Source organism: Prauserella shujinwangii, assembly GCF_003001955.1.
Taxonomy (GTDB): Bacteria; Actinomycetota; Actinomycetes; order Mycobacteriales; family Pseudonocardiaceae; genus Qaidamihabitans; species Qaidamihabitans shujinwangii.
Map to the genome: position 1 here is coordinate 169,429 of NZ_PVNH01000004.1, position 56,102 is coordinate 225,530.

A 56,102-nucleotide genomic window follows, 5' to 3' on the forward strand; every position below is an offset into this window, starting at 1 on the left:
GTACGTCTTCGACTCCGAGGGCGAGCCGGTAACCGACGTGTACCTGTACGACCAGGACGGCAGGCCGCTGACGATGCCGAGGCACGTCTGCCGCCCGGAGACCGGCACCACGTCGGTGGTGGGGCGGGACAACCGGTACCCGCGCCCGCACATCGAGCAGGGCGCCTACGACGAGCGGGGCGACCTCAACGGCTACGACGCCTACCTCCCGCACTGCACCCAGACGGACCAGGTGCCGTTCACGGCGGTGGTCCCGAGGACGCAGCCGGCCGAGCCGACCCGCTGATCCGGTGTCCCGGTGTCCCAGCGTCCGGTGTGGACCGTGGCCGCTCGTCAGCTCGCGTACGTGCTGCGCATCGCGAGCTTGGCGAGCAGGTCGCGGCCGCTCTCGGCGTGACGCGGCTGGCAGAGCACGTCGTAGCGGCGGGCGACGAGCTGGCTGTGCGACACGAAGTCGCGCCTGCCGCGGGTGGCCGCGTACCCGGTCGCGGCGAAGACCAGACCGAACCCGATCCCGGAGACCAGGCCGATCACGATCGGCAGGAATCCGGCGCCGGGGGTGAACAGGCTCAGCAACAGGCCCACGAACAGGCCGAACCAGGCACCGGACATCGCGCCGCTGCTGAGCACCTTGCTCCACGTCAGCCGCGCGGCGACCCGCTCGACGAGCATGGGCTCGACCCCGACGATGGTGACGTCGTGCACCGGGAAGTCGCTGTCGGCGAGGTGGTCGACGGCGCGCTGGGCCTCCTCGTAGCTGTCGTAGGAACCGATCGGCCAGCCCGTCGGCATCGTCGGCAGCTGCGGCATCCTGGTCGTGCCGGTGAACGCGGTCCGCGTGAACGCTGTGGTCATCGCTGTCACCCCTCGGGTGGAAAGTGTGCTCACTCCGGTCAACGTCCGGCAGGGGCGATTCCGTGCCCGTGGCGACCGAGTTCACAGGGACTTCTCAGCAGCCGCCGCCCTCGGGGACGCGGGGGCACCCGCTCACACCAGGACGCGCCCGCCGTTGGCCGTGTGCATCCAGGGCATGCCCGCCGGGGAGCCCGCGGGCAGCCACTGTCCGAAGTAGCGCACCGAGAACAGCTCGTCGAGCACCATGAACGCCGCTCCGACGAGCCCGCCCTCCTCGCCGAGCCGGGCCCGCTCGATGCGCAGCTCCCGGGTGGACAGTGGCAGTGAGCGGCGGTAGATGGTCTCCCGGATCGTCGCGAGGAACAGGTCCCCCGCGCCCGCGACCTTTCCGCCGAGCAGGATGATCGAGGGGTTGTAGAAGTTGACCATGGTGGCGAGCATCGCCCCGATCCGCCTGCCCGCCTGCACCAGCAGCTGCACTGCCTGGTGATCGCCCGCCGCCGCGGCCGCCGTGACGTCCTCACCGGTGACCGTGCCGCGCTCGGCCAGCGCCGCCGCCAGCGCCGGGCTCTCGCCCGACCGCGCCAGTTCCTCGCCGTCCCTGGCCAGTGCGGCGCCACCGGCCAGCGCCTCGAGGCAGCCGGTCTTGCCGCAGCGGCACACCACGGTGCTGTCGTCGGAGACGGCGGCGTGCCCGATGTCGCCCGCGCAGCCCTGCGCGCCACGGTGCAGGCCGCCGGAGTTGCTGATGCCCGCCCCGATGCCGGTGCCGATCTTGACGTAGAGCAGGTCGCCGTCACCGATCGGCAGTCCCGGTGTGCGCAGCTCGCCGAGGCAGAGCAGGTTCACCTCGTTGTCCACCCACACGGGCGCGTCGTACCGCGCGCCGAGCCGGTCGCGCACGGCGTAGTTGTTCCAGCCGGGCATGATCGGCGGCTCCGAGGGGCGCGCGGTGGCGAACTCGACCGGTCCGGGGAGGCCCAGGCCGACGCCCCACACCTGACCGCGCTCGACGCCGGCCTCGGTCATCAGCTCGTCGAGCGCCGCCTCGACCTCGGTGAGCACCGGTTCGGGTCCCAGCGCGATGTCGCAGTCGCCGTAGCGCATGGCCAGCACGGTGCCCATCAGGTCGGTGATGCCCGCGATGAATCCGGTGGCGCCGAGCTCGGCGGTGAGAATGCGGCCCGCGTCCTTGCGGAAGCGGAGGGTCCTGGCCTGACGGCCGCCCGTGGACGGGCTGAGATCGCCCTCCTCCAGCAGCCCGGCCTCCAGCAGCGTGGTGGTGCGCTGGGTGATGGCGGTTCTGCCGAGACCGGTCCGCTGGCTCAGTTCCGGTCTGGTCTCCGCCTGGCCGCTGCGCACCAGTTCCAGAAGCCGGGTGTAGCTCTCGAGCAGCTCGCCGTTCGGCGTATCAGCGCTGCCTGACCGATCCTCCACAAGGACCCCCTTATGTGTGACGCCTCTCATGATATACCGGGCAGCGCAAAACTTCTGTATGTAAAACACATTAGCGGTGACATCGAAAACTGAAGCGACGTGACAATATCGGCCCTGGGCGAGCTGGCGTACGGGCCCCCATGCGGGACACTGGCGGCGTGACCGAGGAACAGCCGGGACGCCGCCCGGCCCGGGGGGAGCTGCGCATCTACCTCGGTGCGGCCCCGGGGGTGGGCAAGACCTACGCGATGCTCGGTGAGGCCCACCGCCGCGCCGAGCGGGGCACCGACGTCGTGGTCGGCTTCGTCGAGACCTACGGGAGGGCACGCACCGCCGCCCTGCTCGACGGGCTCGAGACCGTTCCGCCGCGGATCGCCGAGCTCGACGGTGCCGAGGTGCCCGAGATGGACCTCGACGCGGTCCTCGCCCGCCGCCCCGACGTGGTGCTGGTCGACGAGCTCGCGCACGCCAACGCGCCCGGCGGCCGTCATGAACGGCGCTGGCAGGACGTCGAGGACCTGCTCGCCGCGGGGATCACCGTGCTGACCACCGTGAACGTGCAGCATCTGCAGAGCCTGGGCGACGTCGTCGAGCGGATCGTCGGTGTCCGGCAGGACGAGACGGTGCCGGACGAGGTGGTGCGCCGGGCCGAGCAGGTCGAGCTGGTCGACATCACACCCGAGGCGCTGCGGCGCAGGCTCGCGCACGGAAACGTCTACCCCGCCGAGCGGATCGACGCCGAGCTCGGCACCGTCTTCCGGCTCGGCACGCTCACCGCGCTGCGCGAGCTGGCGCTGCTGTGGGTCGCCGACCAGGTGGACGTCGCGCTGCAGCGGTACCGCGCCGAGGAGGACATCACCGACCCGTGGGAGGCGCGGGAGCGGGTCGTCGTCGCCATCACCGGCGGTCCCGAGAGCGAGACCCTGATCCGGAGGGCGCGCCGCATCGCCAACCGGGCCGGTGCCGAACTGCTCGTCCTGCACGTGCTGCGCGGCACCGGGCTCAGCGCGGCGGGACCGACCTCGCTCGGCCACTACCGCAAGCTCGCGGAGGGCGTCGGCGCGACCTTCCACACCGTCGTCGGCGACGACGTGCCCACGGCGCTGCTGGAGTTCGCCCGCGGCGCCAACGCCACCCAGCTGGTGCTGGGCACCTCGCGGCGTTCCCGGCTGGCGCGGCTGTTCGACGAGGGCATCGGCGCCACCGTGGTGCAGGGTTCCGGCCCCATCGACGTGCACATGGTGACCCACGACGAGGCGGGCGGGCGCTGGCGGGCCAAGCTGGGGCGCGGCCCGTTCGGCTCGGGGCGGCACCTCACCGGGTGGGCACTGGCGCTGCTCGGGCCGGCATTGGTGACCGTGCTCGCGCTTCCGGTGCGGAGCGCGACGGACCTTTCCGCCGAGGCGCTGAGCTACCTGCTGGCGGTCGTCGTGGTGGCGCTGCTCGGGGGTGCCGGACCCGCGCTGGCCTCCGCGTTGCTGTCGGCGGCGCTGCTGTGCCTGCTCTTCGCGCCGCCCTACCCGTCGTTCGCGGTGTCCTCCGCCCGCGACCTGGTGACCGTGGTGGCCATGCTGGCCGTGTCGTTCGCCGTCGTGCTCGTCGTCGACCAGGCCGCACGCCGCTCCGCGCGCGCGGCGCGGGCCCGCACCGAGGCGTCGCTGCTCGCCTCGTACGCCCGGATCGTGCTGGCCGATCCGGCCCCGCTCGAGCACCTGCTGGCCAAGGTCCGGGAGAACTTCGGGCTGACCTCGGTGTCCCTGCTCGAACGCCGGGACGGGGCCTGGCATCGCGTCGCCGGATCGGGCGGGCCGCCGTGCACCGACCCCGACGAGGCCGACGCCGACGTCCCGGTGACGGCCGACGTGCACCTCACCCTGCGCGGGCGGTCGCTGCCCGCCGCCGACCGCGGCGTGCTGGAGACCGCCGCGGGGCAGGCGCTGCTCGCCCTGCGGCAGCAGCGGATGGCGGCCGCCACGGCCGAGGCGGAGCGGAAGGCCGAGGCGACCGAGCTGCGCACCGCGCTGCTGTCGGCCGTCGGGCACGACCTGCGGACACCGCTGACGTCCATCAAGGCGTCCATCGGCAGCCTGCGCGCGCCGGATCTGCGACTGTCCGAGGAGGACACCGCGGAGCTGCTGGAGGCCATCGAGATCTCGGTGGACCGCCTCGCCGGGCTCGTCGACAACCTGCTGGACTCGTCCCGGCTGGCCACCGGCGCGGTGCGGCCACACCTGCATCCGGTCGGCTACGACGAAGTCGTCGCTCGTGCACTGTCCAACCTAGACGGCTCGGCTTCGGTCGTGGTGGATGTGGACGAACGGCTGCCGCTGGTGCAGGCCGATCCGGGACTGCTGGAGCGCGTGGTGGCGAACGTGGTCGACAACGCCCTGCGGCACGGTGCGGGAGACGGGCCGGTGGCGGTGCGGGCCAGCGCGCACTCCGGGAGCGTGGAACTGCGGGTGGTGGATCACGGGCCCGGCCTGCCCAAGGGCGGAGCCGAGTTGGCGTTCGCGCCCTTCCAGCGGCTGACGCGGCCCGGCGGCGGGCCCGCGGCGGGCGACCGCGACACCACCCCCGGCGTCGGGCTCGGGTTGTCGGTCGCGAAAGGATTCACGGAGGCGATGGGTGGCGGCATTCGCGCGGAGGACACCCCCGGTGGCGGGCTCACCGTGGTGATCTCCCTGCCGGCCGGACGTGGGGTGAGCGCATGACGGAAGCCAGCAAGGTGCTCGTGGTCGACGACGAGCCGCAGATCGTGCGCGCGCTGCGGATCAACCTCGCCGCGCGGGGGTACGAGGTCGGAACCGCGTACGACGGGGAGGGTGCGCTGCGCGCGGTCGCCGAGAGCAGGCCCGACGTCGTCGTGCTCGACCTCGGCCTGCCGGATCTCGACGGCGTGGAGGTGATCGAGCGGCTGCGCGGCTGGACCCAGGTGCCGATCGTGGTGCTGTCCGCACGGGACGGTTCGGTCGACAAGGTGCACGCGCTCGACGCCGGTGCGGACGACTACGTGACCAAGCCGTTCGGGATGGACGAGCTGCTGGCCAGGCTGCGGGCCGCGCTGCGCCGCTCCTCGGTGTCCGCGTCGGAGGGCGACGCGGTGGTGGAGACCGCGGCGTTCACGATCGACCTCGTGGCGAAGAGGGTCCGCCGGGACGGCACCGAGGTGCACCTGACGCGCACCGAGTGGGGTGTGCTGGAACTGCTCGTGCGCAACCGGGGGCGGCTCGTGGCGCAGAAGGAGCTGCTGCACGAGGTCTGGGGCCCCGCGTACGACACCGAGTCGCACTACCTGCGGGTCTACCTGGCGCAGCTGCGCCGCAAGCTCGAACCGGAGCCCTCCCGGCCCCGGTACCTGCTCACCGAGCCGGGAATGGGCTACCGGTTCGAACCCTGACTACTGGGGAGCCGATGTCGGCGTTGCCGACTCGCTGGGTTCGGACGTGTCGGAGCCGGGCGGCGGGGAGGACTCCCCGCTGTCGGGTGGCGTTGACGAGCCAGTGTCGGGAGGCGTCGTGGTGGTGGGCTGCTGGGTGGACGTGGTGCCCGGGATGCTGGTGCCCGGGTCGACCGGCCTGCCGCCACCGCCGGGGGACGGGGTGTGGTCGGACCGTCCGCTGCCCGGGGTCGTGCCGGTGGCCGAGGGCGTGATGACCGTGGTGGTGGTCTGCCCGTCGGGGCCCTTGCTGACCACGGTGGTGGGCGCCGTGGTGGACGGGGGCAGCGTGCCGGTGACCGCGACGCCGTCGACGAGGATCGTGGTCTCGCCGGGGATGGCCTGTCCCGGCACCAGTTGCGGTCCGCCCTGCTGCCCGGAGGCGGCGCCGTTGCGCACCGTGGCGCCGTCGCCGCCGGCCTCGACCGTCTCGCTCGGGCCCGCCACCTGCGCGATGGCGCCGAACGCGGTGGCGAGCAGCAGCCCGCTCACGGCGAGCGCGAGGTAGCCCGTGCGCTGGAACGTGCCGGCGGACTCGCGGGGCGGCGCGACCTCGGCGCGCGGGCCTGACCCTGGGGAGGGGGCCATGCATGACTCCTTCGGAGTTCCTGACGTGACGGATGTGTGCTCCCGAACCGTCCGGGCGGTGTTCGTCCGGACGGCGTATCCAGGGCGGGACCGTACCACCGTGGAGTGATCTCGCAGGAGGGAGCGCGCTGTGAGCGGTTCACTGTCTGCGACGAACGGCATACGGCACGATGGGGCCGTGGCTGACGAAACGGAGATGACCCGCCTCACCGCCTGGGTGCACGGTTCGGTGCAAGGAGTCGGTTTCCGCTGGTGGACCCGCAGCCGGGCGCTCGAGCTCGGCCTCACCGGCTCGGCGACGAACCTCGCCGACGGCCGCGTCGAGGTGGTCGCCGAAGGACCGAAGGACCACTGTGCGCGGCTGCTGGCCGCGCTGCGGTCCGGAGAGTCACCCGGTCGAGTAGATCACGTCGTCGAACGCTGGTCCGAGCCGCGCGGCGACCTGCCCGGCTTCGTCGAACGCTGAACCCACCACCCCACCCCGCCCCGGCGAGGGAGCAAGGGAGCGAGGGAGCGAGGGAGCTTTACTCCCGTCTGGCGGTAGTAAAGCTCCCTTGCTTCGCATCAGTGGGGCTGGTGGGGCGCCTGGGGCGGTCCGGGGGCGGGCGCCGCGCCCCTGAGTGGGCCACGTCCCACGCCGCGTCCGGCCGCCCGGGTAGCATCTGCCGGTTGGAACAGGGAGTCGTAGGGGAAAGGCCAGCAGGCGCGTGCACCTCAAAAGCTTGACGCTCAAGGGCTTCAAGTCCTTCGCGTCGGCGACCACGCTGCGGTTCGAACCGGGCATCACCTGCGTCGTCGGTCCGAACGGCTCCGGCAAGTCGAACGTGCTGGACGCCCTGCGCTGGGTCATGGGCACCCAGGGCGCCAAGGACCTGCGCGGCGGCAAGATGGAGGACGTCATCTTCGCCGGCACGTCCGGCCGCGCGCCGCTCGGCCGCGCCGAGGTGACGCTCACGATCGACAACGCCGACGGCGCCCTGCCCATCGAGTACTCCGAGGTCTCGATCACCCGCCGCATGTTCCGGGACGGCGCCAGCGAGTACGAGATCAACGGCAGCACCTGCCGGCTGCTCGACATCCAGGAGCTGCTGTCCGACTCCGGCATCGGCCGCGAGATGCACGTCATCGTCGGCCAGGGCCAGCTCTCGGAGATCCTGCAGGCCAAGCCGGAGGACCGGCGCGCCTTCATCGAGGAGGCCGCCGGGGTGCTCAAGCACCGCAAGCGCAAGGAGAAGGCCCTGCGCAAGCTGACGGCGATGCAGGGCAACCTCGACCGGCTGACCGACCTCACCACCGAGCTGCGCCGCCAGCTCAAGCCGCTCGGCAAGCAGGCCGAGATCGCCCGCAAGGCCCAGGTGGTGCAGTCCGAGCTGCGCGACGCCCGGCTGCGCCTGCTCGCCGACGACCTGGTCGGCCAGCGCGAGCAGATCGCCAGGGAGGAGGCCGACGAGAACGCGGCCCGCGCCCGCCGCGCCGAGGTGGAGCAGGCGCTGGAGGTCGCCACCTCCGAGCAGACCGAGCTGGAGGCGGCGCTGGCCGAGGACGCGCCGAAGCTCGCCGCCGCCCAGGACACCTGGTACAAGCTGTCCGCGCTGGCCGAGCGCCTGCGCGGCACCGTGCGGCTCGCGGTCGAGCGGCAGCGGCACCTCTCCGCCGAGGTGGAGACCGGCACCACCGGGCGCGACCCCGAGGAGCTGCTCGCCGAGGCCGAGGAGGCCGCCGAGCGGGAACGGGAGCTGGCCGAGGAGGTCTCCGAGGCCCGTGCGCTGCTCTCCGCCGCGATCGAGCGCCGCGAGCACCTCGAGCAGGTGGTGCAGGCCGCCGAGCGGGCACACATGGCGGCCGTCCGCGCCATCGCCGACCGCAGGGAGGGCATCGCGAAGCTCTCCGGCCAGGTCGAGGCGTTGCGCAGCAAGAGCAGCGCCACCGCCGACGAGATCGAGCGGCTCACGGCGGGCATCGAGGAGGCCACCGCCCGCGCCGAGGCCGCCGCCGAGGACCTGGAGCAGGCCCGCGCCGAGGGCGGGGTGGAGGATTCCGACGACGCCGATCTCCGGGAGCGGCACGACCGTGCCGTGCGCGCCAACGACGCCGCCAAGGAGCGGGTCGAGGAGCTCGTCAAGGCCGAACGCGCCGCTGAGCGGGACATCGCCTCGGAGAAGGCGCGCGTCGATGCCCTTTCGATGGGCCTCAAGCGCAAGGACGGCGCCGGCGCCCTGCTCGCGGCGGGCGACGACCTGCCGGGGCTGCTCGGGTCCGTCGCCGCGCTGCTCACCGTCGACGCCGGCTACGAGGTGGCGCTCGCCGCCGCGCTCGGGCCGGTCGCCGACGCCGTCGCGGTCCAGGCGGGCGCCGACGCCGTGGCCGCGCTGCGCTACCTGAAGGACACCGAGTCGGGCCGCGCGGGCCTGCTGCTCGGTGGCGCGCCCGGCACCGTCGACACCTCCGGCTGGCCCGCGCTGCCGCAGGGCGCGCGCTGGGCCCGGGAGGTCGTGCGGGCGCCGGACGCGCTGCGGCCCGCCGTCGAGCGCGCGCTGGAGCGGGTCGCCGTGGTCGGCGACCTCGACACCGCCCGCGGGCTGGTCGCCGCGCACCCCGACGTCAGCGCCGTCACCACCGACGGCGACGTCCTCGGCAGCCACTGGGCGGTGGGCGGCTCCGCACGCGACGAGAGCGTGATCGAGGTCCAGGCCGCCGTCGACGAGGCACAGGACCGCCTCGCCGCCGCCGAGCGGGCCCTGGAACGCGCCGCCGCCGAGCTGGAGGGCGCCCGCGCCGAGCAGCAGGACCGGCGCGAGGAGGTCAGCCGCGCGAAGGAGGCGCTCAACGAGGCCAAGGTCCGCAAGGCGCGGTCCTCGGAGCGGCTGAGCAGCCTGGAGCAGGCGGCGCGCTCGGCGAAGGCCGAGGTCGAGCGCCTCTACACCCAGCGGTCGAAGGTCGAGCAGCACCGGGAGGAGGTGCACAGCCAGCTGAACGAGCTGGAGGAGCGCCTCGCCACGGTCGCCGAGCAGCCGGTGGACGAGGACCCGGACACGACCGAGCGCGACGAGGCCGCCGAGTCGCTGTCCGCCGTGCGGCAGGAGGAGGTCGACGCCCGGCTCGCGCTGCGCACCGCCGAGGAGCGGGCCAGGGGCATCCAGGGCAAGGCCGACCAGCTGCGGCGGGCAGCGCAGGCCGAGCGGGAGGCCCGGGAACGGGCGGAGAAGGCGCGCGTCGCGCGGGCGCGGGGCGCCGAGATCGCGGCCGCCGTGGTGACTGGCGGCGAGGTCGCGCTGGAACGCATCGAGAACTCGCTGCAGCGCGCGGCCGCCGAGCGCGACGCGGCCGACCAGCGGCGGCAGCGGCACGAGGACGCCCTCGGCCAGGTCCGCAGCCGCGTCCGGGAGCTCACCGGGGAGCTGGAGAAGCTCACCGACGCCGTGCACCGCGACGAGGTGCTGCGCGCCGAGCAGCGGCTGCGCCTCGAACAGCTGGAAACGAAGATCGTCGAGGACTTCGGCATCGGCCTCGACGACCTGGTGGCGGAGTACGGGCCGGACGTGCCCGTGCCGCCGGGCGCGGGGGAGATGGCGGAGTACGAGGCCGCCAAGGAACGCGGCGAGACGGTGATGGCGCCCCAGCCCATCCCGTACGACCGCGGCACGCAGGAGCGGCGCGCCAAGCGCGCGGAGAAGGACCTCAACCTGCTCGGCAAGGTCAACCCGCTCGCGCTGGAGGAGTTCGCCGCGCTGGAGGAGCGCTACAAGTTCCTCTCGACGCAGCTGGAGGACCTCAAGGCCACCCGCAAGGACCTGCTCACCGTCATCAAGGAGGTCGACGAGAAGATCCTGGAGGTCTTCTCCAGCGCCTACCACGACGTGGCGCGCGAGTTCGAGACCGTGTTCTCGGTGCTGTTCCCCGGCGGCGAGGGCCGCATGGTGCTCACCGAGCCCGACGACCTGCTCGCCACCGGCGTCGACGTCGAGGCGCGGCCGCCCGGCAAGAAGGTCAAGCGGCTCTCGCTGCTCTCCGGCGGGGAGAAGTCGCTGGTCGCGGTGGCGATGCTGGTGGCGATCTTCCGGGCGCGGCCGTCGCCGTTCTACGTGATGGACGAGGTCGAGGCGGCGCTCGACGACACGAACATGCGCAGGCTCATTGGCCTGCTGGAGCAGCTGCGCGCCAACTCGCAGCTCATCATCATCACGCACCAGAAGCCGACCATGGAGATCGCCGACGCGCTGTACGGCGTGAGCATGCAGGGCGACGGCATCACCAGGGTGATCTCCCAGCGGTTGCGGGAGGAGCGCGTCGAGGTGGAGGAGGAACCCGCCGCCGCGCCGTCGTGAGTGCGGAACGTCGTTCTCACCACGTTTCGCACTCCCGAGCCATGGGCGCCGTGGTTCTGCCAAGATGCGGCCCATGGCAGACGACGGTTGGCCCGCGGGCGACCCGCGCCGGTTCTTCGACGGTCCCCTCGACCCGGCGCACCTGCGGGAGAGCAGCCCCAACATCTTCCGGCGCGCGACCTGGCTGGCGCTCGGGGTGGTCCTCGGCGGTGGCCTGATCGCGCTCGGCGTGTGGGCGGTCACCGACGGCCCGTGGTGGTCGGTCCTGGTGGGCGCGGTCGCGCTGGTCGTGGGGGCGGGCCTGCTGGCCGGGGGCCTGCTGTCCGGCAACGCGTCGAAGCCGTTCCGCGGCGGCCAGCTGGTGCCGGGGCTCGTCGTGGAACAGGCCGACGCGGACGTCCAGGTGCTGGTGCTCGGCGACACCTCCCGCGATCCCGCCGCGCCGCCCGCGTTCGCGTACCGGCTGGTCGGCTTCCGGGCGCGCGAGGCGACCCGGTTCGTGCCGGGCCAGTGGATCCCGTGCGTGATGCACGGCTTCGCGGGCCCGCCGCGGAGCAGGCGGTGGTGGAGCTTCGACGCCGCACCCGTGTCCTGGGCGACCGGTGACCCCGGTGTCGTCGAGCGCGCCGCGGCCCAGATCCCGAAGGCCGAGTGGGACCAGCTGCTGGCCGGTGTGGAGCGGGTGGCCGACATCCGCCGCCGGTGGACCCGGCTGCTCCGGGTGTCCTACGAGGACCTGCCGGTGTCGCTGCGCAGACCACCGACCCGGCTGGGAGTTCCCGTCGAGTGGCAGCCCGACGGCCGCGCGCGGTTCGTCGGCTCGGTCTCCGATGTGGTCAGCGCGTAGCCGCCGGACCGTTCCACTCGGCCAGCGGGGAGCAGTGCCAGCGCCAGCCGGACCGCCTCGGCCGCCCGGGCAGCTCGAGGCGGCCGTTGCACCACAGCAGCTCCGGCCACGGGTCGCCGCCGTCCGGTGTCTCCGGGAACAGCCTGCGCAGCGTGGCCTCGGCCAGCTCGGCGGGCGGCGTGAACTCCACGCCAAGCCCGAGCGCCGCGTCCCGGGTGTGCACCAGCAGCTCGTCGCAGGCCATGGCCGCGAACCCGGCCGGGTCCGGCTCGCCCCACGGGTGCCAGCCCCGCGCGTCCGCGGGGCTGGCCTCGACCACGGCGGCGAGCAGGGCGACGTGCGCCGACACCGTGCGCACGAGGTCCTCCGGAGCCGAGTCCGGCCGCACCTTCACCTCCGCCGTGGACAGTTCCGGCGGGCCCGCGGCGAGGTCGGTCGCGTACCAGAGGCTGGTGTCGCCCAGATGCGCGACGACCTCGCGCACGGTCCAGTCCAGGTCGGGCACCGGGGCCGACCAGTCGGCGCCGGTGTGCCCGGCGAGGAACCCGGAGCACACGGCGCCGACGCGGCGCAAGGCCGAGGCGTCCACGTCACGCCGCCCGCTGTGCCTCGGCGGCCTCCGCGGGCCGGGGCTCGTCGGGGCCGTGGCGCAGCGACAGCAGTCCGCCCACGACCAGGGTCACGACCACACCGAGCGGCACGTACCAGGGGAACGCGAGCGACGAGGTCTCGCCGTCGACGGTGAACTCGACGCCGAGGATGAACACGGCGGCGACCACGATCGTGCAGGCGAACGCCACGATCGCGTCCGCCTGCCGGGCGCGCTTGACCAGGATGCCGAGGAAGAAGGCGCCGAGCAGCGCGCCGTAGGTGTAGCTGGCGATGCTCAGCCCGACCTCGACCACCGGCTGGTCGGTGCTCGTGAACATCGACGCGAACACCACGAACACGCCCGCCCAGATCAGCGTCCACAGCTTGGCCTGCTTCAGCACGGTGGCGTCCGGCAGCGTCCGCTTGGTGAAGCGCTGGTAGAGGTCGCTCACCGTCGACGTGGACAGCGAGTTCAGCGACGAGGAGATCGTGCTCATCGCGGCGGCCAGAATACCCGCCACCAGCAGGCCGGACAGCCCGGCGGGCAGCTGCTCGACGATGAACTTGGGGAACAGCGCGTCGGAGGCGGACAGGCCGAGCTCGTCCGGCGACGCGCCCCGGTAGAACGACCACAGCATCGCGCCGACGACGAGGAACAGCGCGAACTGGAAGAACACCACGACACCGCTGGCGATCACGGCCTTCTGGCTGTCGCGCAGGTTCCGGCAGGCGAGCAGGCGCTGCACCATGAGCTGGTCGGCGCCGTGCGAGGCCATCGCGAACAGCGCGCCGCCGACCACGGCCGTGATGAACGCGTACTGGCTGGTGATGATGTTGGACGAGAAGTCGAACAGCTGGAACTTGCCCGCGTCGACCGCCGCGCCGAACCAGCCGTCGGGCAGCTTGCCCGCGAGGATGAGCACCGCGAACAGCGCGCCGAGCACGTAGATGCCCATCTGGATCACGTCGATCCAGACGACCGCCCTGATCCCGCCGAGGTAGGTGTAGACGACCGCGAACAGGGCGATCGCGGCGATGATGACCCAGTACGGCACGTCGAGCCCGAACGTGCCGAGGATGACCTTCACCGGGATGGCGGTGGCGAACAGCCGGACGCCGTCCGCGAGCAGCCGCGTGACGAGGAAGGTCACCGAGGCCGTGCCCTGCAGCCCGCCGCCGAACCGGGAGCCGAGGAACCCGTAGGCGCTGACCAGCTCCCCGGCGTAGTACCGGGGCAGCAGCACGAACGCCACGAGCACCCGGCCGATGAGGTAGCCGATCGCGAGCTGCAGGTAGGTCACGTTGCCGAGATAGGCCACCGTCGGGACGCTGATGACGGTCAGCGTGGAGGTTTCCGTGGCCACGACCGAGAACGTCACCGCCCACCAGGGAATCCGCCTGCTGCCGACGAAGTAGTCGGTCGACGACTTCTGCCTGCCGCCGATGGCGATGCCCAGCAGCGGTGTGCCCACGAGGAACACCGCGATGATCGCGAGGTCGAGTGCACGCATTGGTCTCTCCTACCGTGTCCGGGTGCGGTTGGCTACACGTAAGCGGGAAATGGCCGTTGGTGACGGTGCGGGCAGGCGCAGCGGCTCGGCGCCGGGCGTGATGCTGCCGAGCGGCCGGGGCCCGGCGGCCCCGGTCGCGGCGGGCAGGTTGCCCGGCAGCCCGTGCCAGGTCAGCCAGCCGAGGACGGCGGTCAGGTAGGCCTCCTTGGCCTCGGCGGGCAACCCGAGGTCCGCACTCGGCGCCACGGTGACGTGGCGGGCCAGCGCCCGCATCAGGGCCGGGTTGCGCACGCCGCCGCCGGACGCGACGACGGTCCGCACCCCGTGCCGCGCGCACTCCCGGCCCACCGTGACGGCGGTGAGCTCGGTGAGCGTGGTGAGCAGGTCGGTGTCCGCGACGGCGGGAAGTCCTTCGGTGGCGGCCCGCAGGTACTCGGCGTGGAAGTGCTCCTTGCCGGTGGACTTCGGGGGCGCTGCGGCGTAGTACGGGTCGGCGAGCAGCCGCGCCAGCAGGTCCTCCCGCACGGTGCCGCGTGCGGCGAGCGCACCGTCGACATCGCTGTGCCGTGCGCCGCCGGTGACCCGCGCGGCGGCGGCGTCCAGCAGCGCGTTGCCGGGTCCGGTGTCGTAGGCCAGCACCGGTCCTTCCGGGCGCACGACGGTCAGGTTGGCGATGCCGCCGAGGTTCAGCCCGCCGACCGGCGCGCCCTCGCCGTCGGCGAGCGTGCGCAGCCACAGCGCGTCGAGCGTGCCGGCCAGCGGGGCGCCGTGCCCGCCCGCGGCGACGTCGCGGGCGCGCAGGTCGGCGACCACGGGCAGGCCCGTCCGCTCGGCGATCCACGCCGGCTGGCCCAGCTGGAGCGTGCCGCGCGCCCGGCCGTCCTCGACCCAGTGGTAGACGGTCTGGCCGAGCGAGGCGACGAGGTCGGCCCTGCCGTCCGCGAGCTCGGTGATGCCGGTGACGGCTGCCTCGGCGAAGGCCTGCCCGACGCCGGTGTCGAGGCGGGTCAGCTGCTCGGCCGTGCACGGGCCGGGCGGCAGCGCGGCGAGCAGTGCCTCGCGCAGCCGTTCCGGGTAGGGCAGTTCGCGGTGCCCGAGCGGGGTGAGGACGAGTTCGTCTCCGGTGGCCCGCAGGTCGGCCACGGCGACGTCGATGCCGTCGATGGACGTGCCCGAGAGGAGCCCGGCCACCCGGAGTGCGGATCGGGAGTGCGCCACGGCAGTGGTCTAGTCCACGCCGGGTGGCCAGGGCAAGACATTTGGTGGAATTTTCTCCGAAAAGATGTCAAAGTCGTTGGAAGTTGACCTTCCGGCGCGGGGGTGACCTGCCCACCTCCGGACCGGATGCGAGGATGACCTCGTGTCGAGCAACGTCTGGTTCTGGGTCATCGTCGTCGCGGCCATCGTGCTGGTGGTCGCGCTCGTCGCCGGGCTGACGATCGCGCGCAGGCGCAGAATCCGCCTCGAACCCGCCCGGCGCCCGGAGGAGGAGCCAAAGGGCGGCCGGTACCGGACGGACGGCGCGATCACGTTCGCACCCGGCGGGACGGACACGGCCGCGCCACCAGGGCACCCGGTGGAGGAGCGCACCGAGACCGACGGTGAGCCCGGGGTGGGGGACGACGCCGCCGTGCCCAGGGACGCGCCGCGGCGCTCGATCATCGACGTGGGGCTGCCCGAGGAGCGGAAGTCGGAGATCCCGCCCCAGCCGCGGCCGGAGGAACCCGAGCCGGAACCCGTCCCCGAGCCCACGCTCGAGCCGGAGGCCGCCGAGGAGGTGCCGCCGCCCGCCGCGGGCCGCATCGAGCGGCTGCGGGGCAGGCTCGCGAAGTCGCGCACGGCGTTCGGGCAGAGCCTGCTGGGCCTGCTCGGTGCGGGGGACCTCGACGAGGACTCGTGGCAGGACCTCGAGGACACGCTGCTCGTCGCCGACCTGGGTGCGGCGACCACCACGGAGATCGTCGACCGGCTGCGCACCGAGCTGTCCGCCCGCGGCGTGCGCACCGAGGAGGACGCCAGGGCGCTGCTGCGCGAGGTGCTGACCGACGCACTCGGCCCCGACACCGACCGTGCCGTGCGCGCGCTGCCCCACACCGTGGACGGTCAGAAGCGGCCGGCCGTCGTGCTGGTGGCCGGGGTGAACGGCACCGGCAAGACCACCACCACCGGCAAGCTCGCCAGGGTGCTCGTCGCGCAGGGCAGGCAGGTGCTGCTCGGCGCGGCCGACACCTTCCGCGCCGCCGCCGCCGACCAGCTCCAGACCTGGTCCGAGCGGGTCGGCGCCGAGGTGGTGCGTGGCAAGGAGGGCGCCGACCCGGCCTCGGTGGCCTTCGACGCCGTGAAGCGGGGCATCGACACCGGCGTCGACGCGGTGCTGGTGGACACCGCGGGCCGCCTGCACACCAAGACCGGCCTGATGGACGAGCTCGGCAAGGTCAAGCGGGTCGTGGAGAAGCAGGCCGAGGTGGACGAGGTGCTGCTCGTGCTGGACGCCACCACCGGGCAGAACGGCCTCGCGCAGGCACGCGTGTTCTCCGAGGTCGTCGACGTCACCGGCATCGCGCTCACCAAGCTGGACGGCACCGCGAAGGGCGGCATCGTCTTCCAGGTGCAGCGGGAGCTCGGCGTGCCGGTCAAGCTCGTCGGGCTCGGCGAGGGTCCCGACGATCTGGCCCCGTTCGAGCCGACCGCCTTCGTCGACGCCCTGCTCGACTGAGGGTGCCAAGTGCAGTGAAGGCCACCTTCACTGCACTGGACGCAGTGAAGGTGGCCTTCACTGCGCGCCCGGGCTCGTCAGGCGGTGAGGTCGCGGGCGGCCAGCTGCTCGGACAGCTGGGCCGCCACGTGCTGCACGACGGGGGCGATCCGCGACACGGCGTCCTTGGTCAGCCTGCCCTCGGGGCCGGAGACGGACACCGCGGCCGGGGTCGGCGTGCCCGCCACGGGCACGGCCACGCAGCGCACGCCCAGCTCCTGCTCGCTCTCGTCGAGCGCGTAGCCCTGTGCGGCGATCCGCTGCAGGTGCCGCAGGAAATCGTCCGGATCCGTGTAGGTGTGCTCGGTGTAGGCGGGCATGCCGGTGCGGGACAGCAGCGCGCGCACCTCGTCCGCGGGCAGCTGGGCGAGCATCGCCTTGCCCACCCCGGTGCCGTGCGGCAGCAGCCGCCGCCCCACCTCCGTGAACATGCGCATCGAGTGCCGGGACGGCACCTGCGCCACGTACACCACCTCGTCCCGCTCCAGCACCGCCAGGTTCGCCGTCTCGCCCACTTCGTCGACCAGGTCGGTCAGCAGCGGCCTGGCCCACGTGCCGAACTGCATGCTCGCGTTCTCGCCGAGCCGGATCAGGCGCGCGCCCAGCGCGTAGCGGCGGTTGGTGTTCTGCCGCACATAGCCGAGTGCCACGAGCGTCCTGATCAGCCGGTGGATCGTCGGCATCGGCAGTCCCGAGGTCGCCGCGAGCTCCGACAGGCTCGCCTCCCCGCCCGTGTCCGCGAGGTGTTCGAGCAGGTCGAAAGCCCGCTTCAGCGACTGCACGCCGCCACCCGCTGATCGCTCGGCCGCCACACTGACTCCTCTCGCGTTGAGCTTCCGCAATGTAGAAACTATAGTCCGAGATGTAAAACAAGATGATCGTCATGCTTCGAATGAGCATCCACCGACACACTGGTTTGAGGGGTTTCCCATGTCTGAGGTCCGAGTGCTCGGCGGCGCGGTCGAGCGCGGCGACGAGGTGCTGACTCCCGCGGCACTGGAGTTCCTCGGCGGCCTGCACGACGCGTTCGCGGCAACGCGGGACAAGCTGCTCGAGGCGCGGGCGCACCGCAGGGAAGAGGCCAAGCGCACCGGCAGGCTCGACTTCCTGCCGGAGACCCAGGAGATCCGCGAGTCGGAGTGGCAGGTGGCCGAGGCGCCGCCCGCGCTGCGCGACCGGCGCGTCGAGATCACCGGTCCCACCGACCGCAAGATGACCATCAACGCCCTCAACTCCGGCGCCAAGGTGTGGCTGGCCGACTTCGAGGACGCCAACACCCCGCACTGGGCCAACGTGGTGTCCGGCCAGGTCAACCTCTCCGACGCGATCCGGGGGACCATCGAGCTCGAGTCGAACGGCAAGCACTACGCCCTGCGCGACGACGTCGAGCACGCCACCATCGTCGTCCGCCCGCGCGGCTGGCACCTCGACGAGCGCAACATCGAGATCGGCGGCCGCAAGGCCGTCGGCGCCCTGGTCGACTTCGGCCTCTACTTCTTCCACAACGCGCGGGAGCTGCTCGAACGCGGCAGCGGGCCGTACTTCTACCTGCCCAAGCTGGAGAGCCATCTCGAGGCGCGGCTGTGGAACGACGTGTTCACCCACGCCGAGCGTGAGCTGGGCATCGACCACGGCACCATCCGGGCGACGGTGCTGATCGAGACCATCCCCGCCGCGTTCGAGATGGAGGAGATCCTCTACGAGCTGCGCGAGCACGCCTCCGGGCTGAACGCGGGCCGCTGGGACTACCTGTTCAGCATCATCAAGTACTTCCGCGACGCGGGCGCGACGTTCGTGCTGCCCGACCGCAACAGCGTCACCATGACCGCGCCGTTCATGCGGGCCTACACCGAGCTGCTCGTGCGCACCTGCCACAAGCGCGGCGCGTTCGCGATCGGCGGCATGGCCGCGTTCATCCCGAGCAAGGATCCCGAGGTCAACGAGAAGGCCTTCGCGAAGGTCCGCGACGACAAGGCGCGCGAGGCCGGGGACGGCTTCGACGGCTCGTGGGTGGCCCACCCCGGCATGGTCGGCCTCTGCCGCGAGGAGTTCGACAAGGTGCTCGGCGACAAGCCGAACCAGGTGGACCGCAAGCGCGAGGACGTCCACGTCACCGCCGAGCAGCTGCTCGACATCGCGTCGACCGAGGGCAGGGCCACCATGGCCGGGCTGCGCGGCGCCGTCGACGTCGGCGTCCGCTACATCGCGTCCTGGCTCGGCGGCAACGGCGCGGCGGGCATCCACAACCTCATGGAGGACGCCGCGACCGCCGAGATCTCCCGGTCGCAGGTCTGGCAGTGGGTGCGCAACGGCGTCGAGCTCGACACCGGCGACACGGTCACCGGGCAGCTGGTCCGGTCCGTGCTGGACGAGGTCCGCGGCGAGCTCGCCGGTGAGATTCCCGGCGAGCAGCTGACGCAGGCCGTCGAGCTGTTCGAGGAGGTCGCGCTGGCGGAGAACTTCGCCGACTTCCTCACGCTGCCCGCCTACGAGCGGATCCGGTAGTGGCGGCCGCCGGCCGGCTCCCCGAGGACGTCTACGCGAGCCTCGACGCCCGGCTCGCCGAGGCGGACGCGCGCATCGCGGCGCGGTATCCCGGCGAGCCGGCCGGCAGGCAGCCGGTGCACACGGTGTACGTCCCGGCGCACCGCTACCACGCGGGGCTCGTCGCCGACTGGGGTGAACGGGCCCTCGCGGTGCTGGCCGAGCACGGTGAGGGCCTGCCCGCCGAGACCGCGGTCCGCGAGCGGGTGCGGCGCAAGCTGGCGGAGCAGCCGATCGAGGACCTGCGCATCGACTTCGAGGACGGCTACGGCGCACCCGGCGACGACGCCGAGGACGCCGAGGCGGTCCGGTGCGCGCGGGAACTGGCGGCGAGCGCCCCGCCGCCGTTCTGCGGCATCCGGTTCAAGAGCTTCGAGGCCGCCACCCGCAGGCGCGGCCTGCGCACGCTGGACACGTTCCTCGGCGCGCTCGGCCGGGTGCCCGAGGGGTTCGTGGTCACGCTGCCGAAGGTCACCGCGATCGAGCAGGTCGAGGCGGCCGCGGCCGTGCTGGCCGACCTGGAGAAGGCACACGGCCTCGCCGAGGGCACGGTGCCGTTCGAGGTGCAGGTCGAGACCCCGCAGTCGGTACTCGCCGGGGACGGCACCGTCGCGCTGCCGCGGATCATCCAGGCCGGCGCGGGCCGGTGCTCGGGCCTGCACTTCGGCACCTACGACTACAGCGCGGCGCTCGGCATCGGGGGCGCCTACCAGAGCATGGACCATCCCGCGGCCGACTTCGCCAAGGAGCTCATGCAGGTGGCCGCCGCCGGCACCGGCGTGCGGCTGTCCGACGGCTCCACCAACCGGCTGCCCGTGGGCGACGCGGCCGCCGTGCACGTGGCATGGGCCGAGCACGTCCGGCTGGTGCGCCGCTCCCTGGAACGCGGCTTCTACCAGGGCTGGGACCTTCACCCGCACCAGCTGCCGAGCCGCTTCGCCGCGACGTACGCCTTCTTCCGGGAAGGCCTGGCGCAGGCCACCGGCCGCCTGCGGGACTACGTGGGCGAGGCCGGGGGCGGCGTGCTCGACGAGCCCGCCACCGCGCAGGCGCTCGCGGTGCACCTGCTGCGCGGCCTGCACTGCGGCGCCGTCGACGAGGACGAGCTGGCCGGGCTCGACCGTGCCACCCTCGACCGCCTGGCCACGCGGGCGCCCGGCTGACCGGCCACCCCGCCGGGCGCCGCGGCGGCGTTACGCTGGCGGCGTGACGGACGCGGACATCGACCTCAACAGCGATCTCGGAGAGGGCTTCGGAGCCTGGTCTCTCGGCGACGACGACGCGCTGCTCGACATCGTCTCCAGCGCCAACGTCGCCTGCGGGTTCCACGCGGGCGACCCGTCGGTGCTGCGCCGCGTCACGGAGCGCGCCGCCGAACGCGGCGTCGCCATCGGCGCCCAGGTCGGGTACCGCGACCTCGCCGGGTTCGGCCGCCGGTTCATCGACGTGGACCCGCACGACCTGGTCAACGACATCATCTACCAGATCGGCGCGCTGGACGGGTTCGCCCGCATCGCGGGTAGCCGGGTGCGCTACGTCAAACCGCACGGTGCCCTCTACAACGCCGTCGTCGCACACGCCGAGCAGGCGGCGGCCGTCGTCGAGGCGGTGCGCCGCTACGACCCGGGACTCCCGGTGCTCGGCCTGCCCGGCTCGCAGCTGCTGAGCCGGGCGGAGGCGGCCGGGCTGCGGGTGGTCGAGGAGTCCTTCGCCGACCGCGCCTACACGCCGGAGGGCACACTCGTCCCGCGGCGCGAGCGGGGAGCCGTGGTGCACGAGCCGGACGCGGTGGTCCAGCGCAGCGTGCGGATGGCCACGGAGGGCGCGGTCACGGCCGTCGACGGCAGCGTGGTCACCGTGCGCCCCCGCTCGCTGTGCGTGCACGGCGACACCGAGGGCGCCGTCGAGATCGCCCGGCGCGTGCGCGAGGCGCTGCGCGAGGCCGGGGTCACCGTGCGCCCCTTCGCCGACGCGGGGTAGCGGCGGTCAGTTCCGGCCCAGCGCCAGCCGCCGCCCCGTGATCGTGCCGGGCCGGATGCGCAGGTACCGGTCGTGCCTGCCGGGCGCCCACGGGCGATGCCGTGGATCGCTCAGGCGCACGAGCGTGTCGACGTCGGTCACGGTCGCGACCTTGCCGAGCACGACGACGCTCCACCCCGTGTGGGTCGCCGGGTCGATGCGGTCGACCTCGAACGCCACGATCGACCCGCCGAGCCGGTCGGCCCACGAGCCCGGCGCGCTCCGGACGACCACGTCGTGGCCGTCGAGGACGAAGTTCACCGGCCGGATCGCGGGCAGGGCGCGCTCGGTGAACACCAGCCGCCCGACCGGTTCGGCGCGCAGCAGCTCGAGGCAGTCGGCCTCGGCGAGTTCCTCGATGTCGATGGACGGAAGCATGGTGTTCCCCGGTTCCTTGGGACGGTACTGGTGCCTGTTTCCACGATCCGTCCCCGGCGGGCGACGCAGCAGGGCACAAAGACCTGTCCGGGACGCGGATCAGCCTTCGATCAGCAGTGCCAGGTAGACGTCGACCTGGCCGCGGAAGTCGGTGAGGTCGACCCCGAGCAGCTCACTCGCTCTGGTGATCCGGTACCGCAGCGTGTTGACGTGCACGTGCAGCGCCCTGGCCGCCCGTGCGGGTGAGCCGGAGCACTCCAGGAACACCCGCACCGTGCGGACGAGGTCGGTGTGCTGCCCGTCGTCGTACTCGAGCAGCCTGCCGAGCACGCGCTCGCGCAGCGCCTGCCGCAGCGCGTCCGGCGCGCCGCCGACCAGCAGCCGGTGCACGCCGATCTCCTCGCCCGACACCACGGCCACCCGTTCCTGCCTGCGTGCGGCGGCGACCACCGCCTGCCGGGCCTCCTCGGCCGCGCCGCGCAGCCCGGACACCGTGGCGGGCCCGCCGACGCCCACCAGGACCGGGCCCGCGGCGAGGACGGGATCCAGCTCACGCAGGGTCCGGGTGGCGGTGGCCGCCCAGTCGTCCGGCCAGTGGGCGCCGGTGTCGACGAGCGCGTAGGCCTCGCCGGTGCCGACCTCGCCGACGAACACCGCGCCCGGATGCCCGGCCAGCAGCTCGCACAGCAGTTCCGCGCCGAGGGGAGCACCGGATGTGCGCGCGAGCAGCACCCGCAGCTGCGTGTCCGGGGCGAGCCCGGTCGCCGCGAAGGCGGTGGCGAGTTCGGCGTTGCCGCCGCCGGAGGTGCCCAGCAGGTGCAGCAGGGGCGCCGCGACCCGCATGCCCGCCGACCGCACCTCGTCCTCGCGGGAGCGGGCGAGCCCCGCCAGCCCGGCCAGCTCCTCCGCCACCTCCGCGGCGGCGGGGGAGAGGTCGGCGTCCACCGCCAGCACCCACGGCACGGCGTGCCGCCCGCCGACCGGCAGCACGGTGCGGCGCCGGGGCGGCCCGCCGGTGCTGCCCGCGACGACCCGCCCGGTGGCCGAGAGCACCCAGCAGTCCGCGCCCAGCTCGCGGGCGCCGTGCGCGAGCAGGTCGGGTAGCGCGGCACCCTCCGCGGCGGCGGACAGCAAGCGCTTGCGGGCCCCCTCGGACTCGGTCGCCAGGGCGAGCACCACCCGCTCGGTGATCACCGCGAACGACAGGTCGGGCGGCACCTCCAGCAGCGGGATCCGGTGCCGCGTGCACGCGGCGACCAGGTCGGCGGGCACACCACCGGAGTCGGCACCCGACGCCGCGAGCGCGGCGCACCCGGCCTGGGCGAGTGCCGCCACGAACGGCTCGGCGTCGCCCGGTTCGCGCCACCACAGCAACCCGCTCAGCACGAGCTCCCCAGCCGAGAGGTAGCGGCTGGGGTCCGGCAGTTCGGTCACGTAGATCCGGCTGACCTCGCGGTCGAGCAGGTCCTCACCGCCGAGGAGCCGCAGCCGGAGCTCCGGGATGCCGAGCAGGGTGCGCACGAGCGTCATGGGACTTGTAGGAAAGCACAAACGTGCCGCCGTCCGCTGCCCCGAGTTTCATGCTCCGGTGCCGTTGTCCCGGCGACCGGCGGGTGTGTGTACTGGGACACACCCGATTTCCAGGAGGCCGAAGGTGGACTTCCTCCGCCCCACCACTCTCGACGAGGCGCTCGCCGCCAAGGCCGAGCGCCCCGGCGCGGTGCCGATCGCAGGCGGGACCGACGTCATGGTCGAGCTGAACTTCGACCACCGCAGGCCCGAGGCGCTGCTCGACCTCACCGGTGTCGGCGAGCTCGCCGAGTGGTCCAGATCGTCCGGTTCGGACGGTGAGATCCGGCTCGGTGCGGGCGTTCCGTACACCCGGGTCATCACGGAACTGGGCGGCAGGCTGCCCGGCCTGGCGATGGCGTCGCGCACCGTCGGCTCGCCGCAGATCCGCAACCGCGGCACGGTCGGCGGCAACCTCGGGTCCGCCTCGCCCGCCGGGGACACCCACCCGGTGCTGCTGGTGACCGGGGCCCGCGTCGAGGTGGCCTCCGTCCGCGGCACCCGGCTGATCCCGGCCACCGAGTTCTACACGGGGGTCAAGCGCAACGCGCTGGCACCCGACGAGCTGGTCACCGCCGTGCACCTGCCCGAGGCGACCGGCCCGCAGCAGTTCGCGAAGGTCGGCACCCGCAACGCCATGGTGATCGCCGTGTGCTCGTTCGCGCTGGCGCTCGACCCGGATCGTGCGGCCGCCAGGGCCGCGATCGGGTCCGCCGCACCCACGCCGCGCCGCGCCGTCGCCGCCGAACGGTTCCTCGCCGAGGAGCTGCCGTGGGGCACCCCCGGCCCGCTGCGCGACTCGCTCAAACGCCGCTTCGGCGAGCTCGTCGCCGAGGCCACCGAACCCATCGACGACGTCCGGGGCACCGCCGCCTACCGCAGGCACGCGCTCGCCGTGCTGGCGCGGCGCACGCTGACCTGGGCATGGAACGACCAGCAGGAGAGGAGCCCGTCATGCGCCTGAACGTGACGGTGAACGGCAGGCCACGGCAGGCCGACGACGTGTGGCCGGGGGAGAGCCTGCTGTACGTGCTGCGGGAGCGGCTCGGCCTGCCCGGTTCGAAGAACGCCTGCGAGCAGGGCGAGTGCGGGTCGTGCACGGTCTACCTCGACGACGTGCCGGTGTGCTCGTGCCTCGTCGCGGCCGGCCAGGCCGAGGGCAGGCAGGTGCGCACGGTCGAGGGCCTTGCCGAGGGCGATCGGCTCGACCCGGTGCAACAGTCCTTCGTGGACGCCGGCGCGGTGCAGTGCGGTTTCTGCACACCGGGTCTCGTCGTGGCGGCGCACGACCTGTTGCGGCGCACGCCGCGGCCGAGCGACGAGGAGATCCGGGAGGCGCTCGCGGGCAACCTGTGCCGGTGCACCGGCTACGAGAAGATCCTCGACGCCGTCCGCACGGCCGCGGACGCCTCATGAAGCCGGCGAGCTCCCCAATGTGGCATTCGGTGCGTTCAGGGCACCCAATGTGGCATTCGGTGCGTTCAGCGTTACCAATGCCACATTGGGGACACGGGCGCGGGAAGGGGGAACCGTCATGATCGTCATCGAGAACGCCGCGATCGCCACGGTGGACGCGGCGGGCACCGAGCACCGCACCGGGCACGTGGTGGTCGACGGCGAATGGATCACCGCCGTCGGCGCGGGACCCGCCCCGGAGCCCGCGGGCGAGCACACCCGGATCGACGGCACCGGCTGCCTGGTCACGCCGGGCCTGGTCAACACCCACCACCACCTCTACCAGTGGGCGACCCGGGGGCTCGCCCCCGACGCCACCCTCTTCGAATGGCTCGTGCACCTGTACCCGGTCTGGGGCGGGCTGGACGCCGGGATCACCCACGCCGCCGCCACCGCGGGCCTCGCGCGGCTCGCGCTGACCGGCTGCACCACGGTCGCCGACCACCACTACGTCTTCCCGGCCGACGCGGGCGACCAGATGGACGCGCTCGTGGCCGCGGTGCACCGGATCGGTGTGCGCGGGCACCTGGTGCGCGGGTCGATGGACCGCGGCGTGTCCGAGGGCGGCCTGCCGCCGGACAACCTCGTCGAGGACGTCGAGGCGGCGCTGGAGGGCACCGAACGGGCCATCGACAGCCACCACGACCGCGCGCCGAACGCCCGGATCCGCATCGCCGCGGGCCCGTGCTCGCCGTTCACCGTCACCGAGCGGCTGATGAAGGAGGCCGCGGATCTCGCGCGGCGCAAGGGGGTCCGGCTGCACACGCACCTCGCGGAGACCCTCGACGAGGAGCGGCAGTGCCTGGCCGAGGCCGGCTGCACCCCCGCCGAGTACGCCGACCGGCTCGGCTGGCTCGGCGACGACGTCTGGCTGGCGCACACGGTGCACCTCGCGCCGGGGGCGATCCGCAGGTTCGGCGCCACCGGCACCGGCGCCGCGCACTGCCCGACGTCGAACGGGCGGCTGGGCACCGGCATCGCCCCCGTGCGCGACCTGCTCGACGCGGGCGTGCCGGTGGGGCTCGGCGTCGACGGTGCCGCGTCCAACGAGTCGGGCGGGCTCGGCGAGGAACTGCACCAGGCCCTGCTGCAGGCGCGCCAGCGCGGCGGGCCCCGCGCGCTCGCCGTCCGCGAGGCGCTGTGGCTCGGCACGATGGGCGGCGCCCGCTGCCTCGGCAGGCAGGACGAGCTGGGCTCGCTGGAACCCGGCAAGCTGGCCGACCTCGCCGTGTGGCGGCTGGACGGTCTCGAGTACGCGGGTATCGACGACCCCGTCGCGGCGCTCGTGCTCGGCGCGACACCACCACTGAAGGCACTGCTCACCGGCGGCCGGACCGTGGTCGCCGACGGGGAGCTGCGCACGGCCGACGAACGGGCCGTCGCCACCGAACTGCGCACCGCGAGCAGGAGGCTGCGAGCATGACGACCTCGACGAAGAGCACCGTCACCCGGACGGACGGGATCGGAGCGAGCCCTCGGCGCCCGGACGGCACCGCGAAGGTGCGCGGCGAGTTCGCCTACTCCTCCGACCTGTGGCACGAGGACATGCTGTGGGGCGCGACGCTGCGCAGCCCGCACCCGTACGCCCGCATCACCGGCATCGACATCGCGCGGGCGCTGGCCCTGCCCGGCGTGTACGCGGTGCTGACGCACGCCGACGTCCCCGGGGTGAACCGCTACGGCCTCGAGCACGCCGACCAGCCGGTGCTCGCCGAGGACGTCGTGCGGTACCGGGGCGAGCCGGTCGTGGTCGTCGCCGCCGACCATCCCGAGACCGCGCGCAGGGCGCTGGAGCGGGTCGAGGTCGGCTACGAGGTGCTCGACCCGGTGACCGACGCCGAGTCCGCCGTGGCCGGACAGGGCGCCGAGCTGCATCCCGGGGGCAACGTCGTGCGGCACGTGCCGATCCGCAGGGGCGACCCCGACGCGGCCGCCGAGGTCGTGGTCACCGGCCGGTACGAGGTCGGCATGCAGGACCAGGCGTTCCTCGGGCCCGAGTCGGGACTCGCCGTGCCCGCCGAGGACGGCGGGGTGGACCTGTACGTCGCGACGCAGTGGCTGCACGTCGACCAGCGGCAGATCGTCGCCGCGCTGGACCTGCCCGAGGACAAGGTGCGCCTCACCCTCGGCGGTGTCGGCGGCGCGTTCGGCGGGCGCGAGGACCTGTCCATCCAGGTGCACGCGTGCCTGCTCGCCCTGCACACCGGCAGGCCGGTGAAGATGGTCTACAACCGTGAGGAGTCGTTCTACGGGCACGTGCACCGGCACCCGGCGGTGCTGTACTACGAGCACGGCGCCGACCGTGACGGCACGCTCCGCTACGTCAGGGCGCGCATCTACCTCGACGGCGGCGCCTACGCCTCGTCCACCGGAGCGGTGGTCGGCAACGCGGCCACGCTCGGCGTCGGCCCGTACGACGTGCCCAACGTGTCGGTCGACTGCTGGGGCGCCTACACCAACAACCCGCCGTGCGGCGCGATGCGCGGGTTCGGCGCGGTGCAGGCGGCGTTCGCCTACGAGTCGCAGATGGACCGGCTGGCGGCGGCGTGCGGGCTCGACCCGGTGGAGGTGCGGATCCGCAACGCGATGGCGCAGGGCACGGTCATGCCCACCGGCCAGGTGGTGGACTCGCCCGCGCCGGTCGAGGAGCTGCTGCGCCGCGTGCGGGCCAAGCCGCTGCCTCCCGAGCCGTCCGGTGAACCCGACCTGCGCACGCTGCCGGGCGGGGTGTCCAACACCACGCACGGCGAGGGGGTCGTGCGGGGCGTCGGCTACGCGGTGGGCATCAAGAACATCTGCTTCTCCGAGGGGTTCGACGACTACGCGACGGTGCGGGTGCGGTTGCAGGTGGTCGGGGGCGAGCCCGCCGCCACCGTGCACACGGCGGCGTGCGAGGTGGGCCAGGGCCTGGTGACGGTGCTGCAGCAGATCGTGCGCTCGGAGCTGGGCGTGGAGCGCGTGACGGTCGAGCCCAGCGACACGACGATCGGCAGCGCCGGTTCCACGTCGGCCTCGCGGCAGACCTACGTCACCGGGGGCGCGGTGCGGGAGGCGTGCCTGCGGATCAGGGACGCCCTCGGCGCGCTCTCGCCCGCCGAGCTCGGCGACAAGGTGCTGGACGAGACCGTGGAGTGGCGGCACCGGCCCACCGAGGAACTGCACCCGGAGACCGGCCAGGGCAACGCCCACGTGCAGTACGGCTTCGCGGCGCACCGCGCGGTCGTCGACGTGGACACCGAGCTCGGGCTGGTGAAGGTCGTCGCGCTCGACTGCGCGCAGGACGTCGGCAAGGCGATCAACCCGCAGGCCGTGCTGGGCCAGATCCAGGGCGGTTCGGCGCAGGGGCTCGGGCTGGCGGTGATGGAGGAGATCAAGACCGAGGGCGGCGTGATCCGCAATCCCTCGTTCACCGACTACCTCATCCCGACCGTGCTCGACATGCCCCCGATGAGCATCGACGTGCTCGAACTGGCGGACCCGCACGCGCCGTACGGGCTGCGCGGGGTGGGGGAACCGCCGACGATCTCGTCCACGCCCGCCGTCGTCGCCGCGATCCGTGCGGCCACCGGCAGGGCCCTCACCCGGGTGCCCGTGCGCCCGGAGCACATCACCGGTACCTGAGCAGCGGCTCACCCCTCGTGAGTGCGGAACGTGGTGAGAACGACGTTCCGCACTCACGACGGTGCCGCGCGCCCTCCTGTCCACAACGAGGTGGAGGCTGGCATGACCCAGTTGCGTACGGACCGTCCCCAACCACATCCGGAGCCCGGCTTCTCCCCGCTCGACCGGGCCTTCCGCGTCTCGGCCAGGGGCAGCACGCTCGGCCGCGAGGTCCGCGGCGGCATCACCACGTTCGTCGCGATGTGCTACATCGTGCTGCTCAACCCGCTCATCCTGGGCGCGTCCACCGACATCACCGGCGTGCGGCTGACCACCGAGCAGGTCACCACGGCCACGGCGCTGGCGGCGGGCGTGACGACCATCCTCATGGGACTGATCGGCAACGCCCCGCTCGCGCTGGCCGCCGGGCTCGGCGTGAACGGCATCGTGGCGTTCCAGATGGCGCCCACGATGACCTGGGGCCAGGCCTTCGGCCTCGTGGTGGTCGAGGGTTTCTGCATCGTCCTCATGGCCGTCTCCGGCATCCGGGAGCGGATCATCAACGCGATCCCGCTGGCGCTGAAGATGGCCATCACCGTCGGGATCGGGCTCTACATCGCTCTGGTCGGGCTGGTCAGCGCGGGTTTCGTGACGCGGACACCGGACGCGGCGAACTCCACGGTGCCGGTGCGCATGGGGGAGAACGGGCATCTGACCGGCTGGCCGATCGTGGTGTTCTGCGCCGGGCTGCTGCTGATGGTGGTGCTGGTCAGCCGCGCCGTCCCGGGTGCGGTGCTGATCAGCATCCTCGCCGCCACCGTGTTCGCCGTGGTCGTCAACGCGGCGTTCGACGTGCGCGGCTGGGGGCTGGTCGAGCCGGATGTGCCGGAGCGGGTGGTGGCCAGCCCCGACTTCAGCCTGTTCGGTCAGGTGGACCTGTTCGGCGGGTTCGCCTCGGCGGGCGCGGTGACGGCGTGCGTGTTCCTGTTCACGCTCGTGCTGTCCGGCTTCTTCGACGCGATGGGCACGATCACCAGCGTCGCCCAGGAGGCGGGCCTGATGCGCGACGGCAAGGTCGAGGGCATGGGGCGCATCCTGTTCGCCGACGGCCTTGGTGCCATCGCGGGCGGCACCACCGGCTCCTCGCCGAACACGGTGTTCCTCGAGTCGGCCGCGGGAGTCGGTGAGGGTGCCCGCACCGGGCTGGCCAGCCTGGTCACCGGCGGGCTGTTCCTGCTCACGCTGTTCCTCACGCCGCTGGCCGCGGTGGTGCCCGCGCAGGCCGCCGCGCCCGCGCTGGTCGTGATCGGCGGCATGATGATGGCGCAGTGCCGGCACATTCCGTGGCAGGACACGGACTTCGTGATCCCGGCATTCCTCATGATCGCGCTGATCCCGTTCACCTACTCCATCACCAACGGCATCGGCGCGGGCATCGTGGCCTTCGTCGTCATCAAGCTGTGCAAGCGGCAGCCGGGCCAGGTCGGCTGGCTGCTCGGTGTGCTGGCGGCCGTGTTCGGGCTGTACTTCGCGATCGAGGGGGTCACGTCGTGGCTCTGATGTTCCTCAACGGGGCGGCGATGCGCGGCGGCCCGCTGCACCACCAGCTGCGGGGCGCCCCGCTCGTGGGCACCGCGCGGTCGGCTCCGCGGTACCGGTACTTCTCGGTGGGCGACCGGTTCCCCGCGATGTACGAGGTCGGCGAGGGCGGGGGCAGCGTTCTCGGCGAGGTCTACGACGTGCCGCTGAGCGTGCTGCGGGAGCATCTGCTGCCCGCCGAGCCCGCGGAGCTGGAGATCGGCGTGATCGCGCTCGCCGACGGCGCGGCGTGCCTGGCGACCGTGCTCCGCGAGTCCTGGCTGGACAGTCCGGAGCTGGTGGACATCACCGGGTACGGCGACTGGCGGGCCTACCTCGCCGCCCGCCCCTCGTGAGTGTTTTCGGTGGTTCTAACCACGGTTTTCACTCACGACGGCAGGCCGGCGATCAGCACCACCAGCGGGGCGGCGAGCTGGCCGAGGGCTCCGCCCAGACCCGAGCCCTTCGCCCGGCCGAGCGCCATCCGGTCCGAGACGGCGAGCACCACACCGGCCAGCACCATGAACGCACACGTGTAGAGCACCAGCGCCCGGCCGGCCGCCGCGTCGCCCGTGCGCAGCATCACCAGGCCGAGGATCGTGCCCGCCGCCAGGAAGAGGTTGTAGAAACCCTGGTTGAACGCCCACAGCCGGACGGCGGGCAGGTCCTCGCCGGGTATGTGGAAGATGTCCCGGTGCACGGTGGGCCGTCGGAAGGCCACCGTCTCCCAGTAGAAGGCGAGGACGTGTACCAGGGCGGCCGCCCCGGCGAACGCCTGCGCGACGACGTTCACGGCTGCGGCCCTCCCACCATGGTGATGCCGTGCCGCTCGGCGACCGGACCGAGCCGCGCAACGGCCTCGCCGAGCGGAGTGCCCTCGGGCACGGCCTGGTCGACGTCGCGGAAGAACCTGCCCATCGCGCCGGTGAGGCTGAAGGCGAGGAACTGCACCGAAGGGCCGTGCACGGTGAACGTGTGTGGCGCGCCCGGCGGGACGGTGATCGACGACCCCGGGCCCAGCTCGTACCGCTCGCCGTCGACGAGCACCGCCATGCGCCCGAACAGGACGTAGTACGCCTTCGCCCACGGGGTGCGGTGGAGCGGCACGGCCGGGCCGCGCGGGGCGTCGATCTCGAACAACTCGTAGGCGCCGCCGGTGTGCTCGGCGCCGGCCTTCACGGTGACCTTCGCGTCGGGCGAGGACAGTTCGACGCCCTCACCCGCGGTGCTGAGGTGTGCTCGCGTCGTCATGCGCCGACCGTATGACCAGGGACCGGCACCGTTCCATCCCGGAATTCTGGGATGGAACGCGGCTCGCGCGCGGCGCATACTGCCTCCATGTGGGAAGGGCGGGCGCTTGGTGCGCGACGCGACATCGCCGCACTCGCGAAGGCGGGTCTCGGGATCGCCGAGCTGCACGCGGCCGCCATCGACCTGGTGGACCGTGTGGTGCCCGCCGACCTGTCCTGCTGGGCGATGCTCGACCCGGACACCACCGCGATCAGCTCGATGACGAGCGGAGCCGCGCGTGTCCCGCCGCGGTACGACCCGCTGCTGGCGGAGTTCGAGTACGGCGGGACGGAGCCGCACACGTTCACCGAGCTGGCGCGGCGACCGGTGCCCGTGGCGAGGCTGTCGGACCTGTCCCGGCGCGTGCGTGAGCGCAGCGGGCGGGTGAACGAGGTGTGGCGGCCGCTGGGGCTGAGTCACGAGCTGCGCACGGTGTTCCGGGTGGGACCGGTTCCGTGGGGTGCGGCGGGCATGGTGCGGCGGGGCGAGTTCAGCGACCGCGAGGTCGAGTTCATGGCCGCGCTGGCGCCGGCACTCGCCGCGGCGACCCGCGTGGCGGCCCGCACGGGCGGCCACCGCGGGGACGGTGAGTCCGCCGTCGTCGTGGCCGGTCCGGACGGCGCGCTCCGGGCCGCGACCGCCGCGGTGGAGGCGTGGCGTGCCCAGCTCGACCGGCTCGGGCCGAACCGGTTCGCGGTGCTGCTCCGCGCGGTCGTGGTGGGTGCCCGGGCCGCCGCGTCCGGATCGTTCGTGGTCCGGGTGCGCGCCGCCGCGGGTGGCTGGATCCTGCTCCGCGGCGACCGGCTCCTGTCCGGCGGGGAGGACGGGGACGAGACCGTGGTCACCCTCGACTGGGCGCGCGGTGAAGAGCTGCGGCGGCTGATCTTCGCCGCCCACGGGCTGAGCGCCCGCGAACGGGACGTCTGTCACGAGGTGCTCGCCGGGCGCCCGACCTCGGAGATCGCGGCCGCGCTCGCCATCTCCGGGCACACGGTGCAGGACCACCTCAAGTCGGTGTTCGCCAAGCTCGGCGTGCGCAGCCGCGGCGAGCTGGTAGCCGCCCTGGCCTGACCGCGCTAGGAGGCGGTGACCTTCTCCCGCGGTGCCCGGGTCCGCACGCGGTCGCCGAAGACGAGGTTCAGCACCACGGCCGCCACACAGCCCGCGCTGATGCCGGAGTCGAGGACGGTCTGCACGGCGGAAGGGAAGTGGTCGTAGAACTCGGGCGCGGCGATCGGGATGATGCCGATGCCCAGTGCCGCCGCGACGATCGTGACGTTGGCGGGCCGTTCGAACGACGCCTTCGCCAGCGTCCGCACGCCGGCCACCGCGACACTGCCGAAGAGCACCAGGCCCGCCCCGCCGAGCACCGGCTGCGGCACCAGCGCGACGATCCCGCCGGTCACCGGGAACACCCCGAGCAGCACCAGGATCGCGCCGCTGGCCGCCACGACGTACCGGCTGAACATCCGGGTCAGCGCCACCAGCCCCACGTTCTGCGCGAACGCCGTGCACGCGAAACCGCCGAACACGGTCGCGAGCGAGGTCGCCAGCCCGTCGGCGCGCAGGCCGTCGGCGAGCGTGCGCTCGCCGGTCGGCCGCTCGACCACCTCGCCGAGGGCGAGCATGTCCGCCGTGCTCTCCGCCATGACGACCAGCATCACGATCGCCATCGAGACCACCGCGGCGATGTCGAGCGACGGCGTTCCGAAGTGGAACGGGGTCGCCACGCCGAACACGGGCGCCTCGGTGAGGGTCGACGTGTCGACCTCGCCGAGCGGCCACGCGACCAGCGTGCCCACCGCGAGTCCCAGCAGCAGCGCGATCCGGCTCCAGAACCCGGAGAGGAACCGGTTGAACGCCAGTACCGCGAGCAGCGTGACGGCGGCGAGCACGAGCCCGGACGGCTCCGCCGACTCCTGCTGGGCGGAGATCCAGCCGACCGCGACCGGCAACAGGGACACCCCGATCAGCGTGATCACCGTGCCGGTCACCACGGGCGGGAAGAACCGGGTGAGCCGGGAGAAGAACGGCGCCGCGAGCACCACGAGCGCCCCGCCGACCAGCGTGGCGCCGTAGACGACGCCGAGCGCGTCGGCGGGTCCGTGCTGTTCCACGATGGCGAGCACGGGGGCGACGGTCGCGAACGTCACGCCGTTGACCAGCGGCAGGCGGGCGCCGAACCGCCAGCAGCCGAGCGTCTGCAGGAGGGTGGCCAGCCCGGCGGTGAACAGGCTGGCGCTGATGAGCAGGCTCAGCTGCCCTGGCGCCAGCCCGACGGCGGCGCCGATGATGAGCGGGGGCGCCACCACCCCCGCGTACATGGCGGCCACGTGCTGCAGGCCGCCCGCGAGCAGTTGCAGGGGAGGGGGTTTGCGGTCGACCGGGTGTGCCTGTGCTGCCGGGTCGGTCATCGGGACTCCAGGGGTCAGAACTCGGGCAGCGAGTACCAGGCAGGGCCCACGTCCTCCGGGTCGCCGGAGCGGAGCACCGTGCCCTCGATCAGCCCGTAGGGGCGGTCGGCGGCGTAGAACACCTCGTTGTCGTTGCTCAGCCCGAACGGGCTCAGGTCCACCAGGAAGTGGTGTTTGTTGGGCAGCGACAGCCGGATCTCGGCGACCTCGGGGCGCTCCTTCAGCACCGCCTCGCCCATCGCGTACAGGGTCTGCTGCAGCGACAGGCTGTGCTGGGTCGCGAACGTCTCGAGCAGGACCCGGCGGATCTCCGCGTAGCCGCCCGCCCAGTCGTGGTCTCCCGCCGCGTACCGCCAGCGCGCGGTGACCGCGGTGGCGAGGATCCGGTCGTCGGTCTCCGCGAGGGTGGTGTAGCGGTCCCGGGGAAAGCCGTGGAACTCCGACCCGGTGGACTTCAGCACCACGAGGTCGGTCAGCCCGGAGACCACCCACGCCTTGCCGTCCTGGACGGTCACCGCGGTGGTGCGGGTCTCGCCGCCGTCACGGGAGAACGCGTGGTCGTGCGGCCTGCCGCCGACCGGGATGCGGTTCCAGCCGTGCTCGGAGACGAGGATCCGCGCGCCGGTGATCTGCTCGAAGGAGCTGGTGAAGTGCCGTCCCAGCCGCAGCGCGAAGTCCTCGATCTCGCCGACCGGGTGCTCCTTGGCGAAGGCGAACACCGTGTTCTTCTGCGTGTCGGTGGCGACGACCGCCGAGTTGTCCCCGGTGAGGTGCGTGGCGGTGAGCTCACCGCGCAGTGCGGTGGAGACCGTGAGGTCCTTGACCCGGTGCACGGGGCCGTCTCTGCCGACGGTGACGAGCCGTACCTCCGCCTTGCCGTACTGGTTGGCTCCCAGCGTGATGTCCGGAGTGGACATGGCGGATCAGCTCCCTCGGTAGGTGGTGTAGGCGAACGGGCTCAGCAGGACCGGGACGTGGTGGTGCCCGGCGTTCTCGCCGAGCCGGAAGCAGACGGTGATCTCCGGGAAGAAGGCGTCCTCGCCCCGGTCGGACTCGATGTCGAAGACCAGGCGGTACACGCCCGCGGGCAGGCGTTCCGGGCCGAGGTCGCGCGCGCGGCCGTCGGCGTCGGTGCGGCTCTCGGCGAGCGTGCTCCAGCCGCCGTCCCTGGCCTCCAGCCGTACGGGCACGCCCGCCGCGGGCCGTCCCGTGGCGTTGTCGAGGACGTGCGTGGTCACCAGGCTCATGCCGGTACCGCCCTTTCCAGTCGGAGTCGTGCGATCCGCACCAGTTCCCTTCCCGCGACCGCCAGCTCCGTGCCGGGGTCGTTGCCGAGGCGGGCACGCAGGTCCGCCAGCAGTTCGTCGCCGGTGCGGCCGCTGGCGCACACCAGGTACACGTGACCGAACCGCCGCTCGTACTCGGCGTTGGCCGCGCGGAACCGCTCGGCGGCCTCGGTGTCCACTCCGGACTGCTCGGTGCTGGCGGGACCGCTCGCGGGGCGTTCGCCGATGCGCGGATGCGCCCGCATGGCCGCGTGGATCTCGTCGGCCCGCAGGGTCAGGTCCGCGGCCCGCAGCAGCGCGTCCCGGTCGGGGTAGGGGCGGCCGGTCAGCACGGCGTCCACCCAGCGCGGCACCGGCAGACATTCGTGGAGGACCGGCCGGATCCGGCCGGGATCGGCGGAGTTGAACTCGGAGAGCCGGAGTTCGGTCATTCCCGAGAAACTAAGGCGGCGGCATCATCGAGTCAACATTTTGTTGAAGTCGATCATTCGCGGTTCAGGTAGTTGTAGACGGTGAACCGGGTGACGCCGAGTGCCTCCGCCACCGCGGCGACCGACTTCCGCAGCTGGAACGCGCCACGCTCCTCCAGTAGCCGCACGGCGCGCTGTTTGCCCGGCCGGTCCAGTTCGGCCAGCGGCGCGCCGAGCTCGTGCTCGACGTCCCGGAGCAGGCGCTCCAGCACGCTGCCCGCGGAGGGGGCCGGCCCGGCCTGCTCACCGGGGCGCTGCAGGCGCAGCGTGAGCCGGGTGGCGCCGCCGTCGAGGGCCGCGCGGGCGATGCCGGGCAGGGCGGAGAGCAGGGCCTCGGCGTCCCCGCGGGCCGACGTGCCCAGCGGTCCGAACTCCGTGGTCAGCCCCGCCTCCTCGGCGGCGTGCCTGGCCCGCTCGGCATGCGCGGGAGGGGTGCCCTCGCCGCGGAACGGCTCACTCGTGAACTCGATCTCCAGTTCCACGCGTGCAAGGTAACCGCCCCGCCGACCGTTGACGAGGCTCAGGTCACCTCGCTACTGTCATAGTACGAAATATAAATTCCGCAATACGGAAAGTGAACCTCATGGCTGAACACCAGCAGTCGGGCGCACGGCACGGCCTGCGCTACGACGTCAACCTGTCCATGCTGTTCACCGAGCTACCGGTGCGGCGACGGCCGGAGGCGGCGCGGGCGGCGGGCTTCGACGCGATCGAGTTCTGGTGGCCCTTCGACGTCGCCGTGCCGCGCGACGACGAGGTGGACGCGTTCGTCCGGGCCGTCGACGACGCCGGCGTCCGGCTCGTCGGGCTGAACTTCTTCGCGGGCGACATGCCGGGCGGCGACCGGGGCCTGGTGTCCTGGGTCGGCCGCGAGGCCGAGTTCCGGGACAGCGTCGACGTCGCGGTCGGCATCGCGCAGCGGCTGGGCTGCCGGGCGTTCAACGCGCTCTACGGCAACCGGCTCGACGGCGTGGAGCCCGCCGCGCAGGACGAGCTCGCGCTGTCCACTCTGGATTCACTCGCGGTGGCGGCGGCCGGGATCGGCGCCGACGTGCTCATCGAGCCGCTGTCGGCGGCACCGAGGTACCCGCTGCTCACCGCCGCCGACGCGCTGGCCGTGATCGACAAGGTCGGCCACGGCAACGTGCGGCTGCTCGCCGACCTGTACCACCTCGCCGCCAACGGCGACGACGTCGCCGCCGTGATCGCCGAGCACACCGGGCGCATCGGGCATGTCCAGGTGGCCGACGTCCCGGGACGGGGCGAGCCAGGCAGCGGGGAGCTGGACATCGACGGGCACCTCGCCGACCTGGAAGCCGCGGGCTACTCCGGCTTCGTGGGACTCGAGTACAAGCCGACCAGCGGCACCGAGGCCTCGCTCGGCTTCCTGCCGCGTGAACGGAGGGCGACACGATGAACATCGGATTCATCGGCCTCGGCATCATGGGCTCGCCGATGGCCGCACACCTGGCGACCGCGGGCCACACCGTGCGCGGCTACGACGTGCACCCGGAGGCGGTGGACAAGCTCGTCGCCGCGGGCGGGCAGGCCGCGACGTCGGTGGCCGACGCGGTGGAGGCCGCCGACGCCGTCATCACCATGCTGCCCAACCACCCCCAGGTCGAGGCCGTGGTGTTCGGCCAGGGCGGCGTGCTGGAGTCGGCCAAGCCCGGCACCCTGCTCGCCGACATGAGCACGATCCGCCCCGAGACCTCGCTGGAGATCGCCAAGGCCGCGCAGGAGAAGGAGATCCGGGTGCTCGACGCGCCCGTCTCCGGCGGCGAGGCCGGGGCGAAGCAGGCGACACTGTCCATCATGGTCGGTGGCGAGGAGGCCGACTTCGCCCTGGCCAGGCCGCTGTTCGAGGTGGTCGGCAAGACGATCGTGCACGTCGGCCCGCACGGTGCCGGGCAGGTCGTCAAGGCCGCCAACCAGCTCGTGGTCGGGGGCATCTACGCCCTCGTCGGCGAGGCCATCGTGCTCATGGAGGGCTGCGGCGTGGACGCCAAGACGGGTCTCGACGTGCTCGCCGGCGGGCTGGCCGCCAACCGCATCCTCGACCTCAAGCGCGAGTCGATGGTGGCCAGGCAGTTCCAGCCCGGCTTCCGCATCGACCTCCACCACAAGGACATGGGCATCGCGCTGGCCGCCGCCCGGCAGGCCGACGTGTCCCTGCCGATGACCGGGCTCGTCGCCCAGCTCGTCGCCGCGGCGCGGGCGATGGGCCACGGCTCGCTCGACCACTCCGCGCTGCTCAAGGTCACCGAGCAGCTCTCCGGCGCTCGTGAGTGAGAAACGTTGTTCTAACCACGTTTCTCACTCACGAGTCTCCGGGTCGTTCTCAGCAGGTCACGGGCGGCCGGATCCCGCCGGCAAGCAGAGAAGCCGGCCGCCCGCTCCCCGAAAGGTGTCTACACCATGCCCAAGGTCCCTGTCATGCAGGCCGTGGTCGACGTGCTCGTCTCCGAGGGCGTCGACACCGCCTTCGGCTGTCCCGGCGCGGCGATCCTGCCGCTGTACCAGGCGATGCTCGCCGACGGCGGCATCGAGCACCTCATCGTCCGGCACGAGGAGGGGGCCACCCACATGGCCGACGGGTGGGCACGCACCACCGGCAACGTCGGCGTCGCGATCGGCACGTCCGGGCCCGCCGGGACGAACATGATCACCGGCCTCTACACCGCGCAGGCCGACTCCATCCCGATCCTGTGCGTCACCGGCCAGGCCGTGTCGACCAAGCTGCACCAGGAGGCGTTCCAGGCGGTCGACATCGTGGAGATCGCCAAGCCGGTCACCAAGTGGGCGGTGCAGGTGAAGGAGGCCGCGCAGGCGCCGTGGATCTTCCGCGAGGCGTTCCGGATCGCGCGGTCGGGCCGCCCGGGGCCGGTGCTCATCGACCTGCCGCTGGACGTGCAGAAGCAGGAGATCGAGTGGGATTCGTCGATTGACGCGCCGCTGCCCGTGGTCACCCCGCGGCCCGCGCCGCCGCGCGTGGAACGGGCGCTCGACCTGCTGCTGGCCGCCGAGCGCCCGTTGATCCTTGCCGGGGGCGGTGTCGTGCTCGGCGACGCCAGCGAACGGTTGCGGGCGGTGGCCGAGCGCCTCGGCGTGCCGGTGCAGGTCACGCTCATGGGCAAGGGCAGCTTCCCCGAGGACCACCCGCTGTTCGCGGGCATGGCGGGGATCCAGACCTCGCAGCGGTGGGCCAACGCGGCGTTCCTCGAGTCCGACCTCGTGCTGGCGCTCGGCGCCCGCTTCGGCGACCGGCACACCGGCGCGCTCGACGTCTACCGGGGCGACCGCACGTTCATCCACGTGGACATCGAGCCCACCCAGATCGGCCGGGTGTTCGGGCCCGACCTGGGCGTGGTCTCCGACACCGGCGCCTTCCTCGACGCGCTGCTGGTGGCGGCCGACGAGCGGGGCGCGCGGATCGACCCCGGCGTGCCGGTGTGGGTCAACCGCATCGCGCAGCTGCGCCGCGAGCTGCCCCGGCGCGAGGACTTCGATGCCGTGCCGATCAAGGCGCCCCGGGTCTTCAAGGAGATCAACGACTTCTACGGGGAGGACACCTACTTCGTCACCGCGATCGGGCTGTACCAGATCTGGTCCGGGCAGTTCCAGCGCGCGCACAGGCCCCGGCGCTACCAGGTGTGCGGCCAGGCGGGCCCGCTCGGCTGGGAGATCCCGGCGGCGATCGGGGTGAAGAAGGCGCGCCCGGACGCCGAGGTGGTCGGAGTGGTGGGGGACTACTCGTTCCAGTTCCTCGTGGAGGAGCTGGCGGTGGCCGCCCAGTACGACGTGCCGTTCGTGCTGATCATGCTGAACAACACCTACCTCGGGCTGATCCGGCAGGCGGAGCTGGGCTACGCCATGAACTACGAGGTCGACCTGCACTACGACGACCACGGCACCGACAACGTGAAGATCATGGAGGCCTACGGCTGCTCCGGCACGCGGGTGACCGACCCCGGGGAGATCCGGGGCTCGCTGGAGTGGGCGCGCAAGGAGGCCGAGCGCACGAGCAGGCCGGTGCTCGTGGAGATCATGATCGAGCGGGAGGCCAACGCCGCGATGGGCACCGCGCTGGACAACGTGCGCGAGTTCGAACCCGCCCCCTGACCCCCCGCGCGGGGAGCAAGGGAGCTTTACTCCCGGATAACGGTAGTAAAGCTCCCTTGCTCACCCGCTACGGCAGGTTGACCCAGATGGCGACCGCGGGCTCGGCGCCGGGGTTGGACACGCGGTGCGGCGTGGCCGAAGGGAACCGGATCGAGTCGCCGGGGCCGAGGTCGTAGTGGTCGGAGCCGATCTCCAGGTGCAGCCTGCCCGACTGGACGCTGCCCAGTTCGTGCCCGTGGTGCCGGAGCAGTTCGCCGTCCTGATGGGAGCTCGATCCGGGCGGGTAGGTCGACTCGTAGATCTCGAAGCCCGGGCTCGGCGCCGGGCTCAGCCTGCGGTAGCGCACCCCGTCGCCGAGGGACAGGGTCGGCAGGTCGGCGGCCCTGGCCAGCACGACCGCACCGCTTCCGGCGGGTGGCTCCGGCTCGGCCGCGTCCTGCCCGAACGCGGCGGCCAGCGGCACGTCCAGCAGCGAGACGATCTGGAACAGCCGCGTCACCGAGGGCCGCATCTTGCCGCGTTCCATCTGGGACAGGGCGCTGGGGCTGATGCCGAGCGAGCCGGCGAGCGCGCGCAGCGACACCCCGCGCTCGGTGCGCAGCGCACGCAGGCGCGCCCCGAGTTCCTCGTCGTCGGGCGGTGCGCCGGGGACCATGAGCGGAGTTTACGGACCCGGGCCCGTCCGCGAGCACGATTCGCCGGGGCGGCGGCCCGCCGAGATCGGGTCGAGGCCCTGCGATCATGTCGAACCGTGGACAGGAGCTTCGACGACCTGATCGAGGAGGCCGGCGCCGTTGACGTCAGCGGCTGGGACTTCTCCTGGCTGGACGGCCGTGCCACGGAGGAACGCCCTCCGTGGGGTTACCAGCGGCTGATGGGCGAGCGCATCGCGCGGGCGACGATGAGCCTGGACATCCAGACCGGTGGGGGCGAGGTCCTCGCCGGCGTGCCGCAGCGCGCCGCCGGCGCCATGGTCGCCACCGAGTCCTGGCCACCGAACATCGGCCGGGCGCAGGAGAACCTGCGGAGCAAGGGCGTTGTCGTGGTCGCCGACGACGACCGGCCGCCGTTGCCGTTCGCCGATGACACGTTCGACCTGGTCACCAGCCGTCACCCGGTCTCCACCCACTGGGCGGAGATCGCGCGTGTGCTGACCCCGGGAGGCACCTACTTCTCCCAGCAGGTGGGCCCGGACAGCGGCCACGAGATCAGCGACTTCTTCCTCGGGCCCCAGCCGTGGGGGGAGACCGGGCGGGAGTCGGAGTCGGCGCGGGCGGCGGCCGAGGCGGCCGGGCTGGTGGTGACGGACCTGCGGTCCGCCGAGCTGACGATGGAGTTCTTCGACGTCGGCGCGATGGTCTACGTCCTGCGCAAGGTCGTCTGGTTCGTTCCGGGCTTCACCGTCGCGGGTTACCGCGACCGCCTGCAGGCCCTCCACGAGCGGATCCGGGCCGAGGGCTCGTTCCGCGCCCGCTCCCGGCGCTTCCTGATCGAGGCGCGCAAGCCGCCGCTCGGCTGACCGCCTGCCGTGCTCGCCTCGGTCGAACGCGAGGCGATCACGGCGCGGGTGTTCAGTTATGGCTTCACACTCGCTACGCTCGGAGCCATGGATCTGGTGCTGCGCGCCGAGCGGATGGTCACGCCCGGCGGTGAGACGCCCGGGTACGTCGCGGTCCGCGGCGGCACGATCGCCGCGGTGGGCCCGCTCGCCGAGGCGCCCGCCGCGGAGCGGGTGGTGGAACTCGGTCCCGGGGAGGTGCTGCTGCCCGGGATGGTCGACACCCACGTGCACGTCAACGATCCCGGCCGCAGCGAGTGGGAGGGCTTCGCCACCGCCACCCGCGCGGCCGCCGCGGGCGGGGTCACCACGATCGTCGACATGCCGCTCAACAGCCTCCCGCCGACCGTGGACGTGCCCTCGCTGGAGGTCAAGCGCAAGGCCGCGGACGGGCGCGTGCACGTGGATGTCGGCTTCTGGGGCGGGGCGGTGCCCGGCAACACCGCCGCGCTGCGCCCGCTGCACGACGCGGGCGTGTTCGGCTTCAAGTGCTTCCTGCTGCACTCCGGAGTGGACGAGTTCCCGCCGCTGGAGACCGCGGAACTGGAACGCGACCTGCGCACCCTGGCCGGGTTCGGCGGGCTGATGATCGTGCACGCGGAGGACGCGGACACGATCGGCCACGCGCCGCCCGCCCGGGGCACCGGTTACCCCGGTTTCCTGCGGTCCCGCCCGGCGGAGGCCGAGCACGTGGCCATCGCGCGCGTGCTCGAGCTGGCCCGGCGCACCGGCGCCCGCGTGCACATCCTGCACCTGGCCTCGGCCGGGGCGCTGCCGATGCTCGCGGACGCGCGCCGCGACGGCGTCGCCGTCACCGTCGAGACCTGCCCGCACTACCTCACCTTCACGGCGGAGGAGATCGGCGCGGGGGCCACGCAGTTCAAGTGCTGCCCGCCGATCCGCGACGCGGCCAACCGGGAAGGGCTGTGGCGCGGGCTCGCCGACGGCGTCATCGACTGCGTCGTCAGCGACCACTCGCCGTGCACCCCGGAGCTCAAACGGCTCGGCACCGGTGACTTCGGCGAGGCCTGGGGCGGCATCTCCGGGCTGCAGGTGGGCCTGCCCGCGGTGTGGACACAGGCCAGGCAGCGCGGGTTCGGCCTGCCCGACGTCGTGCGCTGGATGGCCCAGGCGCCCGCCGCGCAGGCCGGGTTGCGGACCAAGGGCCGGATCGCGCCGGGGCAGGACGCGGACTTCTGCGTGTTCGCCCCCGACGAGGCGTTCGTGGTGGACGCGGCGGCGCTGCGGCACCGCAACCCGGTCAGCGCCTACCACGGCAGGCCGCTGGCGGGCGTGGTGCGCTCGACCTGGCTGCGCGGCAGGGAGGTCACGGGCGACCGCCCGCACGGCAGGCTGCTGAGGAGGGAATGACGGTGACCGGAAGTCCGGAGTGGACGAAACGCCTCGACCTGGCCTCGCGGGCCGTCGGCGGCACCGTGATGTGGGCGACCGACGAGCTGTTCGCCGAGAAGGAGAACCTCGTCAACCCGTGGCGGCCCCGCCACCGGCCGGAGACCTTCGGGCCCAAGGGCCAGGTCTACGACGGGTGGGAGACGCGCAGGCACCGCGAGCCCGGCGACGACCAGGCGCTGGTCCGGCTCGGCCTGCCCGGGGTGGTCCACGGCGTCGTGGTGGACACCGCCTTCTTCCGGGGCAACTACCCGCCCGAGGTCACCGTCGAGGCGTGTGCCGCCGAGGGCTACCCGAGCGCGGCGGAGCTGTCCGGCCAGGACTGGGACCCGATCGTGCCGCGTTCCCCGGTCGACGGGGACGCCGAGAACCACTTCGCCGTGGACAGTCCACGCCGCTACACGCACGTGCGGCTGACCATGCATCCCGACGGCGGCGTCGCGCGGCTGCGGGTGCACGGCGAGGTGGTGCCCGACCCCGCGCTGCTCGACCTCGGCGCGCTGGACCTCGCGGCGCTGGAGAACGGGGCCGAGTGCACCGGCTGCAGCGACATGTTCTACTCCGCGCCGCGGAACATGCTGCTGCCCGGCCTCGCCGCGCACCAGGCGGAGGGCTGGGAGACCGCGCGCAGGCGGGACGACGGCAACGACTGGGCGATCGTCCGGCTGGCCGGGGAGGGGATCGTCCGCTTCGCCGACCTCGACACCAGCAACCTGCGCGGCAACGCGCCCGGCTGGGCGGCGCTTTCCGGCTCGCTCGACGGCGAGACCTGGTTCGAGCTGCTGCCGAGGACCCGGTTGCAGCCCGACACCCGGCACCGCTTCGCCGTGCCCGAGCGGCGTGCGGCCCGGCACGTGCGGCTCGACATCCTCCCCGACGGCGGGATGGCCCGCCTGCGGCTGTTCGGCGGGCTCACCGACCACGGCGCCACCCACCTGCGGAACCGCTTCGCCACCACCACCTCGTGAGCGCGGAACGTGGTTCTCACCACGTTCTTCACTCACGAGCCGAGCAGCAGCTCCAGGCGCCGGGTGCGCTCGGCGGGAGTCTGCCGTGGACAGCTCGCGCACTTCTCCCCGCCGGTGGCCTCGTAGATGAGGCAGCACGACGCCCTGCGCACCACCGGCTTCGCGCCGACCCGCACGAACCGCGGCCGGGGCAGCCGGGAGCCGACCGCGTCGCCGATCTCCTCCGCGAGCCGCATGCCGCGCTCCTCGTCGCCGGCCGCCGACGCCGCCCACAACAGCCGGTTGGCGATCGAGTCCGCCGCGATCGCCCACAGCGAGCGCTCCGTCGCGCCGCTGACCGCGGCGCCCGCCGTGACCGCCGCCGTCAGTGCCGCGCCGAGCGCCGCGCCCAGCTGGGTGACGTCCCGGCCGAGCGGCCGCCGTGAGTGCGCGTCGACATAGCGACCGTCCGGGTGCAGGTCGAGGGTGACCGACTCCAGCGCGGGGTCCAGCGCGATCCCGGTGTGCACCAGCGACTCCAGCGCGGGTGCGACGAGCACCGACGACGCCGAGTACCACCGGATCGTGCCCAGCACCCGGCCGCTCGCCCGCCCGTACAGCCGCGCGGCGCGGTCCAGGTCCTCCCGCAGCCACGACTCGTCCGCGAGCACCGTGGCCGGTACCGGGCGCGTCACGGCAGCCTCCGGTAGACCGACACGGCGAACGACGTCGTCACCCGCACCGGCTCGGCCAGCGCGGCGAGCCGCTCGCCCAGCCCGTCCCGCTCCAGGTGGTGCGCGTTCGGGCCCATGAGCACCGCGCGCCGGGCATCGTCGGGCGACAATGTCAGCTCACCGCCGCGGCAGCGCCGCTCGACCAGCGTGAAGCCGTCGGCGAACGCGGCGTCGAGCCGCTGGCGCTTGTCCTCGTCCACGGCGAGCAGTCCCAGTGCCCCGGCGAGCTCGCCGAGGTGCCCCGGCTCGGGCGTGGCGACGAGCACCGCGCCGCCCGGCCGCAGCACCCGGTGGAACTCCGCGGGGTTGCGCGGCGCGAACACGTTGAGCAGCACGTCCGCCACGCCGTCGGCGACCGGCCACGGCTCCCACAGGTTCCACACCACCGCCCCGATTCCCGGGTGCGCCCGCGCGGCCCGGCGCAGCGCGGGCGCGGACACGTCGAGCGCGAGCGCCTGGGCCCCCGGGCAGGCGTCGAGCACCCGGGCCAGGTAGTGCCCGGTCCCCGCACCCGCGTCCACCACCAGGTGCGGCGCGAGATCGCGGGCCAGTCCGGCCAGCTCCTCCGCCAGCGGCGCGTAGTGGCCCGCCCCGAGGAACTCCGCGCGCGCCGCCACCATCCCGGCCGTGTCGGCCGTGCCCGCCGCGACCTTCGCGTGCAGCAGGTTGACGTAGCCCTGCCGCGCGAGATCGAAGGAATGCCCCCGCGCGCACCGCAGCGCGTGACCGGTGCACGCGACGGGGCTCGCGCAGACGGAGCAGCGCAGCGCCGCCGTGACCGCGGACGGTAGCCGCTGGGCGGCCGCCTGGGGCGAGGTCATGAGGCCTATTCGACCACGACGTTTCCGGACCGGACGAATCGGCACCGGCGGCGGGAAACGCAGGCGTAACAAGCCGGGTGGATTGGTTCACAGCCCTGAAACGTCGAGCGCCATCCCGCGCAACACGACTTTCCCATGCTGTGCCGCAATCGCGCGAGTTCGCCCGGACAGCTCTCGAAGGAGGAGAAGCGTGGAAGGTAATACGGCGTGGCTGCTCACCAGCGCCGCCCTGGTGCTGCTCATGACACCGGGGCTGGCGTTCTTCTACGGTGGCATGGTCCGCTCGAAGAGCGTGCTCAACATGCTGATGATGTGCTTCGGCGCGATCGGCCTCGTCGGCGTGCTGTGGGTGGTCTACGGCTACTCGATGTCCTACGGCACCGACGTCGCCGGTCTGTTCGGCAACCCGTTCGAGTACCTGGGTGCCAGCGGCCTGATGACCGCGGAGGGCGACCCCACGGCGGGCACCGTCGACATCGCGTTCCAGGCGATGTTCGCCGTCATCACCGTCGCCCTCATCGCGGGCGCGGTCGCCGACCGCATGCGGTTCGGCGCGTGGCTGCTGTTCGGCGGCCTGTGGGCGACCCTCGTCTACTTCCCGGTCGCGCACTGGGTGTGGGGTGACGGCGGCTGGATCGGCGAGATGGGCGCGCTCGACTTCGCCGGTGGCACCGCGGTGCACATCAACGCCGGTGCCGCGGCGCTCGGCCTCGTCCTCGTGCTCGGCAAGCGGGTCGGCTGGCCGCGCGAGCCGATGAAGCCGCACAACCTGCCGTTCGTGATGCTCGGCGCGGGCCTGCTGTGGTTCGGCTGGTTCGGCTTCAACGCCGGTTCCGCCTACGCCGCCGACGGTGTCGCGGGTGTCGCCTTCCTCAACACCTTCACGGCCACCTGCGCGGCGATGCTGGCCTGGCTGTTCGTCGAGCGGCTCCGCGACGGCAAGGGCACCAGCCTCGGTGCGGCGTCCGGTGTCGTGGCCGGACTGGTGGCCATCACGCCCGCCTGCGCCTACGTCGACACGTGGGGCGCGCTGGCGATCGGCGCCGTGGCGGGCATCCTCTGCGCGCTGGCCGTGGGCCTGAAGTACCGGCTGGGCTACGACGACTCGCTCGACGTCGTGGGCGTGCACCTGGTCGGCGGTCTCGTCGGCACCGTGCTGCTGGGCTTCGTCGCGACCACCAACGTGGGCACCGACGGCGCCGACGGCCTCTTCTACGGGGGCGGCGCGGGTCAGCTCTGGACGCAGGTGATCAGCGCGGTCGCGGTGCTGATCTACTCGGCCGTGGTGGCCGCGATCCTCGGCCTGATCATCAAGGTCACGATGAAGGGCGGCCGGGTCTCCGCCGAGGAGGAGGTCGCCGGTATCGACGAGGCCGAGCACGCCGAGACCGCCTACGACTTCGCGGGTGGCCGCGGCGGGCGCCCGGCCTCGGTCGACACCTCCGTGGTGTCCGGCAACTCCAGGAAGCTTGAGGAGACCAAGTCATGAAGCTGATCACGGCGATCGTCAAGCCGTTCACCCTCGACGACATCCGCTCGGCGCTCGAACAGCTCGGCGTGCTGGGCATGACGGTCAGCGAGGTGCAGGGCTACGGCAGGCAGAAGGGGCACACGGAGGTGTACCGCGGCGCCGAGTACGCGGTCGACTTCGTCGCCAAGCTGCGCGTCGAGGTCGTCACCGACGACGCGAACGTGGAGAAGGTCATCGACGCCATCACGGGCGCCGCGCACACCGGGAAGATCGGCGACGGCAAGGTCTGGGTCACGCCGGTGGAGACCGTGGTGCGGGTGCGTACCGGCGAACGCGGCGCCGACGCCCTGTAAGCGCGGCGACGTGACCGTCGGGGGGCTCGTCGAGGCGGCGAACCGGCTGCTGGCGGGAAGGCACGGCAGGACCAGCGCCCCGGCGCTGCGTGCCGCGCTGGTGGACCTGTACGAGTTCTGGCTGAGCAAGGCCGCCGCGGCGGCCGGCGTCGACACCGCCGAACCCGGTGTCGCGCTGGTCGCCGTCGGCGGCCTCGGCCGCCGGGAGCTCGTACCGTTCTCCGACCTCGACCTCGTACTGGTGCACGACGGCAACCCGGACATCGCCGCGGTGGCCGACGCGTTGTGGTACCCGCTGTGGGACGCCAGGGTGGGGCTCGACCACTCGGTCCGCACACCGGGTGAGGCGCTGCGGGTCGCCGCCGAGGACCTGCGCACCGCGACGGGGCTGCTGGACGCCCGCCACCTCGCGGGCGACCAGGGGCTCGCCGACCGGCTCGCGGCGGCGGCGCGGGAGGCGTGGCGGCGCACGGCGCGCAAGCGGCTGCCGGACCTGGCGGCCGCGGCGCGGGAACGGTGGCAGCGCAGCGGGGAGATCGCGCAGTCCGCCGAGCCCGACCTCAAGCACGGCAGGGGCGGGTTGCGCGATCTCGGTCTGCTGGACGCCCTCGCGGTGGCCCAGCTCGTCGACCGGCCGGGGGAGGAGCTGCGCGCCGCGCGGGAGCTGCTGCTCGACGTCCGCACCGAACTGCGCAGGCAGCTGCGCCGCGAGCGGGACGTGCTGAGCGCGGCGGACGCCGACACGGTGGCCGCCGAGCTGGAGCTGGGCGACCGGTTCACGCTGGCGCGCAAGCTCTCCGGCGCTGGCCGGGCGGTCGCCTACGCGGTCGACCTCGCCCTGCGGTCCGGTGTGGACACTCCGAGGGGCAGGTTCGGCAGGCGGCCGAGCCGCACCCCGCTCGACGACGGGGTGGTCCTGCACGGCACCGAGGTGGCGCTCGCGCGGGACGCCGTGCCGGCCAGGGACCCCGGCCTGTTGCTGCGCGTGGCCGCCGCGTCGGCCCGCAGCGGGCGGCCGATCTCCCACGGCACCCTGCGCACGCTCGCCGACTCGGCGCCCGAGCTGCGCGCGCCGTGGCCCGAACCCGCCCGGCAGGCGCTGACCGCACTGCTCGCCGCGGGGGAGGGGCTGGTCGACGCCGTGGAGGCGCTCGACCGCACCGGGCTGTGGGCGCGGCTGTTCCCCGAGTGGGGCGCGGTCCGCGACCTGCCGCCGAGGGAGCCCGTGCACGCCTGGACCGTCGACCGGCACCTCGTGCAGGCGTGTGTCGAGGCGTCCCGCCTGGTCAGCACGGTGTCCCGGCCGGATCTGCTGCTGCTCGGCGCGCTGCTGCACGACATCGGCAAGGGCCGCGACGCCGACCATTCCGAGCTCGGCGCGCGGATCGCCGCGCAGGTGGCCGCCAGGGTCGGCCTGCCGGACGCCGACGCCGGGCTGGTCGCGGCCATGGTGCGGCACCACCTGCTGCTGCCGCACACGGCGACCCGGCGCGACATCAGCGAGCAGGAGACCATCGAGCGGGTCGTCAAGACGGTCGACGGCGACGTCGTGTTGCTGGAGCTGCTGCACGCGCTCGCGCGGGCCGACTCGCTGGCCACCGGGCCGGGGGTGTGGACCGACTGGAAGGCGCGGCTGGTGGCCGAGCTCGTGGACCGCTGCCGCGCGGTGCTGCGTGGCGGGGCGGCCCCGGCGCCGGATCCGCTCACCGCCGCCGAACGGGAGCTGCTGGCCGCGGCCGCGCGCTCCGGCCGCGGCGAGGTCCGCGTCAGCGCCGACGACAAGCAGGCGCGGATCGTGCTCGCGGTGCCGGGCCGGGCCGAGCTGCTCGCCCCGGCCGCCGGCGTGCTGGCGCTGCACTCCCTCGAGGTCCACGCGGCGGTGCTGCGTGCGGACGGCGGGCCCGGCGGAGGCCGGGTCGGGGTGTTCATCGCGTCGCCCAAGTTCGGGTCGCCGCCCGACCCGGCGCTGCTGCGCGAGCAGTTCGCCAGGGCGGTCGCGGGCAACCTGGCGCTCACCCAGAAGCTGGCGGAGAAGGAACGGGCCTACGCCGAACCGCCGGGTCCGAGGGCGGCGCCCCGGGTCCTCTGGTTCGACGACGAGACCAGCGGGTCCAGCACCGTCGTGCTGGAGCTGCGTGCCCCGGACCGCATCGGCCTGCTGTTCCGGGTGGCGGGTGCGCTGCGCCGCTGCGAGGCGGAGGTGCGGTGGGCGAAGGTCGCCACCCTCGGCGCCGCGGTGGTCGACTCGTTCGCCGTGTCCCCCCGGCGCGGCGTCCTCGACGCCGGCTGGCGGGCCAGGGTCGAGCGGGAGGTGCTCGCCGCCGCGACGAAATAGGGGGACGTGACCGGCATGAGTAGTCCTACGCAACGAGATCCGAGGGTCCTCACGGTGCCGGGCGCGACCCGCGGGACGGCAGTCTGGACGTCGTCGCGGGGCGGTGCGAGTGGGGCAGCGCCCGGTACTGGGGGTCGGGCGAAGCCCGGGGGAGCCGGCACCCGCGGCGGGACCCGTCCGCCCGGCCGGTCTGAAGAGGGAGCAGACCGGCCGGGCGGGCCAGTTCGGCGCGGGGATCAGTACCCTGGGGTGATGCCGGCCCGGCCGGCCGAGTAACGACGACCCGCTGGAGCGTGCTCACCCGTGTTCGACACCCTTTCCGACCGGCTCACGTCGGTCCTCTCGAACCTGCGCGGCAAGGGGAAGCTCACCGACGCCGACATCGACGCCACCGCGCGCGAGATCCGCGTCGCGCTGCTGGAGGCCGACGTCGCACTCCCCGTGGTCCGCGCGTTCATCGGGCAGATCAAGGAGCGGGCGAAGGGCGCCGAGGTCTCGCAGGCACTCAACCCGGCGCAGCAGGTCGTCAAGATCGTCAACGAGGAGCTCGTCGAGATCCTCGGCGGGGAGACGCGCAGGCTGCGGCTGGCCAAGAACCCGCCCACGGTGATCATGCTCGCCGGCCTGCAGGGCTCCGGTAAGACCACGCTGGCCGGGAAGCTGGCGCTGTGGCTGCGCAAGCAGGGCCACGCGCCGCTGCTCGTGGCGTGCGACCTGCAGCGGCCCAACGCCGTCACCCAGCTGCAGGTGGTCGGCGAGCGAGCCGGGGTGCCCACGTTCGCGCCCGAGCCGGGCAATGTTTCTCCCGCCCCCCTCTCCGAGGGACCCGCCCCCCAGGGCGTCGGTGACCCCGTGGACGTCGCGCGGCGCAGCCTCGACGAGGCCAAGCGGGCCCAGCACGACGTCGTGATCGTCGACACCGCGGGCCGGCTGGGCGTGGACGAGGAGATGATGCGCCAGGCCGCCGACATCCGCGACGCGGTCACCCCGGACGAGACGCTGTTCGTCGTCGACGCCATGATCGGTCAGGACGCGGTGACCACGGCCGAGGCCTTCCGCGACGGCGTCGGCTTCTCCGGCGTGGTGCTCACCAAGCTCGACGGCGACGCCCGCGGTGGTGCGGCGTTGTCGGTGCGGCACGTCACCGGCGAGCCGATCCTGTTCGCCTCCAACGGCGAGAAGCTCGAGGACTTCGACACCTTCCACCCGGACCGGATGGCCAGCCGCATCCTCGGCATGGGTGACGTGCTCACCCTGATCGAGCAGGCGGAGCAGGCCTTCGACCAGGAGAAGGCGGAGCAGGCGGCGGCCAAGCTCGGCACCGGCGACATGACGCTGGAGGACTTCCTCGAGCAGATGCTCGCCGTCCGCAAGATGGGCCCGATCGGCAACCTGCTCGGCATGCTGCCCGGCGCGGGCCAGATGAAGGACCAGCTGGCGCAGGTCGACGACAAGCACCTCGACCGGCTGCAGGCGATCATCCGCGGCATGACCCCGGCCGAGCGCGCCGACCCGAAGGTCATCAACGCCTCGCGGCGGCAGCGCATCGCGCGCGGCTCCGGCGTGACCGTGCGGGAGGTCAACGACCTGGTCAACCGCTTCTACGAGGCCCGCAAGATGATGCAGCAGATGGCGGGCCGGTTCGGCTTCGGCGGCGGGCCGGGCGGTGGCGGCAAGAAGAACCGCAAGGGCAAGAAGGGGAAGAAGGGCAAGGGGCGCGGCCCCACGCAGCCCAAGGTGCGCGGCGGGTTCCCCGGCGGCATGCCGGGCCTGCCGCCCGGCGGTTTCCCCGGTGGCGGTGGCGGTGCGCCGGACCCGTCCAAGCTCGGCGGCGGCCTCAACGACCTCCCGCCCGGCTTCGACCCGTCGAAGTTCAAGCTGCCGAAGCAGAAGTAACCCGCGATGCCGGTACTGCACCTGCGCGGTGTCGTGCTGCCCGACGGCGCCGAACGCGACCTCTGGATCAGTGACGGCCGGATCTCCTTCGAGCCGGTGGACGGCGCGCGGGAGCTCGGCGGCGGCTTCCTCGTGCCCGGCCTCGTCGATGCCCACTGCCACCCCGGCATCGGCGTCGGCGGGCCCACGACCCTGGACGAGGCGGCCGAGCAGGCGCTGACCGACCGGGACGCGGGCACGCTGCTGATCCGCGACTGCGGGGTGCCCATCGACATCCGGCCGCTGCAGCGGCGGGTGGACATGCCGCGCATCATTCGTGCCGGGCAGCACCTGGCCCGGCCCAAGCGCTACATCCCCGGGCTCGGCATCGACGTGGACCCGCCTGAGGACCTGCCCCGCGCCGTCGCCGAGCAGGCCGCGGCCGGGGACGGCTGGGTGAAGCTCGTCGGCGACTGGATCGACCGGTCCGTCGGCGACCTCGCCCCGCTGTGGCCCGATGACGTGCTGGCCGAGGCGATCGAGGTGGCCCACGCCGCGGGGGCGCGGGTGACGGCGCACGTGTTCGGCGAGGCCGCCATGGCAGGGCTGATCGAGGCGGGCATCGACTGCATCGAGCACGGCACCGGGCTCGACGCCGACCTGCTCGGCGAGATGGGACGGCGGGGCACCGCGCTCGTCCCGACGCTGATCAACATCGAGAACTTCCCCTCGATCGCCGACCAGGCCGCCAAGTACCCCGGCTACGCCGAGCACATGCGGGCACTGCATGCCGGGGTCGCCGACATGGTCGAGACCGCGCTGGCCGCGGGCGTCGCCGTGTACGCCGGAACGGACGCGGGCGGCATGGTGCAGCACGGCAGGCTGGTCGACGAGATCGACGCGCTGCACCGCGTGGGCATGTCGCGGGAGCAGGCGCTGGCCTCGGCGTCCTGGGCCGCGCGCGAGTGGCTCGGCCACGAGGGCATCGCCGACGGCGCGCCCGCCGACCTGCTCGTCCTCGACGAGGACCCGCGTGAGGATCTGGCCGCCCTCCGCGACCCACGGCACATCGTCCTGCGCGGGGCCGTGGTCACCACTCGCGAGTGAGAACGTGGTGAGCACCGCGGCGGCGCGGAGCGTCTCCGCCAGGGGTGGTGGCCGGGCGACGGGTGGGCGGTGCTCACGCGCGAGCGCTGAGCTGATCACTGGGCCGCGTATGGCGGACCGGCGGGCGGCCGCATAGCGTGGGGGTGGCGGCTCGGTGACCCGGGGAGGTGCGGTGGATCGCGAGGAGACCGGCCGGCCGCCACTCCGCGAGGGGCTCGTGCTCGGCGCGCACTGGGGCTTCCTGGCGTTCTTCGCCGGTTACGGCGGGTACTACCTGCTCTCGCTGGTGCTCTCCGCCGCCGTACCCGGCTCCGGTGGCGGCTCGCCCGACTTGCCCGCGCTGGGGCCGATCGTGCTGCTCGCGTTCGTGCCGAACCTGCTGCTCGGGCTCGCCCCGGTGCTGGGCTCCCGCCGCTGGGGCCGCGGCCTGCGGGCCGACTTCGGGCTGGTGCCGAACGGCCGGGACGTCAAGGTCGGGCTCGCCGCGGGCGGTTTCGCCCTGCTCGCCGGGTACGTGCTGAACCTGCTGCTCTTCGCCGTCTACGGAACCGGCCCGGTCACCAGCCCGCTCACCGACATCGTCCGGGGCGCCGAGATCGGTCTCGGCTGGCTGGTCGTGGTGGCGCTGGTCGTGGTCGTCGCCGCGCCGCTCACCGAGGAACTGCTGGTGCGCGGCGCGCTGTGGAACGCGCTCGCGTCGTACCGGCTGCCGCCGTGGGTGGTGCTCGTGCTGACCTCGCTGGTGTTCGCGCAGCTGCACGGCGAACCCGAACGCGTGGTGAGCCTGTTCGGCCAGGGTCTCGCCATCGGCGCGGCCCGCATGATCACCGGCCGCGTGGGCACGAGCGTCGTCGCGCACGCCGCCAACAACGCGCCTGCCGCGCTCGCCCTGCTCGTCGGGTCGTGAAGGAGGGAACGACCCCGATAGGCTCAGCCCGTCATCAGCACGCTACGGGGAGGAATCGGCGTGACGTCACCGCAGCCCCGGGAGCCGGTGCCGGACGCCGAGCCCGTCACGCGACCGGGGGCGCCCCCGGCGCACCGGTGGGGTTTCGGAGCGTTCCTGCTGGTCGAGGCCATGCTGCTGGCGTCGGCCGCGTTCGTCGGCGTGTTCCTCAGCCGTGGGCGCGAGGGCGGTTCCATCCCCGTCCGCGACGTGCTGATCGGCACGATGGCGCCGACCATGATCGCCGCCGCCACCGCGCTGGCGATCACGCGGATCCGCGGCAACGGCCCGCTCGCGGACCTGCGCCTCTCGTGGCGGTGGGACGACGTCAAGACCGGTCTCAAGTTCGGGCTGCTCGGACTGGTGTGCACCACGGTCGGCGCCTTCGTGTGGACGAAGGCGGTGGGCGAGCAGAACGCCACCTCGGCGATCAGCGCGCTGGTGCAGGACCAGCCGATGTCGGTCACCGCGGCCGTCGCGATGTTCCTGTACCTGTGGCTGCTCGGCCCGATCTGCGAGGAGATCATCTACCGCGGCCTGCTGTGGGGCGCCATCGAGCGGCTGCAGTGGGCCAAGGAGAAGTGGGGCCGGTTCGCCGCGTTCGGGCTGTCCACCGCCGTGTTCGCCGTCAGCCATCTCGAACCGCTGCGCACCACCCTGCTGCTGGTGATCGCGGTCCCGATCGGGCTGGCCCGGCTGGTGACCGGCAGGCTGCTCGGCAGCATCGTCGCGCACCAGATGAACAACTTCCTCCCGGCACTGGCGATCCTGCTCACCGCGCTGGGGCTGTTCAGCTATCCGGACTGATCGCCGCCGGTCACCGCACGGAAGTCCCGACCCGCGACATCCCCGGTCGCGGTCGTCTGGCAGAATGGGCGCTTGCCTGCTCCGGACCGGGCCCTCTCACCGTGCCGGGGCTGCCACTACCTGCACCTGCGGGCACTCGCATCCGGTTCCCCACTCGGATCGTGCCCCGGCCCGAGCACCGAGAGAACTGAGGAGTACCCACACCCGTGGCCGTCAAGATCAAGCTGCAGCGCCTCGGCAAGATCCGTGCGCCGTACTACCGCATCATCGTCGCCGACGCGCGCACCCGCCGGGACGGCAAGGCGATCGAGACCATCGGCAAGTACCACCCGAAGGTCGAGCCGAGCTACATCGAGGTCGACTCGGAGCGTGCCCAGCACTGGCTGAAGGTCGGCGCCCAGCCCACCGAGCCGGTGCAGCGGATCCTCGAGATCACCGGGGACTGGCAGAAGTTCAAGGGCCTGCCCGGTGCCGAGGGCACGCTGCAGCGGCCGGAGCCGAAGCCGTCGAAGCAGGACCTGTTCAACGCCGCGCTCGCGGCCGCGGGCGAGGAGCCCTCCACCGAGGCCACCACGCCCAAGAAGAAGAGCGGCGGCAAGAAGGCCGAGGGCGAGAAGTCCGAGAAGTCGGACAAGCCCGCCGAGACGGCTGAGAAGAAGGCCGACGAGGCGTGAGCTTCCTGGCCGACTCGCTCGAACACCTGGTTCGCGGCATCGTCGACAACCCGGACGACGTCCGGGTCGAGCTCATCACGACCCGCCGGGGCCGCACGCTCGAGGTGCACGTGCACCCCGACGACCTCGGCAAGGTGATCGGGCGTGGCGGCCGCACGGCCACCGCGCTGCGCACCGTGATGGGTGGTATCGGTGGTCGCGGCGTCCGGGTCGACGTCATCGACACCGACCGCTGACCCACTCCGGTGCTGCTCGCAGTCGGACGCGTCGTGAAGGCGCACGGCATCCGCGGTGAGGTCGCCGTGGACGTGCGCACCGACCTCCCCGAGCAGCGCTTCGCCCCGGGCTCCGTGCTCACCGGCGAGGCGCGGGACGGCGGCACTCGTGAACTCACCGTGGCAGCCGCCCGCGAACACAGCGGGCGGCTGCTGGTGCGTTTCGAGCAGGTGCCCGACCGCACGGCGGCGGAGGAGCTGCGCGGTCTGCTGCTGCTCGCCGACACCGCCGACCTGCCGCCGACCGAGGACCCGGACGAGTTCTACGACCACGAGCTCGAAGGCCTGCGCGCCGAGCTCGGCGACGGCACCGGCGTCGGCACGGTCCGCGAGGTGATCCACTCGCCCGGCGGCGAGCTGCTCGCCCTGGACGTCGACGGCCGGGAGGTGCTCGTGCCGTTCGTGCGCGCCATCGTGCCCGAGGTCGACCTCGCGGGCGGGCGCGTCGTGCTGGATCCGCCGGAAGGGCTGCTGGACTCCTGATGCGGATCGACGTCGTCACGATCTTCCCCGAGTACCTCGACCCGCTGCGCGCGGCGCTGCTCGGCCGTGCCCTCGACCGCGGGCTCATCGAGGTCGGGGTCCACGACCTGCGCGACTGGACCCACGACGTGCACCGTGCCGTGGACGACGCACCGTACGGCGGCGGGCCCGGGATGGTGATGAAACCGCAGGTGTGGGGTGCCGCGCTGGACGACGTGTGCGGCGAGCGCACCCGGCTGGTCGTCCCGACCCCGGCGGGCAGGCCGTTCACCCAGCGGCTCGCCCACTCCTACGCCGCCGAGGAGCATCTGGTGTTCGCGTGCGGCCGGTACGAGGGCATCGACCAGCGCGTGCTCACCGACGCCGCGCGGCGGATGCCGGTCGACGAGGTCTCCCTCGGTGACTACGTGCTCGTCGGCGGGGAGGCTGCGGTGCTCGTCATCGTCGAGGCGGTGGTCCGGCTGCTGCCCGGGGTGCTCGGCAACCCGGTGTCGGCGGAACAGGACTCGTTTTCCGACGGCCTGCTGGAGGGCCCGAGCTACACGCGGCCGGAGGTCTGGCGGGACCTCGCCGTGCCCGAGGTGCTGCGCTCGGGCAACCACGCCCGCATCGACCGCTGGCGGCGTGACCAGGCGCTGGAGCGGACCTTCCGGCGCCGGCCCGACCTGCTGGAGCGGCTGCCGGAGGGTAGCCTGGACGAGCACGACCGCGCGGTCCTCGCGCGCCTGCGGGAGGACCGGCAGGGCCGCTGAGGTCCTGCGTACGGGGTCTGCCATACTTGTCGGGTTGGCGCTGAAGAGATCCGCGAGATCACGCGCCGCCGAACCCCTGGGCCCGCCGCTGTGCCGCGGGTGCGCGCCCGGAAGAACGTGAAGCCACACCGAGGACGAGGACGGAACTCCGATGAACACCCTGGACGCCCTGGACGCTGAGTCGCTGCGTTCCGACATCCCCTACTTCCGGCCGGGTGACACGCTGAAGGTGCACGTCCGCGTCATCGAGGGCAACCGCGAGCGGAACCAGGTCTTCGAGGGCGTGGTCATCCGCAGGCAGGGCGGCGGCATCCGCGAGACGTTCACCGTGCGCAAGGTGTCCTTCGGCGTCGGTGTCGAGCGCACGTTCCCGGTGCACTCGCCGAACATCGCGAAGATCGAGGTCGCCAAGAAGGGCGACGTGCGCCGCGCCAAGCTCTACTACCTGCGCGACCTGCGCGGCAAGGCCGCCAAGATCCGTGAG

General features: G+C 73.1%; 54 protein-coding genes (2 of these 54 only partly in view). 35 read left to right on the forward strand and 19 right to left on the reverse strand.

Annotated features, from left to right (window positions below; all coding sequences use genetic code 11):
- Positions 1-286 carry the 3' end of a DUF1700 domain-containing protein gene (locus tag B0I33_RS10560; RefSeq protein WP_106178437.1) on the forward strand. The gene continues 890 nt to the left of window position 1, outside the view, so the window shows 286 of its 1,176 coding nt (coding positions 891-1,176); its start codon lies beyond the left edge, outside the window; it ends in the stop codon at positions 284-286.
- A gap of 47 nt (positions 287-333) precedes the next feature.
- On the opposite strand, the gene B0I33_RS10565 is transcribed toward B0I33_RS10560, so the two are convergent.
- Entirely contained in the window at positions 334-855 is a 522-nt protein-coding gene (locus B0I33_RS10565) for a YflT domain-containing protein (protein ID WP_106178438.1), read from the reverse strand.
- A 132-nt stretch (positions 856-987) separates the two neighbouring features.
- Positions 988-2,292 (reverse strand): ROK family protein, encoded by a 1,305-nt coding sequence (locus tag B0I33_RS10570; protein ID WP_245900589.1) that lies wholly within the window; start codon positions 2,290-2,292, stop codon positions 988-990.
- A gap of 140 nt (positions 2,293-2,432) precedes the next feature.
- Between B0I33_RS10570 and B0I33_RS10575 the strand changes: the two genes are divergently transcribed.
- Both B0I33_RS10575 and B0I33_RS10580 read left to right on the forward strand, forming a co-directional pair.
- Positions 2,433-5,003: a sensor histidine kinase gene (locus B0I33_RS10575; RefSeq protein WP_106178440.1), complete on the forward strand. Its 2,571-nt coding sequence runs from the start codon at positions 2,433-2,435 to the stop codon at positions 5,001-5,003.
- Positions 5,000-5,689 (forward strand): response regulator, encoded by a 690-nt coding sequence (locus tag B0I33_RS10580; RefSeq protein WP_106178441.1) that lies wholly within the window; start codon positions 5,000-5,002, stop codon positions 5,687-5,689. Before B0I33_RS10575 ends, B0I33_RS10580 begins: the two co-directional genes overlap by 4 nt.
- Here B0I33_RS10580 and B0I33_RS10585 read toward each other — a convergent pair whose 3' ends face one another.
- A complete protein-coding gene (locus B0I33_RS10585; RefSeq protein ID WP_106178442.1) occupies positions 5,690-6,316 on the reverse strand; it encodes a hypothetical protein in 627 nt (208 codons plus the stop codon).
- A gap of 196 nt (positions 6,317-6,512) precedes the next feature.
- Here B0I33_RS10585 and B0I33_RS10590 point away from each other — a divergent pair, with 196 nt between their 5' ends.
- The 3 genes from B0I33_RS10590 to B0I33_RS10600 all read left to right on the forward strand — a co-directional run bounded on the left by B0I33_RS10590 (position 6,513) and on the right by B0I33_RS10600 (position 11,488).
- Entirely contained in the window at positions 6,513-6,782 is a 270-nt protein-coding gene (locus tag B0I33_RS10590; RefSeq protein WP_181193267.1) for an acylphosphatase, read from the forward strand.
- Between the two features lie 241 nt (positions 6,783-7,023).
- A complete protein-coding gene (smc, locus tag B0I33_RS10595) occupies positions 7,024-10,641 on the forward strand; it encodes a chromosome segregation protein SMC (RefSeq protein WP_106178444.1) in 3,618 nt (1,205 codons plus the stop codon).
- A 73-nt stretch (positions 10,642-10,714) separates the two neighbouring features.
- Positions 10,715-11,488: a DUF3239 domain-containing protein gene (locus B0I33_RS10600; protein WP_342750054.1), complete on the forward strand. Its 774-nt coding sequence runs from the start codon at positions 10,715-10,717 to the stop codon at positions 11,486-11,488.
- On the opposite strand, the gene B0I33_RS10605 is transcribed toward B0I33_RS10600, so the two are convergent.
- The 3 genes from B0I33_RS10605 to B0I33_RS10615 are packed head-to-tail and all read right to left on the reverse strand — an operon-like array spanning position 11,478 to position 14,808.
- Positions 11,478-12,077 carry a maleylpyruvate isomerase family mycothiol-dependent enzyme gene (locus B0I33_RS10605; RefSeq protein ID WP_106178446.1) on the reverse strand — a complete coding sequence of 200 codons (600 nt, stop codon included), beginning with the start codon at positions 12,075-12,077 and terminating at the stop codon, positions 11,478-11,480. The two genes, B0I33_RS10600 and B0I33_RS10605, sit on opposite strands and share 11 nt — an antisense overlap.
- 1 nt (position 12,078) lies before the next feature.
- A complete protein-coding gene (locus B0I33_RS10610; RefSeq protein WP_106178447.1) occupies positions 12,079-13,590 on the reverse strand; it encodes a sodium:solute symporter in 1,512 nt (503 codons plus the stop codon).
- Between the two features lie 9 nt (positions 13,591-13,599).
- Positions 13,600-14,808, reverse strand: coding sequence for an anhydro-N-acetylmuramic acid kinase (locus B0I33_RS10615; RefSeq protein ID WP_106178448.1), 1,209 nt, complete (start codon positions 14,806-14,808; stop codon positions 13,600-13,602).
- 142 nt (positions 14,809-14,950) lie between these two features.
- On the opposite strand from B0I33_RS10615, the gene ftsY reads away from it, so the two are divergent.
- Entirely contained in the window at positions 14,951-16,306 is a 1,356-nt protein-coding gene (gene ftsY / locus B0I33_RS10620) for a signal recognition particle-docking protein FtsY (protein WP_106178449.1), read from the forward strand.
- 77 nt (positions 16,307-16,383) lie between these two features.
- On the opposite strand, the gene B0I33_RS10625 is transcribed toward ftsY, so the two are convergent.
- Complete coding sequence (locus B0I33_RS10625; protein WP_106178450.1) at positions 16,384-17,157, reverse strand: IclR family transcriptional regulator; 774 nt, start codon at positions 17,155-17,157, stop codon at positions 16,384-16,386.
- A 118-nt stretch (positions 17,158-17,275) separates the two neighbouring features.
- On the opposite strand from B0I33_RS10625, the gene aceB reads away from it, so the two are divergent.
- From aceB to B0I33_RS10640, 3 genes are read left to right on the forward strand one after another with little or no spacing between them, the layout of a single operon-like run.
- Positions 17,276-18,850 carry a malate synthase A gene (aceB, locus tag B0I33_RS10630; protein WP_106178451.1) on the forward strand — a complete coding sequence of 525 codons (1,575 nt, stop codon included), beginning with the start codon at positions 17,276-17,278 and terminating at the stop codon, positions 18,848-18,850.
- Entirely contained in the window at positions 18,850-20,052 is a 1,203-nt protein-coding gene (locus tag B0I33_RS10635) for a DUF6986 family protein (protein WP_106178452.1), read from the forward strand. Before aceB ends, B0I33_RS10635 begins: the two co-directional genes overlap by 1 nt.
- 43 nt (positions 20,053-20,095) lie before the next feature.
- On the forward strand, positions 20,096-20,869 hold the full coding sequence (locus B0I33_RS10640; protein WP_106178453.1) for a LamB/YcsF family protein: 774 nt from the start codon (positions 20,096-20,098) through the stop codon (positions 20,867-20,869).
- Between the two features lie 6 nt (positions 20,870-20,875).
- Here B0I33_RS10640 and B0I33_RS10645 read toward each other — a convergent pair whose 3' ends face one another.
- Together B0I33_RS10645 and B0I33_RS10650 are read right to left on the reverse strand one after the other, a co-directional pair.
- Positions 20,876-21,286, reverse strand: coding sequence for a pyridoxamine 5'-phosphate oxidase family protein (locus B0I33_RS10645; RefSeq protein ID WP_106178454.1), 411 nt, complete (start codon positions 21,284-21,286; stop codon positions 20,876-20,878).
- 99 nt (positions 21,287-21,385) lie between these two features.
- The gene (locus tag B0I33_RS10650) at positions 21,386-22,816 is read right to left on the reverse strand and encodes a PucR family transcriptional regulator (RefSeq protein ID WP_106178455.1); all 1,431 of its coding nucleotides are present in this window, start codon (positions 22,814-22,816) and stop codon (positions 21,386-21,388) included.
- Between the two features lie 124 nt (positions 22,817-22,940).
- Here B0I33_RS10650 and B0I33_RS10655 point away from each other — a divergent pair, with 124 nt between their 5' ends.
- The 6 genes from B0I33_RS10655 to B0I33_RS10680 all read left to right on the forward strand — a co-directional run bounded on the left by B0I33_RS10655 (position 22,941) and on the right by B0I33_RS10680 (position 29,844).
- Complete coding sequence (locus tag B0I33_RS10655) at positions 22,941-23,819, forward strand: FAD binding domain-containing protein (RefSeq protein ID WP_106178456.1); 879 nt, start codon at positions 22,941-22,943, stop codon at positions 23,817-23,819.
- Complete coding sequence (locus B0I33_RS10660; protein WP_106178457.1) at positions 23,810-24,271, forward strand: (2Fe-2S)-binding protein; 462 nt, start codon at positions 23,810-23,812, stop codon at positions 24,269-24,271. Before B0I33_RS10655 ends, B0I33_RS10660 begins: the two co-directional genes overlap by 10 nt.
- Before the next feature lie 118 nt (positions 24,272-24,389).
- On the forward strand, positions 24,390-25,733 hold the full coding sequence (locus B0I33_RS10665; protein WP_106178458.1) for an 8-oxoguanine deaminase: 1,344 nt from the start codon (positions 24,390-24,392) through the stop codon (positions 25,731-25,733).
- Complete coding sequence (locus tag B0I33_RS10670; protein ID WP_106178459.1) at positions 25,730-27,931, forward strand: xanthine dehydrogenase family protein molybdopterin-binding subunit; 2,202 nt, start codon at positions 25,730-25,732, stop codon at positions 27,929-27,931. Before B0I33_RS10665 ends, B0I33_RS10670 begins: the two co-directional genes overlap by 4 nt.
- Positions 27,932-28,033: 102 nt before the next feature.
- Entirely contained in the window at positions 28,034-29,470 is a 1,437-nt protein-coding gene (locus B0I33_RS10675) for an NCS2 family permease (protein ID WP_106178460.1), read from the forward strand.
- The gene (locus tag B0I33_RS10680; protein ID WP_106178461.1) at positions 29,461-29,844 is read left to right on the forward strand and encodes an allophanate hydrolase-related protein; all 384 of its coding nucleotides are present in this window, start codon (positions 29,461-29,463) and stop codon (positions 29,842-29,844) included. The genes B0I33_RS10675 and B0I33_RS10680 overlap by 10 nt, the downstream gene beginning before the upstream one ends.
- A 32-nt stretch (positions 29,845-29,876) precedes the next feature.
- On the opposite strand, the gene B0I33_RS10685 is transcribed toward B0I33_RS10680, so the two are convergent.
- Together B0I33_RS10685 and B0I33_RS10690 are read right to left on the reverse strand one after the other, a co-directional pair.
- Positions 29,877-30,281, reverse strand: a complete 405-nt coding sequence (locus tag B0I33_RS10685; RefSeq protein ID WP_106178462.1) for a DUF1304 domain-containing protein — start codon at positions 30,279-30,281, stop codon at positions 29,877-29,879.
- Entirely contained in the window at positions 30,278-30,739 is a 462-nt protein-coding gene (locus B0I33_RS10690; protein WP_106178463.1) for a cupin domain-containing protein, read from the reverse strand. Before B0I33_RS10690 ends, B0I33_RS10685 begins: the two co-directional genes overlap by 4 nt.
- 87 nt (positions 30,740-30,826) lie before the next feature.
- On the opposite strand from B0I33_RS10690, the gene B0I33_RS10695 reads away from it, so the two are divergent.
- The gene (locus tag B0I33_RS10695; RefSeq protein WP_106178464.1) at positions 30,827-31,849 is read left to right on the forward strand and encodes a helix-turn-helix transcriptional regulator; all 1,023 of its coding nucleotides are present in this window, start codon (positions 30,827-30,829) and stop codon (positions 31,847-31,849) included.
- Positions 31,850-31,854: 5 nt separating this feature from the next.
- Here the strand turns inward: B0I33_RS10695 and B0I33_RS10700 are convergent, their stop codons facing one another.
- From B0I33_RS10700 to B0I33_RS10720, 5 genes are read right to left on the reverse strand one after another with little or no spacing between them, the layout of a single operon-like run.
- Entirely contained in the window at positions 31,855-33,192 is a 1,338-nt protein-coding gene (locus B0I33_RS10700) for a nucleobase:cation symporter-2 family protein (protein ID WP_106178465.1), read from the reverse strand.
- A 14-nt stretch (positions 33,193-33,206) separates the two neighbouring features.
- A complete protein-coding gene (pucL, locus tag B0I33_RS10705; protein ID WP_106178466.1) occupies positions 33,207-34,109 on the reverse strand; it encodes a factor-independent urate hydroxylase in 903 nt (300 codons plus the stop codon).
- Positions 34,110-34,115: 6 nt separating this feature from the next.
- Entirely contained in the window at positions 34,116-34,439 is a 324-nt protein-coding gene (gene uraH / locus B0I33_RS10710) for a hydroxyisourate hydrolase (RefSeq protein WP_106178467.1), read from the reverse strand.
- Positions 34,436-34,909 carry a 2-oxo-4-hydroxy-4-carboxy-5-ureidoimidazoline decarboxylase gene (locus B0I33_RS10715; protein ID WP_106178468.1) on the reverse strand — a complete coding sequence of 158 codons (474 nt, stop codon included), beginning with the start codon at positions 34,907-34,909 and terminating at the stop codon, positions 34,436-34,438. The genes uraH and B0I33_RS10715 overlap by 4 nt, the downstream gene beginning before the upstream one ends.
- Before the next feature lie 53 nt (positions 34,910-34,962).
- Positions 34,963-35,430: a helix-turn-helix domain-containing protein gene (locus B0I33_RS10720; RefSeq protein ID WP_106178469.1), complete on the reverse strand. Its 468-nt coding sequence runs from the start codon at positions 35,428-35,430 to the stop codon at positions 34,963-34,965.
- A gap of 101 nt (positions 35,431-35,531) precedes the next feature.
- On the opposite strand from B0I33_RS10720, the gene B0I33_RS10725 reads away from it, so the two are divergent.
- From B0I33_RS10725 to gcl, 3 genes are all read left to right on the forward strand, one after another.
- Positions 35,532-36,365 (forward strand): hydroxypyruvate isomerase family protein, encoded by an 834-nt coding sequence (locus B0I33_RS10725; RefSeq protein ID WP_106178470.1) that lies wholly within the window; start codon positions 35,532-35,534, stop codon positions 36,363-36,365.
- Positions 36,362-37,240 (forward strand): 2-hydroxy-3-oxopropionate reductase, encoded by an 879-nt coding sequence (locus B0I33_RS10730; RefSeq protein ID WP_106178471.1) that lies wholly within the window; start codon positions 36,362-36,364, stop codon positions 37,238-37,240. Before B0I33_RS10725 ends, B0I33_RS10730 begins: the two co-directional genes overlap by 4 nt.
- A 126-nt stretch (positions 37,241-37,366) precedes the next feature.
- Entirely contained in the window at positions 37,367-39,070 is a 1,704-nt protein-coding gene (gene gcl / locus B0I33_RS10735; protein ID WP_106178472.1) for a glyoxylate carboligase, read from the forward strand.
- A gap of 67 nt (positions 39,071-39,137) precedes the next feature.
- Here gcl and B0I33_RS10740 read toward each other — a convergent pair whose 3' ends face one another.
- Positions 39,138-39,725 carry a cupin domain-containing protein gene (locus tag B0I33_RS10740; protein WP_106178473.1) on the reverse strand — a complete coding sequence of 196 codons (588 nt, stop codon included), beginning with the start codon at positions 39,723-39,725 and terminating at the stop codon, positions 39,138-39,140.
- 96 nt (positions 39,726-39,821) lie between these two features.
- Between B0I33_RS10740 and B0I33_RS10745 the strand changes: the two genes are divergently transcribed.
- The 3 genes from B0I33_RS10745 (at position 39,822) to alc (ending at position 43,006) form a co-directional block, all read left to right on the forward strand.
- A complete protein-coding gene (locus B0I33_RS10745; RefSeq protein ID WP_106178474.1) occupies positions 39,822-40,589 on the forward strand; it encodes a class I SAM-dependent methyltransferase in 768 nt (255 codons plus the stop codon).
- An 87-nt stretch (positions 40,590-40,676) separates the two neighbouring features.
- Positions 40,677-41,999 (forward strand): allantoinase AllB, encoded by a 1,323-nt coding sequence (gene allB / locus B0I33_RS10750; protein ID WP_106178869.1) that lies wholly within the window; start codon positions 40,677-40,679, stop codon positions 41,997-41,999.
- Positions 41,996-43,006, forward strand: coding sequence for an allantoicase (gene alc / locus B0I33_RS10755; protein WP_106178475.1), 1,011 nt, complete (start codon positions 41,996-41,998; stop codon positions 43,004-43,006). The genes allB and alc overlap by 4 nt, the downstream gene beginning before the upstream one ends.
- Positions 43,007-43,038: 32 nt before the next feature.
- Here the strand turns inward: alc and B0I33_RS10760 are convergent, their stop codons facing one another.
- Both B0I33_RS10760 and B0I33_RS10765 read right to left on the reverse strand, forming a co-directional pair.
- Positions 43,039-43,680: a (2Fe-2S)-binding protein gene (locus B0I33_RS10760; protein ID WP_106178476.1), complete on the reverse strand. Its 642-nt coding sequence runs from the start codon at positions 43,678-43,680 to the stop codon at positions 43,039-43,041.
- A complete protein-coding gene (locus B0I33_RS10765) occupies positions 43,677-44,540 on the reverse strand; it encodes a putative RNA methyltransferase (protein ID WP_106178477.1) in 864 nt (287 codons plus the stop codon). Before B0I33_RS10765 ends, B0I33_RS10760 begins: the two co-directional genes overlap by 4 nt.
- Positions 44,541-44,730: 190 nt before the next feature.
- Between B0I33_RS10765 and B0I33_RS10770 the strand changes: the two genes are divergently transcribed.
- From B0I33_RS10770 to rplS, 12 genes are all read left to right on the forward strand, one after another.
- A complete protein-coding gene (locus tag B0I33_RS10770) occupies positions 44,731-46,029 on the forward strand; it encodes an ammonium transporter (RefSeq protein WP_106178478.1) in 1,299 nt (432 codons plus the stop codon).
- The gene (locus tag B0I33_RS10775; RefSeq protein ID WP_106178479.1) at positions 46,026-46,364 is read left to right on the forward strand and encodes a P-II family nitrogen regulator; all 339 of its coding nucleotides are present in this window, start codon (positions 46,026-46,028) and stop codon (positions 46,362-46,364) included. Before B0I33_RS10770 ends, B0I33_RS10775 begins: the two co-directional genes overlap by 4 nt.
- 10 nt (positions 46,365-46,374) lie before the next feature.
- Positions 46,375-48,699: a [protein-PII] uridylyltransferase gene (locus B0I33_RS10780; protein ID WP_106178480.1), complete on the forward strand. Its 2,325-nt coding sequence runs from the start codon at positions 46,375-46,377 to the stop codon at positions 48,697-48,699.
- Between the two features lie 303 nt (positions 48,700-49,002).
- Positions 49,003-50,595 carry a signal recognition particle protein gene (gene ffh / locus B0I33_RS10790; RefSeq protein WP_106178482.1) on the forward strand — a complete coding sequence of 531 codons (1,593 nt, stop codon included), beginning with the start codon at positions 49,003-49,005 and terminating at the stop codon, positions 50,593-50,595.
- 6 nt (positions 50,596-50,601) lie between these two features.
- The gene (locus B0I33_RS10795; RefSeq protein ID WP_106178483.1) at positions 50,602-51,681 is read left to right on the forward strand and encodes an amidohydrolase family protein; all 1,080 of its coding nucleotides are present in this window, start codon (positions 50,602-50,604) and stop codon (positions 51,679-51,681) included.
- Positions 51,682-51,853: 172 nt separating this feature from the next.
- Entirely contained in the window at positions 51,854-52,588 is a 735-nt protein-coding gene (locus B0I33_RS10800; RefSeq protein ID WP_106178484.1) for a CPBP family intramembrane glutamic endopeptidase, read from the forward strand.
- Between the two features lie 60 nt (positions 52,589-52,648).
- Positions 52,649-53,434, forward strand: a complete 786-nt coding sequence (locus B0I33_RS10805; RefSeq protein ID WP_181193246.1) for a CPBP family intramembrane glutamic endopeptidase — start codon at positions 52,649-52,651, stop codon at positions 53,432-53,434.
- Between the two features lie 206 nt (positions 53,435-53,640).
- Positions 53,641-54,108 (forward strand): 30S ribosomal protein S16, encoded by a 468-nt coding sequence (gene rpsP, locus B0I33_RS10810; RefSeq protein ID WP_106178485.1) that lies wholly within the window; start codon positions 53,641-53,643, stop codon positions 54,106-54,108.
- Positions 54,105-54,344 carry an RNA-binding protein gene (locus tag B0I33_RS10815; protein WP_106178486.1) on the forward strand — a complete coding sequence of 80 codons (240 nt, stop codon included), beginning with the start codon at positions 54,105-54,107 and terminating at the stop codon, positions 54,342-54,344. Before rpsP ends, B0I33_RS10815 begins: the two co-directional genes overlap by 4 nt.
- A gap of 9 nt (positions 54,345-54,353) precedes the next feature.
- Positions 54,354-54,866, forward strand: a complete 513-nt coding sequence (gene rimM, locus B0I33_RS10820) for a ribosome maturation factor RimM (RefSeq protein ID WP_106178487.1) — start codon at positions 54,354-54,356, stop codon at positions 54,864-54,866.
- On the forward strand, positions 54,866-55,618 hold the full coding sequence (gene trmD, locus B0I33_RS10825; RefSeq protein WP_106178488.1) for a tRNA (guanosine(37)-N1)-methyltransferase TrmD: 753 nt from the start codon (positions 54,866-54,868) through the stop codon (positions 55,616-55,618). The genes rimM and trmD overlap by 1 nt, the downstream gene beginning before the upstream one ends.
- 151 nt (positions 55,619-55,769) lie before the next feature.
- Positions 55,770-56,102: the 5' portion of a 50S ribosomal protein L19 gene (gene rplS / locus B0I33_RS10830; protein ID WP_106178489.1), read on the forward strand. The gene runs 24 nt beyond the window's last position; the window shows 333 of its 357 coding nt (coding positions 1-333); the start codon lies at positions 55,770-55,772; its stop codon lies beyond the right edge, outside the window.

Bases quoted from the DNA above. Each gene is read 5' to 3' on its own strand.
- B0I33_RS10565 (WP_106178438.1), bottom strand. From the start codon at position 855: ATGACCACAGCGTTCACGCGGACCGCGTTCACCGGCACGACCAGGATG.
- B0I33_RS10575 (WP_106178440.1), top strand. From the start codon at position 2,433: ATGCGGGACACTGGCGGCGTGACCGAGGAACAGCCGGGACGCCGCCCG.
- B0I33_RS10580 (WP_106178441.1), top strand. From the start codon at position 5,000: ATGACGGAAGCCAGCAAGGTGCTCGTGGTCGACGACGAGCCGCAGATC.
- B0I33_RS10585 (WP_106178442.1), bottom strand. From the start codon at position 6,316: ATGGCCCCCTCCCCAGGGTCAGGCCCGCGCGCCGAGGTCGCGCCGCCC.
- B0I33_RS10590 (WP_181193267.1), top strand. From the start codon at position 6,513: ATGACCCGCCTCACCGCCTGGGTGCACGGTTCGGTGCAAGGAGTCGGT.
- B0I33_RS10600 (WP_342750054.1), top strand. From the start codon at position 10,715: ATGGCAGACGACGGTTGGCCCGCGGGCGACCCGCGCCGGTTCTTCGAC.
- B0I33_RS10610 (WP_106178447.1), bottom strand. From the start codon at position 13,590: ATGCGTGCACTCGACCTCGCGATCATCGCGGTGTTCCTCGTGGGCACA.
- aceB (WP_106178451.1), top strand. From the start codon at position 17,276: ATGTCTGAGGTCCGAGTGCTCGGCGGCGCGGTCGAGCGCGGCGACGAG.
- B0I33_RS10645 (WP_106178454.1), bottom strand. From the start codon at position 21,286: ATGCTTCCGTCCATCGACATCGAGGAACTCGCCGAGGCCGACTGCCTC.
- B0I33_RS10650 (WP_106178455.1), bottom strand. From the start codon at position 22,816: ATGACGCTCGTGCGCACCCTGCTCGGCATCCCGGAGCTCCGGCTGCGG.
- B0I33_RS10660 (WP_106178457.1), top strand. From the start codon at position 23,810: ATGCGCCTGAACGTGACGGTGAACGGCAGGCCACGGCAGGCCGACGAC.
- B0I33_RS10665 (WP_106178458.1), top strand. From the start codon at position 24,390: ATGATCGTCATCGAGAACGCCGCGATCGCCACGGTGGACGCGGCGGGC.
- B0I33_RS10670 (WP_106178459.1), top strand. From the start codon at position 25,730: ATGACGACCTCGACGAAGAGCACCGTCACCCGGACGGACGGGATCGGA.
- B0I33_RS10675 (WP_106178460.1), top strand. From the start codon at position 28,034: ATGACCCAGTTGCGTACGGACCGTCCCCAACCACATCCGGAGCCCGGC.
- B0I33_RS10690 (WP_106178463.1), bottom strand. From the start codon at position 30,739: ATGACGACGCGAGCACACCTCAGCACCGCGGGTGAGGGCGTCGAACTG.
- B0I33_RS10695 (WP_106178464.1), top strand. From the start codon at position 30,827: ATGTGGGAAGGGCGGGCGCTTGGTGCGCGACGCGACATCGCCGCACTC.
- B0I33_RS10700 (WP_106178465.1), bottom strand. From the start codon at position 33,192: ATGACCGACCCGGCAGCACAGGCACACCCGGTCGACCGCAAACCCCCT.
- pucL (WP_106178466.1), bottom strand. From the start codon at position 34,109: ATGTCCACTCCGGACATCACGCTGGGAGCCAACCAGTACGGCAAGGCG.
- uraH (WP_106178467.1), bottom strand. From the start codon at position 34,439: ATGAGCCTGGTGACCACGCACGTCCTCGACAACGCCACGGGACGGCCC.
- B0I33_RS10715 (WP_106178468.1), bottom strand. From the start codon at position 34,909: ATGACCGAACTCCGGCTCTCCGAGTTCAACTCCGCCGATCCCGGCCGG.
- B0I33_RS10725 (WP_106178470.1), top strand. From the start codon at position 35,532: ATGGCTGAACACCAGCAGTCGGGCGCACGGCACGGCCTGCGCTACGAC.
- B0I33_RS10730 (WP_106178471.1), top strand. From the start codon at position 36,362: ATGAACATCGGATTCATCGGCCTCGGCATCATGGGCTCGCCGATGGCC.
- gcl (WP_106178472.1), top strand. From the start codon at position 37,367: ATGCCCAAGGTCCCTGTCATGCAGGCCGTGGTCGACGTGCTCGTCTCC.
- B0I33_RS10740 (WP_106178473.1), bottom strand. From the start codon at position 39,725: ATGGTCCCCGGCGCACCGCCCGACGACGAGGAACTCGGGGCGCGCCTG.
- allB (WP_106178869.1), top strand. From the start codon at position 40,677: ATGGATCTGGTGCTGCGCGCCGAGCGGATGGTCACGCCCGGCGGTGAG.
- alc (WP_106178475.1), top strand. From the start codon at position 41,996: ATGACGGTGACCGGAAGTCCGGAGTGGACGAAACGCCTCGACCTGGCC.
- B0I33_RS10765 (WP_106178477.1), bottom strand. From the start codon at position 44,540: ATGACCTCGCCCCAGGCGGCCGCCCAGCGGCTACCGTCCGCGGTCACG.
- B0I33_RS10775 (WP_106178479.1), top strand. From the start codon at position 46,026: ATGAAGCTGATCACGGCGATCGTCAAGCCGTTCACCCTCGACGACATC.
- B0I33_RS10795 (WP_106178483.1), top strand. From the start codon at position 50,602: ATGCCGGTACTGCACCTGCGCGGTGTCGTGCTGCCCGACGGCGCCGAA.
- trmD (WP_106178488.1), top strand. From the start codon at position 54,866: ATGCGGATCGACGTCGTCACGATCTTCCCCGAGTACCTCGACCCGCTG.